This is a genomic window from Chromohalobacter beijerinckii, assembly GCF_023061185.1.
Taxonomy (GTDB): Bacteria; Pseudomonadota; Gammaproteobacteria; order Pseudomonadales; family Halomonadaceae; genus Chromohalobacter; species Chromohalobacter beijerinckii.
The window spans coordinates 1-56,715 of record NZ_JAKGAK010000015.1 but is presented as its reverse complement, the minus strand read 5'-3'; the positions used below and the strand labels follow the sequence as shown (position 1 = coordinate 56,715).

53 protein-coding genes and 1 pseudogene (1 of these 54 only partly in view) are annotated in these 56,715 nt (G+C 60.6%); 24 read left to right on the top strand and 30 right to left on the bottom strand.

What is annotated here, in order from left to right:
* From L1075_RS11820 to L1075_RS11805, 4 genes are all read right to left on the bottom strand, one after another.
* Nucleotides 1-542, bottom strand: partial view of a phosphatase PAP2 family protein gene (locus L1075_RS11820; RefSeq protein WP_246942004.1) — the 5' portion only. It extends 169 nt beyond the left edge of the window; 542 of the gene's 711 nt are visible here — the first part of the coding sequence; the start codon lies at nt 540-542; the stop codon falls past the left edge of the window.
* A 78-nt stretch (nt 543-620) separates the two neighbouring features.
* Complete coding sequence (locus L1075_RS11815; RefSeq protein WP_246942002.1) at nt 621-1,643, bottom strand: tRNA dihydrouridine synthase; 1,023 nt, start codon at nt 1,641-1,643, stop codon at nt 621-623.
* A gap of 126 nt (nt 1,644-1,769) precedes the next feature.
* Complete coding sequence (locus tag L1075_RS11810; RefSeq protein ID WP_246942000.1) at nt 1,770-2,393, bottom strand: IMPACT family protein; 624 nt, start codon at nt 2,391-2,393, stop codon at nt 1,770-1,772.
* Nucleotides 2,393-2,866 carry a LexA family protein gene (locus L1075_RS11805; RefSeq protein WP_040239712.1) on the bottom strand — a complete coding sequence of 158 codons (474 nt, stop codon included), beginning with the start codon at nt 2,864-2,866 and terminating at the stop codon, nt 2,393-2,395. The genes L1075_RS11810 and L1075_RS11805 overlap by 1 nt, the downstream gene beginning before the upstream one ends.
* 181 nt (nt 2,867-3,047) lie before the next feature.
* Here L1075_RS11805 and smc point away from each other — a divergent pair, with 181 nt between their 5' ends.
* Together smc and zipA are read left to right on the top strand one after the other, a co-directional pair.
* Nucleotides 3,048-6,542: a chromosome segregation protein SMC gene (smc, locus tag L1075_RS11800; protein WP_246941998.1), complete on the top strand. Its 3,495-nt coding sequence runs from the start codon at nt 3,048-3,050 to the stop codon at nt 6,540-6,542.
* Nucleotides 6,543-6,739: 197 nt separating this feature from the next.
* Complete coding sequence (gene zipA, locus L1075_RS11795) at nt 6,740-8,032, top strand: cell division protein ZipA (RefSeq protein ID WP_246941996.1); 1,293 nt, start codon at nt 6,740-6,742, stop codon at nt 8,030-8,032.
* A gap of 254 nt (nt 8,033-8,286) precedes the next feature.
* On the opposite strand, the gene L1075_RS11790 is transcribed toward zipA, so the two are convergent.
* Together L1075_RS11790 and dcuS are read right to left on the bottom strand one after the other, a co-directional pair.
* On the bottom strand, nt 8,287-9,027 hold the full coding sequence (locus L1075_RS11790) for a response regulator (RefSeq protein WP_246941994.1): 741 nt from the start codon (nt 9,025-9,027) through the stop codon (nt 8,287-8,289).
* A gap of 21 nt (nt 9,028-9,048) precedes the next feature.
* Nucleotides 9,049-10,674 (bottom strand): DcuS/MalK family sensor histidine kinase, encoded by a 1,626-nt coding sequence (gene dcuS, locus L1075_RS11785; RefSeq protein WP_246941992.1) that lies wholly within the window; start codon nt 10,672-10,674, stop codon nt 9,049-9,051.
* Between the two features lie 207 nt (nt 10,675-10,881).
* Between dcuS and L1075_RS11780 the strand changes: the two genes are divergently transcribed.
* Nucleotides 10,882-12,198, top strand: coding sequence for a 2-hydroxycarboxylate transporter family protein (locus L1075_RS11780; RefSeq protein WP_246922295.1), 1,317 nt, complete (start codon nt 10,882-10,884; stop codon nt 12,196-12,198).
* Between the two features lie 94 nt (nt 12,199-12,292).
* On the opposite strand, the gene L1075_RS11775 is transcribed toward L1075_RS11780, so the two are convergent.
* The 5 genes from L1075_RS11775 to L1075_RS11755 all read right to left on the bottom strand — a co-directional run bounded on the left by L1075_RS11775 (nt 12,293) and on the right by L1075_RS11755 (nt 17,712).
* Nucleotides 12,293-12,562 (bottom strand): YheU family protein, encoded by a 270-nt coding sequence (locus L1075_RS11775; RefSeq protein WP_246941991.1) that lies wholly within the window; start codon nt 12,560-12,562, stop codon nt 12,293-12,295.
* Entirely contained in the window at nt 12,559-14,604 is a 2,046-nt protein-coding gene (gene ligA, locus L1075_RS11770; RefSeq protein WP_246941989.1) for an NAD-dependent DNA ligase LigA, read from the bottom strand. Before ligA ends, L1075_RS11775 begins: the two co-directional genes overlap by 4 nt.
* Nucleotides 14,601-16,685 (bottom strand): bifunctional tRNA (5-methylaminomethyl-2-thiouridine)(34)-methyltransferase MnmC2/FAD-dependent 5-carboxymethylaminomethyl-2-thiouridine(34) oxidoreductase MnmC1, encoded by a 2,085-nt coding sequence (gene mnmC / locus L1075_RS11765; RefSeq protein WP_246941987.1) that lies wholly within the window; start codon nt 16,683-16,685, stop codon nt 14,601-14,603. The genes ligA and mnmC overlap by 4 nt, the downstream gene beginning before the upstream one ends.
* 158 nt (nt 16,686-16,843) lie before the next feature.
* The gene (locus L1075_RS11760) at nt 16,844-17,143 is read right to left on the bottom strand and encodes a YciI family protein (protein WP_040239724.1); all 300 of its coding nucleotides are present in this window, start codon (nt 17,141-17,143) and stop codon (nt 16,844-16,846) included.
* Nucleotides 17,143-17,712 (bottom strand): septation protein A, encoded by a 570-nt coding sequence (locus L1075_RS11755; RefSeq protein ID WP_246941985.1) that lies wholly within the window; start codon nt 17,710-17,712, stop codon nt 17,143-17,145. The genes L1075_RS11760 and L1075_RS11755 overlap by 1 nt, the downstream gene beginning before the upstream one ends.
* Before the next feature lie 174 nt (nt 17,713-17,886).
* On the opposite strand from L1075_RS11755, the gene L1075_RS11750 reads away from it, so the two are divergent.
* Both L1075_RS11750 and L1075_RS11745 read left to right on the top strand, forming a co-directional pair.
* Nucleotides 17,887-18,717 carry a PHP domain-containing protein gene (locus L1075_RS11750; protein WP_246941983.1) on the top strand — a complete coding sequence of 277 codons (831 nt, stop codon included), beginning with the start codon at nt 17,887-17,889 and terminating at the stop codon, nt 18,715-18,717.
* A 372-nt stretch (nt 18,718-19,089) separates the two neighbouring features.
* The gene (locus L1075_RS11745; RefSeq protein WP_246893919.1) at nt 19,090-19,710 is read left to right on the top strand and encodes an L-threonylcarbamoyladenylate synthase; all 621 of its coding nucleotides are present in this window, start codon (nt 19,090-19,092) and stop codon (nt 19,708-19,710) included.
* 154 nt (nt 19,711-19,864) lie between these two features.
* Here the strand turns inward: L1075_RS11745 and L1075_RS11740 are convergent, their stop codons facing one another.
* Together L1075_RS11740 and L1075_RS11735 are read right to left on the bottom strand one after the other, a co-directional pair.
* Nucleotides 19,865-20,746: an ion transporter gene (locus L1075_RS11740; protein ID WP_246941981.1), complete on the bottom strand. Its 882-nt coding sequence runs from the start codon at nt 20,744-20,746 to the stop codon at nt 19,865-19,867.
* Nucleotides 20,747-20,771: 25 nt separating this feature from the next.
* Nucleotides 20,772-21,620 (bottom strand): CYTH domain-containing protein, encoded by an 849-nt coding sequence (locus L1075_RS11735; RefSeq protein WP_246941979.1) that lies wholly within the window; start codon nt 21,618-21,620, stop codon nt 20,772-20,774.
* Between the two features lie 105 nt (nt 21,621-21,725).
* On the opposite strand from L1075_RS11735, the gene L1075_RS11730 reads away from it, so the two are divergent.
* The 6 genes from L1075_RS11730 to glrR all read left to right on the top strand — a co-directional run bounded on the left by L1075_RS11730 (nt 21,726) and on the right by glrR (nt 29,565).
* A complete protein-coding gene (locus L1075_RS11730; RefSeq protein WP_097023558.1) occupies nt 21,726-22,406 on the top strand; it encodes a TIGR00153 family protein in 681 nt (226 codons plus the stop codon).
* Between the two features lie 50 nt (nt 22,407-22,456).
* A complete protein-coding gene (locus L1075_RS11725; RefSeq protein WP_246941978.1) occupies nt 22,457-23,728 on the top strand; it encodes an inorganic phosphate transporter in 1,272 nt (423 codons plus the stop codon).
* A gap of 114 nt (nt 23,729-23,842) precedes the next feature.
* A complete protein-coding gene (gene argA, locus L1075_RS11720; protein ID WP_246893914.1) occupies nt 23,843-25,156 on the top strand; it encodes an amino-acid N-acetyltransferase in 1,314 nt (437 codons plus the stop codon).
* A gap of 896 nt (nt 25,157-26,052) precedes the next feature.
* Complete coding sequence (locus L1075_RS11715; RefSeq protein WP_246941976.1) at nt 26,053-27,609, top strand: sensor histidine kinase; 1,557 nt, start codon at nt 26,053-26,055, stop codon at nt 27,607-27,609.
* The gene (locus L1075_RS11710; protein WP_246941974.1) at nt 27,606-28,136 is read left to right on the top strand and encodes a hypothetical protein; all 531 of its coding nucleotides are present in this window, start codon (nt 27,606-27,608) and stop codon (nt 28,134-28,136) included. Before L1075_RS11715 ends, L1075_RS11710 begins: the two co-directional genes overlap by 4 nt.
* Before the next feature lie 28 nt (nt 28,137-28,164).
* Entirely contained in the window at nt 28,165-29,565 is a 1,401-nt protein-coding gene (gene glrR, locus L1075_RS11705) for a two-component system response regulator GlrR (protein WP_246941972.1), read from the top strand.
* 9 nt (nt 29,566-29,574) lie between these two features.
* On the opposite strand, the gene xseA is transcribed toward glrR, so the two are convergent.
* From xseA to L1075_RS11675, 6 genes are all read right to left on the bottom strand, one after another.
* Nucleotides 29,575-30,924, bottom strand: a complete 1,350-nt coding sequence (xseA, locus tag L1075_RS11700; RefSeq protein ID WP_246941970.1) for an exodeoxyribonuclease VII large subunit — start codon at nt 30,922-30,924, stop codon at nt 29,575-29,577.
* A 137-nt stretch (nt 30,925-31,061) separates the two neighbouring features.
* On the bottom strand, nt 31,062-31,991 hold the full coding sequence (locus tag L1075_RS11695) for a nucleotidyl transferase AbiEii/AbiGii toxin family protein (protein ID WP_246941968.1): 930 nt from the start codon (nt 31,989-31,991) through the stop codon (nt 31,062-31,064).
* A complete protein-coding gene (gene abiEi / locus L1075_RS11690) occupies nt 31,981-32,520 on the bottom strand; it encodes a type IV toxin-antitoxin system AbiEi family antitoxin (protein WP_246941966.1) in 540 nt (179 codons plus the stop codon). The genes L1075_RS11695 and abiEi overlap by 11 nt, the downstream gene beginning before the upstream one ends.
* A gap of 143 nt (nt 32,521-32,663) precedes the next feature.
* Entirely contained in the window at nt 32,664-34,166 is a 1,503-nt protein-coding gene (locus tag L1075_RS11685; protein WP_040239756.1) for a tripartite tricarboxylate transporter permease, read from the bottom strand.
* Between the two features lie 13 nt (nt 34,167-34,179).
* A complete protein-coding gene (locus L1075_RS11680; RefSeq protein ID WP_246893910.1) occupies nt 34,180-34,629 on the bottom strand; it encodes a tripartite tricarboxylate transporter TctB family protein in 450 nt (149 codons plus the stop codon).
* Nucleotides 34,626-35,615 carry a Bug family tripartite tricarboxylate transporter substrate binding protein gene (locus L1075_RS11675; RefSeq protein ID WP_246893909.1) on the bottom strand — a complete coding sequence of 330 codons (990 nt, stop codon included), beginning with the start codon at nt 35,613-35,615 and terminating at the stop codon, nt 34,626-34,628. The genes L1075_RS11680 and L1075_RS11675 overlap by 4 nt, the downstream gene beginning before the upstream one ends.
* Nucleotides 35,616-35,764: 149 nt before the next feature.
* Here L1075_RS11675 and L1075_RS11670 point away from each other — a divergent pair, with 149 nt between their 5' ends.
* The 8 genes from L1075_RS11670 (at nt 35,765) to L1075_RS11635 (ending at nt 44,825) form a co-directional block, all read left to right on the top strand.
* Nucleotides 35,765-36,433, top strand: a complete 669-nt coding sequence (locus L1075_RS11670; protein ID WP_246941964.1) for a response regulator — start codon at nt 35,765-35,767, stop codon at nt 36,431-36,433.
* Nucleotides 36,430-37,833, top strand: a complete 1,404-nt coding sequence (locus tag L1075_RS11665) for a sensor histidine kinase (protein ID WP_246941962.1) — start codon at nt 36,430-36,432, stop codon at nt 37,831-37,833. Before L1075_RS11670 ends, L1075_RS11665 begins: the two co-directional genes overlap by 4 nt.
* A complete protein-coding gene (locus L1075_RS11660; protein WP_178998612.1) occupies nt 37,833-38,924 on the top strand; it encodes an ABC transporter substrate-binding protein in 1,092 nt (363 codons plus the stop codon). Before L1075_RS11665 ends, L1075_RS11660 begins: the two co-directional genes overlap by 1 nt.
* A 71-nt stretch (nt 38,925-38,995) precedes the next feature.
* Complete coding sequence (guaB, locus tag L1075_RS11655) at nt 38,996-40,465, top strand: IMP dehydrogenase (protein ID WP_246941960.1); 1,470 nt, start codon at nt 38,996-38,998, stop codon at nt 40,463-40,465.
* A 95-nt stretch (nt 40,466-40,560) separates the two neighbouring features.
* Nucleotides 40,561-42,138, top strand: a complete 1,578-nt coding sequence (gene guaA / locus L1075_RS11650) for a glutamine-hydrolyzing GMP synthase (RefSeq protein WP_246941958.1) — start codon at nt 40,561-40,563, stop codon at nt 42,136-42,138.
* A 124-nt stretch (nt 42,139-42,262) separates the two neighbouring features.
* On the top strand, nt 42,263-43,084 hold the full coding sequence (locus L1075_RS11645; RefSeq protein ID WP_246941956.1) for a DNA adenine methylase: 822 nt from the start codon (nt 42,263-42,265) through the stop codon (nt 43,082-43,084).
* Nucleotides 43,085-43,116: 32 nt separating this feature from the next.
* Nucleotides 43,117-43,668 carry a hypothetical protein gene (locus tag L1075_RS11640; protein ID WP_246941954.1) on the top strand — a complete coding sequence of 184 codons (552 nt, stop codon included), beginning with the start codon at nt 43,117-43,119 and terminating at the stop codon, nt 43,666-43,668.
* Between the two features lie 2 nt (nt 43,669-43,670).
* Nucleotides 43,671-44,825 (top strand): DGQHR domain-containing protein, encoded by a 1,155-nt coding sequence (locus tag L1075_RS11635; protein WP_246941952.1) that lies wholly within the window; start codon nt 43,671-43,673, stop codon nt 44,823-44,825.
* A gap of 280 nt (nt 44,826-45,105) precedes the next feature.
* Here the strand turns inward: L1075_RS11635 and L1075_RS15870 are convergent, their stop codons facing one another.
* The 10 genes from L1075_RS15870 to L1075_RS11590 form a co-directional block, all read right to left on the bottom strand.
* Nucleotides 45,106-45,210, bottom strand: coding sequence for an integrase core domain-containing protein (locus L1075_RS15870; RefSeq protein WP_378111292.1), 105 nt, complete (start codon nt 45,208-45,210; stop codon nt 45,106-45,108).
* A gap of 360 nt (nt 45,211-45,570) precedes the next feature.
* Nucleotides 45,571-46,386: a maleate cis-trans isomerase family protein gene (locus tag L1075_RS11630; protein ID WP_246941950.1), complete on the bottom strand. Its 816-nt coding sequence runs from the start codon at nt 46,384-46,386 to the stop codon at nt 45,571-45,573.
* Complete coding sequence (locus tag L1075_RS11625) at nt 46,383-46,865, bottom strand: nucleoside deaminase (RefSeq protein WP_246941948.1); 483 nt, start codon at nt 46,863-46,865, stop codon at nt 46,383-46,385. Before L1075_RS11625 ends, L1075_RS11630 begins: the two co-directional genes overlap by 4 nt.
* Nucleotides 46,866-46,943: 78 nt before the next feature.
* Nucleotides 46,944-47,336, bottom strand: coding sequence for a DMT family transporter (locus L1075_RS11620; RefSeq protein ID WP_246941946.1), 393 nt, complete (start codon nt 47,334-47,336; stop codon nt 46,944-46,946).
* A 67-nt stretch (nt 47,337-47,403) separates the two neighbouring features.
* A complete protein-coding gene (locus tag L1075_RS11615; protein WP_246941944.1) occupies nt 47,404-47,727 on the bottom strand; it encodes a DMT family transporter in 324 nt (107 codons plus the stop codon).
* 66 nt (nt 47,728-47,793) lie between these two features.
* Nucleotides 47,794-48,444, bottom strand: a complete 651-nt coding sequence (locus tag L1075_RS11610) for a DsbA family oxidoreductase (RefSeq protein WP_246941942.1) — start codon at nt 48,442-48,444, stop codon at nt 47,794-47,796.
* 36 nt (nt 48,445-48,480) lie between these two features.
* Nucleotides 48,481-50,331 carry an acyl-CoA dehydrogenase family protein gene (locus tag L1075_RS11605; protein WP_246941940.1) on the bottom strand — a complete coding sequence of 617 codons (1,851 nt, stop codon included), beginning with the start codon at nt 50,329-50,331 and terminating at the stop codon, nt 48,481-48,483.
* A 40-nt stretch (nt 50,332-50,371) separates the two neighbouring features.
* On the bottom strand, nt 50,372-50,749 hold the full coding sequence (locus L1075_RS11600) for an ectoine synthase (RefSeq protein WP_246941938.1): 378 nt from the start codon (nt 50,747-50,749) through the stop codon (nt 50,372-50,374).
* A 68-nt stretch (nt 50,750-50,817) separates the two neighbouring features.
* Nucleotides 50,818-51,075, bottom strand: coding sequence for an acyl carrier protein (locus tag L1075_RS11595; protein ID WP_246941936.1), 258 nt, complete (start codon nt 51,073-51,075; stop codon nt 50,818-50,820).
* Nucleotides 51,072-52,577, bottom strand: coding sequence for an AMP-binding protein (locus tag L1075_RS11590; RefSeq protein WP_246941934.1), 1,506 nt, complete (start codon nt 52,575-52,577; stop codon nt 51,072-51,074). The genes L1075_RS11595 and L1075_RS11590 overlap by 4 nt, the downstream gene beginning before the upstream one ends.
* 390 nt (nt 52,578-52,967) lie before the next feature.
* Between L1075_RS11590 and L1075_RS11585 the strand changes: the two genes are divergently transcribed.
* Both L1075_RS11585 and L1075_RS11580 read left to right on the top strand, forming a co-directional pair.
* Nucleotides 52,968-53,402: a MarR family winged helix-turn-helix transcriptional regulator gene (locus L1075_RS11585; RefSeq protein WP_246941932.1), complete on the top strand. Its 435-nt coding sequence runs from the start codon at nt 52,968-52,970 to the stop codon at nt 53,400-53,402.
* A 168-nt stretch (nt 53,403-53,570) separates the two neighbouring features.
* A pseudogene (locus tag L1075_RS11580) lies at nt 53,571-53,714 on the top strand (NYN domain-containing protein); the annotation flags it as partial.
* A 139-nt stretch (nt 53,715-53,853) separates the two neighbouring features.
* Here the strand turns inward: L1075_RS11580 and L1075_RS11575 are convergent.
* On the bottom strand, nt 53,854-54,045 hold the full coding sequence (locus tag L1075_RS11575) for a hypothetical protein (protein ID WP_246941930.1): 192 nt from the start codon (nt 54,043-54,045) through the stop codon (nt 53,854-53,856).
* Between the two features lie 161 nt (nt 54,046-54,206).
* Between L1075_RS11575 and L1075_RS11570 the strand changes: the two genes are divergently transcribed.
* From L1075_RS11570 to L1075_RS11560, 3 genes are all read left to right on the top strand, one after another.
* The gene (locus L1075_RS11570) at nt 54,207-54,539 is read left to right on the top strand and encodes a helix-turn-helix transcriptional regulator (protein WP_246926002.1); all 333 of its coding nucleotides are present in this window, start codon (nt 54,207-54,209) and stop codon (nt 54,537-54,539) included.
* A 58-nt stretch (nt 54,540-54,597) separates the two neighbouring features.
* Complete coding sequence (locus L1075_RS11565; protein WP_246941928.1) at nt 54,598-55,845, top strand: type II toxin-antitoxin system HipA family toxin; 1,248 nt, start codon at nt 54,598-54,600, stop codon at nt 55,843-55,845.
* 410 nt (nt 55,846-56,255) lie between these two features.
* Nucleotides 56,256-56,459, top strand: coding sequence for a cold-shock protein (locus tag L1075_RS11560; protein ID WP_040239198.1), 204 nt, complete (start codon nt 56,256-56,258; stop codon nt 56,457-56,459).
* Nucleotides 56,460-56,715: the final 256 nt, after the last annotated feature.

The following is a 56,715-nucleotide window of genomic DNA, read 5'->3' as shown; positions in this document are numbered from 1 at the left end:
CTCAAGGCGACAGCCAATACGGCGCTGACGAGGCCGACGCGACGTCCCGCGAAATGCCACATGAACGCTGTAAAGGTCATCAGCATCAGGCCATGATCGCCGGGAAAGCTGTTGCCTGAGCGATCCTTAGTGGCGAAGCTCACCTCCTGCGACAACAGATGGATTCCGCTGTGCGTCAGGGTCGGACTGGGGTGTCCGTAGGTCACCAGTTTATTGACCAGTAAGCTTAATAATCCAGCAGTGACTAGCATGCTCACGCCGATGGCGCTCCAGCGTTTCAGGCGTTCGGGACGTGTGTCCAGGCGCATGGCCCATGCGAAAACGGCGGCCAGGGCCAGGAAGCTGGCGATATCGAAATCACGGTTGTTGAGCACGGCGACCAGTGTCGTCCAAAGCGGATGATCGGTGATCGACAGCGTCTGATTGAAGAACCAGAAAATGTCGTCATCGAGGGTCGACCAGAAGGGGAAATGAGGCAGCCACCAACTGAGGAGCAAGGCCAACCCCAGTATGTTGTAGCAAGCGATGCGGGTGATTTTCATGGACGTGAAAGTAGGGTGGATGAACCTTGGATTCTAACGCTTCGTTATCATTGTGAACAGCGTTTGATAACTCGAGGTTCAGCCGTTCATCCCGATAGCGACCTCTTGGCGGGCAGAGATGTCGTCCTGCATGACGGGTGTTAGACCGTCAAGAAACGCCTGCAACTCGGTACGGCGTCGCAGGGCGGTGAAGCGCCTGGCAGCTTCATCGTCACGTCCACGCATCTGATTGAGCCACTGCTTGAGCAACGAGACGACGATCTTTTCCGGCAGGTGCATGCGCATACGCTGGGCATAGGCCGCCAGCACCTCGGCACGCGCCGCCCAGGGTGTCTCCGGCAAGTGCTCGCCGGTACGCTGCCAATGCTTGATGCGCCGCGCAAGCCAAGGGTCGGCAAGCATGCCGCGTCCCAGCATCACATCCGTGCAGCCCGATAGCGTACGGGCCTTCCAATAGTCTTCCAGTGTCCAGATATCGCCGTTGGCGATCACCGGAATTGAGAGTCGGGCGCGAATCCGTCCGATCCATTCCCAATGCGCCGGTGGTCGATACCCTTCGCGGCGGGTGCGGGCATGCACCACCAGGTGTGCCGCGCCTCCGGCTTCGGCGGCCTCGGCGCAGGCGAGTGCCAGTTGCTTGTCGTCGAAGCCCAAGCGCACCTTGGCGGTGACATCGATCCCCAGGGGCGTCAGCGCCTCATGTACGGCACGCACGACGCGGTAGACGCGCTCAGGGTCGCGCAGCAGCGAGGCGCCGCCGTCATGGCGATTGACGGTCTTGGCCGGGCAGCCGAAGTTGAGATCGACTTGACGGGCGCCGAGTGCCTGGGCGTGCACCGCGTTTGCGGCTAGGGCATCGGGGTCGGAACCCAGTAGCTGTAGATGAACCGGCGTACCGTTCGAGGTCGCGCAAGTGGCGTGTTCGAGCTCGGGGCAGTGACGCAGGAACACACGCGCCGGCAGACGTGCGTCGACCACGCGCACGAATTCGGTCACCGTCCAGTCGAGCGCCCCGTCGGCGCTCAACAAATCTCGCGTGACCACGTCGATCACGCCTTCCATCGGTGCCAGGCCGATGCGCCCGCTGGCCACTTGCGTCATGTCTGCGCCATCACCCTTGGTGTCATTACAAAATCCCCTGAACCGGGCAGGGTATTATGTCATTACCCCCGGACGATAAGAAAAACGCCAGTTGCCGCGAGAGCGGTGAGGGTGAGATTTCGCTGCCTACAATGAAACGTCGAGCTGGGTGAGCCGCCCTTTGAGGCGCGAGGTCAGCTCGCTCAGGTCGCTTGCGCGTTCGCGGGGCCAGGCGATGTCGAGTGTCACGCCGTCGGCTTCGTAATCGGCGTTTTCGATGATCGCATCCTGTGTGGCGAGCCACTCGCGGGCAATGGCTTCACCGGCGAAATCGATGCGTATCCGCAGCGTTCGGCGCTCAATGAAAGGGCGTCGTGGTAGGTCCTCGAGTGCCTGGATGACCGCCTGTGTATAGGCGCGGACCAGGCCGCCGGTGCCCAGCTTGGTGCCGCCGAAGTAACGAATCACCACGCAGCCGACCTGCCCCAGTCCCGAGCCTTCTAGCGCCTGATACATGGGCCTCCCCGCGGTGCCGCCGGGCTCACCGTCGTCGGAAAAGCCGATGGCGTTCTGCTCACCGGGAGCACCGGCAATATAGGCCGTGCAGTGATGGCTAGCGTGGGGATGAGCGGCCCGCGCTTGCGCCAGTAACGTGTCGAAACTGGCGATATCGGGGATAAAAGCCGTCCAGGTAATGAAGCGGCTCTTCTCGATTTCGATCTCATGGTAGCGATGCTCACCGGATGCGAGATCGGGAATTGCGTAACGCATCAGTGACTCGTGGGCGCGTGACGCATCACGCCCATCACCAGCCCCAGTACTTGTACATCGTCGTTCTTGAGATAGATGGGCGGCATGTCATCGTTGGCGGGTTGTAGGCGCACACCGGACTTCTCGATGTAAAGCCGCTTGAGCGTGACTTCCTGATTGTTGATTTGTACCACGGCGGTTTCGCCGTTTTCGGCGGACTCGAAGCGCTCGATGATAATGATGTCGCCATCGAAAATGTGGCTGTCGATCATCGAGTCGCCGCGCACGCGCAAGGCGTAGGTATTGCGTCGCACCATGCGCGACGGTACATGAATCGCCTCATCGTCGAGGCAGGCCTCCATGGGCAGACCGGCGGCGACCACGCCCAACAGGGGAATCTCGACGAAATCGGTCGGGTCGATCTCTTCCCAGGCGGCGTCCGATAGTGGCAGGTTCGGCAGGCGCTGCAGGTAGTGCGGCGTAACGTGCGACATGACCCTCTCCCTCGGATGATCCTGCGGCATCATAGCAAGGCGGGGCGAGGCGGCAAATCCCGGTGGCGATATGGAGTTGGTAAAGGGGCTTGGGCCGCGCCCGCGCCTCGGATAGACTGCGGGCTCTCATGCATGGCTCGAGCATCGGGCCGCGACTCATCCTGGGGAATTCCGGCAGCGCATGCGCCTCACGTCCATCAAATTGGTCGGCTTCAAGTCGTTCGTCGATGCGGTCAATGTGCCGTTCGCCGGCAATATGACCGCCATCGTCGGCCCCAATGGCTGCGGCAAGTCGAACATCATCGACGCCGTGCGCTGGGTGATGGGTGAATCCTCTGCCAAGACGCTGCGCGGCGAGTCGATGACCGATGTCATCTTCAACGGCTCCACCGGGCGCTCGCCGGTGGGGCAGGCGTCCATCGAACTGGTCTTCGACAACAGTGACGGGACCATGGGCGGCGTTTACGCCCAGTACGCTGAAATCTCCGTCAAGCGCCAGGTCACCCGCGACAGCCAATCCAACTATTTCTTCAACGGCCAGAAGTGTCGACGTCGCGATATTTCCGATCTCTTCCTGGGTACGGGGTTGGGGCCGCGTTCCTACGCCATCATCGGCCAGGGCATGATCTCGCGGCTGGTCGAGGCGCGCCCCGAGGAGCTGCGCTCGACACTGGAGGAAGCGGCGGGCGTTTCCAAGTACAAGGAACGCCGTCGCGAAACCGAGAATCGCCTGCGCCGCACTCAGGAGAACCTCGACCGCCTCGACGACATTCGCGAAGAGCTCGACAAGCAGCTCGAGCGTCTGAAGCGCCAGGCCGATGCCGCGCGGCGCTACCAGACTCTGAAAGACGAGGAATATCGCCTCAAGGGCGAGCTGGCGCTGCTGCGCACACGGGCGTTTCGTACCCAGCAGCATACCCAGGAACAGCACGTCCGCGAGCTGGAAAATCAGGTCGAGCACGAGATCCTCGGCCAGCGCCAATGCGAAAGTCGTTTGGAAGAATCGCGGCTGGCGCACGATGAGGTCGCCGCCGAGCTGGAGACCCATCAAGCTCGCTTCTATGAGACCGGTGCCGAGATAGCGCGGATCGAGCAGTCCATCGAGCATGCGCGTTCGCGCGATCAGCAACTGGCGCAGGATATAGAGGATGCGCGCCGTGAGCTGAACGAACTCGAACAGTTGGGATCCCAGGACGACGAGCGTCGTGCGGCCTTGGACGAGCGTCTTGAGAGCATCGCTCCCGAGCTTGAAGAGGCCCAGGAAACGCTGGAGATGCTGCAAGAATCTCTAGACGCCGCCGACGAAGAAGCTGCCACCGCGCAACAAGAGTGGGAGCGTTTCAACGAAAGCGATCGTGATGTGGCGCACGGAGCCGAGCGTGCCCAGGACGACGTGCGTCGCCTCGAAAACACCATCGCCGAATTGGACGATCAGATCGGCAAGCGTCGCCAGCAACGCCAGGAGCTGCCTGATGTCGAAGCGTTGCGCGGCGAGCGCGGTGAACTGCGCGAGCAACTCGAGGCGCTGGATCTCGATCAGGAGGCGTTAGAAAGTCAACGTGAGCGCCTGCAACAACAACGCGAGGACGCCCAGACACGCCTCGACGAAGCAGCAGCTCAGCGCGATACCCAGCGTTCGCAGCTGAGCCGCCTGCAGGGCGAGCTGGCGTCGGTAGAGGCCTTGCTCGATGCCGCCCTGACCGATGACGACGCCGCCCTGGAGTCGCATCTCGAGCGCCATGGCCTGGCCGAGGCGCCGCGTCTGGCCGAACGGTTGGAAGTCGCCGCGCCCTGGGAGACGGTCGTGGCTTGGGTTTTGTCGCCGTGGCTCAAGGCGCGCCTCGCGACGACCTCCACCATGGCCGAGATCGTCGCCGACGCCCCGCCTGCTGAATTGGCCTTGCTAGGTGGCGATGACGTGGTGCCGGTTGCCGGCACATTGAGAGCACAAGTCGATGGCGCCGGGGCGCTGGGCACTTGGCTCAATGGCATTCACTGCGCCGCCGATGAGGAGGCCGCCTGGTCGACGCGCACGCGCTTGATGGCAGGCGAGAGCGTGGTCACCCCTGGCGGGCTGTGGCTGGGCCCGGATTGGGTGCGCCGGCGTGGCGAGTCGGCATCCGATGATGGCGTGCTGGTTCAGCGCCGTCGACGCGAGACACTGCAAGCCGATCTCGCGGCGCTCGAAGCCTCGCTCGAGACCCTCGAGAAAACGTTGCATACCGCGCGTGAAGCGGTGGAACACGCGGTGGCGGAGCTCGAATCGCTGCGTCTTCAGGAGCGTGACCTTGGACAGCGTCGGCAGCAGCTGGCCTCGCGCGAGGCTGGGCTGGCGAGCCGCCTGGAACAGCTCGACGCACGCTCTCGTGAGCTCGATGATGATGTGGCGCAGCTCGTCGAGCGCCATGCCGAGCGACGCCTGGAACTCGAGGAAACGCGTGAGCGCTGGCAGGCGGCGATGAGTGACGTGGACGCCAATAGCCAGACGCGCGAGGCATTGGAAAATCAGCGTCGCGATGCGCGGGAAAAAGCCCAGTCCCTACGCCAGCAGGTAGCGCCTGCGCGCGAGCGCCAGCAACATCTGGCGATGGAGCGTCAGCGTTTGGAGACGGAGCGCTCAGGGCTCGATCAGCAGCATGCGCGCTCGCGTGATCAGCGCGAGCGCCTGGCCGAGAAGCTCGCCATGCTCGAAGAGCAGCGCGCGACTCTGTGTGAACCGGAAGAGGAAACGCGGGAACGGCTCGACGAATTGCTCGACCGCCGCAGTCGCGAGGAAGCGACGCTCAACGCCTCGCGCGATCGCGCCCACCAACTGGCCGAAACGCTACGCAACACCGAAGCCAAGCGCCAGGAACACGAACGCAATCTCGATGGTCTACGTGGCAAGCTCGAAGAAGCGCGCATGCAGGTGCAGGCCCTGACACTGAAAGCCGATACGCAGGATTCACACCTCGAAGAACTCGGGCACGATGTCGACGCGCTGCGTGAAGGGCTCGACCCCAACGCCACCGAATCGGCATGGCAGACCCGGCTTGATGAGCTCGGCGATAAGATCCGCCGCCTCGGCGCCATCAACCTGGCGGCCATCGAGGAGTACGACCAGCAGGCCGAGCGTCGCGACTATCTCGAGGCCCAGCATGCCGAGTTGAGCGAGGCCATCGAGACCCTGGAAAAGGCAATTCGGCGTATCGACCAGGAAACGCGGACGCGTTTCAAGCAGACTTTCGATCAGGTCAATGCCGGCTTCGGCGAGCTTTTTCCCAAGGTCTTCGGCGGTGGGGCCGCATGGTTGACGCTAACCGGCGACGATTTGCTAGAGACGGGGGTAGCCATCATGGCGCGCCCACCGGGCAAGAAAAACACCACCATTCATCTGCTGTCGGGGGGTGAAAAAGCACTGACGGCATTGTCGCTGGTATTTGCTATCTTTCAGCTTAACCCGGCACCATTCTGTATGCTCGACGAAGTCGATGCACCGTTGGATGATGCCAACGTGGGACGTTACGCCAAGCTGGTGAAAGAAATGTCCGAGAGTGTTCAGTTCATTTACATCACACACAATAAGATTGCCATGGAAGCGGCCGAACGATTGATGGGCGTGACCATGCAGGAAGCCGGGGTATCCCGGCTGGTATCGGTAGGAATCGACGAGGCGGCGACCCTGGCAGACGCATGAACGACTTGCAGAAAATCGCCAAAAGGGTTACCAACACTATTGTGTGAGCCTCGACAGGGATATTGAAGGGTGATTGCTCTGAGCTAAGGGTACTACTTGACATTCAAAAAAAGTGGCCCTTTTTTTGTTAATCGCGCTATGCTTCTTCACGAACGAGTTTTAATCATGGCGCCAATAGCGAACAGGCAAGACGACCCATGGAACTAAGAGAGTGGCTAATCATCCTGGGGCTGGTACTGGTGACGACCATCGTGATCGACGGTGTGCGTCGGCTCCAGCGCCAGCGCCGCGTCCCGCGCCTCGACCAGGCAGCGCATAGTCGGGTATCCGAGGGCAGGGACGCCGAGGAAGAGGATCCGGAAAAAGCGGCCCGCGAGGCTGAGGTCCGGCGGGAGTTGCCCAATGGAGGTGCGCGTGTCGTGCGCGATGCCACCTTCGATCGTAGCGAGGAGCGTGAACCGGTACGGCCGGAATCCCCCTTGCGCCAGGAGCGAATCCCCGAGGAAAAGCTCAAGCCCAGCGTGCTCAAGCGTGGCCGGGACCATGCTTATGAGGACCACGCTTATGAGGAGGGCAATGCACATCGGAATGATAACGCTCAGGAGGGCAAACGTTCCGGCATGCAGGGCATGAAGGATGCCGTGCGCGCGGGGGCTCAGCGTATGAGCGCCTCGGCCCAGCGCTTCACGGCGTCTCGTGACCACGATGACGAGTACCTGTCTGATGACGAGCATTCGCATCACGAGCCGACGCTTGAGTCATCGTCAGCTCGTGAGCCTGCGCCCGACTCGGCTCGTGCCGAGGCGGCGCGTCCGGCAATGGACGAGGCCCCGCAGCGTCGTGAGGAAGCGTCCACGCGACGGGCAATGCCTGACGAGCCATCGGCGGTTCGTGCCACGGACGAAGAGGCCGAGGCGCCGCCCTCGCAGCCAGCGCGTGCCGAGGAACGTACGGCACACCGCGAGGTAGTCACCGATCATCCGGCAATAGAGCGTGCCAAGCGTAACCCGGTACATGCCGATCGCGCACGCGAGGCGTTGTCCGACGCCGAAGAAGTCATCGTCATCAGCGTGCTGTCACGCGATGAGGCAGGTTTCCAAGGCCCGGACCTGCTCAATCTGATGCTGGCCTGCGGGTTGCGTTACTGCCATGAAATGGGTGTTTTCCACCGTTTCGAGACCGAGTCGGACGACAGCGCCTTGCAGTTCACGATGGTCAACGTGCTCAAGCCGGGCGTGTTCGATCTCGATGACATGGACGAGTTCGCGACGCCGGGGGTGACGTTTTTGATGCCGTTGCCCAGCGCGCATGACAGCGCGGCGGCGTTCGAGGCCATGTTCGAAACCGCCATGGTGCTGGTACGCAATCTCAGCGGCGAGTTGAAGGACGAAAACCGCAGCGTGATGACCGCGCAGACGGTGGAGTTCGCCCGGCAGCGCGTGCAGGAATTCGAGCGCCGCCATCGCCTGCATCGCTATCAGGCGAATTGAGAGCGTTAGCATCGCGATTCTTGCCTGTTCTCGCTGATGCTTGTTCTTTAAGACGGCCACTCTTGAAAACCAGCGGGGCCCTTCGGGGCCTCGTTTTTTTGGGTTCATCGCACTTTGCCGGGAAATGCGGCACAGATCATCGCGAACAAGTTCGCTCCCACAGCCCCCTGCCGGTTAGCTTGTGCTTGTGGGAGGGAATTTATTCCCGATAGCGGTGAGCAAAGAACCGTTTTTATGCATGTCGATGGTCGATTTCATGGTGTCGTGCGATTAGCTGCGAGGATTCCTTGCAGGGCGGCCGTATCCAGGCAGCGATAGGTAAACGAAGGGCGCCCCACCTGCCCGTAGTGGAAGGACTCGCCGAGATAGCCGTGCTCGGTCAGGTATTTCAAATACTTGCGCACCGAGACGCGAGACATGCCGGTGGCCGGTATCAGGCTTTCGGTGGTGAAGGTTTCCTCGTCGAGACTCAGAATGGCCTGGGCGATTTGCGCCAATGAGGGCGTCGTCAGTCCCTTGGGCAGCCCATCGCTACGCGTCTGGCGTGGCCTGGCGGGTTGGAAAAGCCGGTCGAGGTCGCGTTGGTCGGCTTGTTCGGGGAGGTGCTCCAGTGTGGCACGCACACGTCGGCAGGCATCGACGGCGACCTTGAAGCGCTCGAACTCGAAGGGTTTGACCAGATAATCGCGCACGCCGAGGCGCCGTGCGGCGCGCACGGTCTCGGTCTCGCTGGCGGCGGTGATCAGGATGACATCGATGTCGCGGCCCAGCCGCTGCAGGTAACGGATGATTTCCAGCCCGTTGCGGCCGCGCAGATAGACGTCGAGCAGGATGACGTCGACGGCGTCGCGCTCCAGCACGTCCAGGGCACCGGGAACATCGCCGCATTGCGCGACCAGCGCGACGTCATCGAGTCGGTTGAGGTATTCGACGTTGAGGCGCATGACCATGGGGTCATCCTCGACGATGAGTACTTGCAGTGGCGTATCGCTCATGCCGGCGTTCTCATTGCTCGCTCAATTCTCGGTGGTGGACGAAACGGGATAGGGCAGGGCGACCTCGATCAAGGTGCCGCGCCCGGGTTCGGAATACAGCGCCAGGGTACCGTCATGTGCTCCGACATGCTCGTGCACCATCGCCAGCCCGAGGCCGCGTTGGTGCCCCTTGGACGAGGTGCCGCTGGCGAAGATGTGCTCTCGCATGGCCTCGGGGATGCCGGGGCCGGTGTCCTGTACATGCAGCGATAGCAGGGCGGCATCGACGCCCATGGTGAGCGTGACGTGGCGCTCGTGTTGTTCGTCGACAGCATCGAAGGCGTTCTCCAGCAGGTTGCCCAGCACGATGACCAGCGTGTGAATCATGGCGGGGTCTCGCGGCGCGGGGATGGCGTCCTCGACGTCCACCATCAAGGTAATGTCGCGTTCGCGGGCCTCGCTCTGCTTGCCGAGCAGGAAGCCCGCCAACACCGGCTCGCCGATGCCTTCGACCAGGGACGCCCCCGGCGCGACATGGTGGTCCGCCACGTCGCGCAGGTAGCGGTGCAGTGCGGGGTATTCCTCGAGTTGCATCAGACCGAGCATGACATGCAGCTTGTTCTTGAACTCATGCGTCGCTGCGCGCAGAGCTTCGGCGTAACGTCGGACGCCGGTCAGCTCCTCGGCAAGCAGACGTATTTCGCTCTTGTCGCGGAAGGTCGCCACTGCCCCAATCACCTGGCCCTGGTGGCGAATCGGCATGCGATTGGCGAGCAGCGCCTGGCCGTTGATGAAGACTTCCTGGTCAAGCGACGCCTTGCCGTTTTGCAACACATCCGGCAGCCCGCTCTGCGGTAGGTAGTCGATGATTGGCGTGCCCAGCGCCGGCGCTTCAAGACCCGCTTGGGCTAGCAGCGAGCAGGCGGCAGCGTTGGTCAGGGTAATACGCCCGGCGACATCCACCGCGAGAATGCCTTCGTGCACCGAGCCGAGAATCGCCTGGCGTTCTTCCACCAGACGCGTGATCTGGTGCGGTTCCAGACCCATCAGTACACGCTTGATGTAACGGGCCAGCCAGCTGGCACCCAGGGTGCCGAGAATCATTAGAAGCCCGATGCCCAGCACCATGTGCAGGCGGTTGTCGGACAGGCGGGCGCCCAGCGTATCCAGTGTCACCCCTACCGAGACGGCGCCGATCACCTCGCCGGCATCATTGCGTACCGGTGCGAAGCCGCGAATGCTGACGCCCAGGGTTCCCTCGGCCCGCGAGGCGTAATGCTCGCCCTGCAGTGCCGGGCCTTCGTCGCCGCCCTGGAAATGCTCGCCGATACGCGTTGGATCGGGGTGCGTGAGACGAATGGCATGGGGATTCATCACCACGATGAAGTCCACGTTCAGACGCTGGCGCAAGGCGTCGATTTCCCCCTGAACGTCGCTATCGGCGGCGAAATCGCGCTTGTCTCCTGCTTCCTTCAGCACGTTGACGACACGCCGTCGCGACGCCACGACCTGGGCGATATCGGTGACACGGGCCGCCTGGGCCTCTTCCTGAGTGTCGCGCAAGGTGGCATCGAACATCCACAACGCCACGCCCAGCGTAACGATCACCGTCGAGGCAACGAGTAGCGAGATCAGCACATTGAGACGAACAGTCGGCAAGCGGGGCATGCGCATCGGGCCATATGGGGTGATTTTCGACCTTGGTGTAATACCCAAGCATGACGTGCTATGCCGGATACAAGATCGTCGTTTTCAATAATTTCAAAACGCTTTAATAAGTTGGCAAAGCTTGGTTCACGGCACGTGCGGCTTATCCTCGGCGGCGTTCACGTTCTCCGCCCGCGCGGGTGGATTCCAACACATGGGAGCACGCCAATGAATACCAGTGCCGCTACACAAAGCCTGGACGATACCCAGCACGCTTCGAGCGCGCTGGGTACGTTGCGCATCTTCGGCATGCCACTGCCGGTTTTCTTTATCTCTTTCGCTGTCATGGTCGTGGCCATGTTCACCGACACGCTGCCCAGCGGCATGATCGGTGCCCTGCTGGTCATGATGATACTCGGTGAATTACTGGGCTTCATCGGTGATCGCCTGCCGATCGTCAAAAGCTACCTGGGCGGTGGCGCGATCCTGGCCATCTTCGGCGCGGCCGCATTGGTCTATGTGGGTTGGCTGCCTACCAGTATCTCCGAGAATGTCACCCAGTTCATGAAAGGCGGAGGCTTCCTCAATTTCTATATCGCCGCTCTGATTACCGGCAGTATCCTGGGCATGGATTCCAAGGTGTTGGTCAAGGTCGGCTCGCGTTACGCGCTCCCCTTGATTTGCGCGGTGTTCTTCGCGGGGCTGTTCGCGGTGATCGTTGGCGCATTGATGGGCTTTTCGCCGCAGGACGCCCTGGTGGTCATCACTCTGCCGATTCTCGGTGGCGGCATGGGCGCGGGCGCGGTGCCCTTGAGTCAGATCTACGAGCAGCTTCTCGGTCAGCCGGCGAGCTACTACATCTCGATTCTGGTGCCGGCGCTGGCGCTGGGTAACGTCTTCGCGATCATCATCGCGGGCCTGCTCAACGGGTTGGCCAAGCGTTTTCCGAAACTGACGGGTAACGGTCAGATGATGCCGGGTGTGGAAATCGAGGAGCGCAAGAGCACCTTCGATCTCTCCAAGCTGGGCATCGGTGTCGTCGCTGCGCTGACGTTCTTCACCGCCGGGCAGATTCTGGGTAGCTTCATCCCGCTGCACCCCTATGCGCTGATGATCATCTTGGTCGCCGTGCTCAAGATCGCCAACGTAGTGCCGGAAAGCATCAACGAGTCCGCCTCGCAGTGGTTCCAGTTCGTCGCCAAGAACTGGACCTTCGCACTGCTGTTCGGGATCGGCATTGCCTATACCGATCTCGGCCAGGTGATCGATGCCATCACGCCGACCTATGTAATGATCGTGCTCGCCGTAGTGGCCGGGGCCGCCTTTGGCGCCGGGCTGGTCGGCAAGCTGGTCGGCTTCTATCCCGTCGAGTCGGCGATTACCGCGGGGCTGTGCATGGCCAATATGGGCGGCACCGGTGATGTCGCGGTACTCTCCGCCGCCAAGCGCATGCAGCTGATGCCTTTCGCGCAGATCTCCTCGCGGCTGGGTGGCGCCTTGATCCTGCTGATCTCCAGCATCCTCGTGCCAATGTTCTTTACTTGAAGCGTTCTTCGCCGGATTCGGTCCGGCGAAACGATCAACGGCGCCCCTTGGAGGGCGCCGTTTGAGTTTTAAGCGGGGTACGCCGGGAAGCGACTCAGCCCTCTTCCTCGTCGTCGGCTAGCTGGCGTCCGAACGCATGCCATTGTGCCAGCGTCATGACCTCGGTGGTCTCCGTTTGCAGGTCATGGGCGATCAGTAACTCGCCGCGCTCGAGTTGGCCTTTGAGCTCACGCACCCAGGCCGGCATGCCTTCGCCTTCATCGGTGGTGTCGTAGCCTTCGCGGGTGACAAAGCCCTCCAGCAACGTATCCAGAGTGTCGGCCGGCAGCATGCGGTAGGGTACTTCGATGAAACGTCCGCTCATTGGTTTTCCTCTGCGTTTTCCCACTCGGCGAGTCGTTGCAGGAACATACTCTCATCGAGCACTTCCACATCGAGCTCGCGCGCCTTGTCGAGCTTGCTGCCCGCTGCCTCGCCAGCGACGAGCGCGGCGGTCTTCTTGGAGACGCTGCCCGAGACCTTGGCACCAAGGGCTTGCAGGCGCGCCTTGCCGTCATCGCGGGTCATGCTCTCGAGGGTACCGGTGAGCACCCAGGTTTGCCCGGTGAGTGGCTGGGGACGACCGGCGATCTCGACCTCCTCCCACGTGACACCGACCTCTTGCAGGTCCGCGAGCGTTTCCTGGTTGTGGGGCTGACGGAAGAAGGTGTGGATATGCCGGGCGACGACCGGGCCCACGTCCTCGACCGCTTCCAGCGCGTCCAGAGACGCCTCCGACAGTGCCTGCAGCGAGCCGAAGTGACGTGCCAGGCTCGCGGCGGTGGCTTCGCCCACTTCACGAATGCCGATGGCGTAGATGAAGCGCGCCAGCGTGGTGCGCTTGGCGGCTTCCAGTGCGTTGACCAGGTTGTTGGCGGACTTTTCCGCCAGCCGGGGCAGTTCGGCGAGCTTGTCGGCCTCGAGCCGGAACAGGTCCGCCGGGGTCTTGACCCATTCGCGTTCTACCAGCAGGTCGATCAGCTTCTCGCCCAGGCCGTCGATATCCAGTGCGCGCCGGCTGGCGAAGTGCTTCAACGCTTCCTTGCGCTGCGCGGGGCAGAAGAGCCCCCCCGAGCAGCGTGCCGCGACTTCGCCCTCGGCACGCTCGATCTGCGAGCCGCAGACCGGGCACTCGGTTGGCATCTCGATGGCGCGGGTTTCGGTCGGGCGCTGGGCGTCGACGACACCCACTATCTGCGGGATGACGTCACCGGCGCGGCGCACGATCACGGTATCGCCGATGCGTACGCCGAGACGCGCGACCTCGTCCATATTATGCAGCGTGGCATTGGAGACGGTGACCCCAGCGACTTGGACCGGTTCCAGTTTGGCCACCGGCGTCAGCGTGCCAACACGGCCGACCTGGAAAGCCACGTCGTTGAGCACCGTCACCTGCTCCTGGGCGGGGTACTTGTAGGCGATGGCCCAGCGTGGGGCGCGGGCGACGAAGCCCAACTCGCGCTGATCGCGCAGGCTATCGACCTTGAGCACGGCGCCATCGATGTCGTAGTCGAGGCCGTCGCGCTGCTCGCCGAGACGGTGGCAGAAGTCGATCACGCCGCGCTCGCCCTTGACCACGTCGAGCAGTGGGCTGGTGCGAAAGCCCAGCGTCCGCAGGCGCTTGAGATAATCGGAATGCGAGTGAGCGTCATCCTCGCCCTCGAGCCGGGCGACTTGGTAGGCGCAGAACTCCAGCGGGCGCTGGGCGGCGATCGTGGGGTCCAACTGGCGCAGGCTACCAGCGGCGGCGTTGCGGGGGTTGGCGAAGACCTTATCGTCGCGCTCGCGGGCACGTTGGTTGAGCGCCTCGAATCCGGAATGGCGCATGTAGACCTCGCCGCGCACTTCGATCCGCGAGGGCACTGCGTCGCCGCGCAGCTTGAGCGGAATGGAGCGCACCGTGCGCAGGTTGAGTGTCACGTCTTCGCCGGTGCGTCCGTCGCCGCGTGTGGCGCCCTGCACCAATTGACCGTTTTCATAGACCAGCGCCACGGCCAGGCCGTCGAGCTTGGGTTCGCAGCAGAACGCCAGTGTGTCGCCGTCACGTTCGAGCTTGTCCGCGACGCGTTTGACGAAGGCCGCGAGCTCCGCGTCGTCGAAGGCGTTGTCCAGAGACAGCATGGGGACGGCATGGGTCACTTCCTCGAAACGCTCGGCGGGGGCTGCCCCGACGCGTTGCGTGGGAGAGTCCGGCGTCTTCAGCTCGGGGTGCTCGGCCTCCAATGACTGCAGCTCGCGCAGCAGGGCATCGTATTCCGCGTCGGTGATGCGCGGGTCGTCCTCGACATAGTACTGATGGTTAGCGTCTTCTAACTGCTGGCGCAGGGTGTCGGCCCGCTCACGGGTCGCTGGGGAAATCTGGCTCATGGCGTCTCGGTCGTGTTCGGTGACGTCGGGGGCTCGTCGCGCATGGATGATGCCGACAGTGTAGCGTTTCCCCGGATGATATCGGCAACCAATCGCCGCCCGGGATGCAGATGGTCGGCGAGTTCGCGTTCCAGCGGCAGGGGTTCGTCGCACAGCCGCGAGGCGATGATCTCGGCGCATAGCGGTGCGCTGGCCAGCCCTCGCGAGCCGTGCGCGGTACTGACCCACAAGCCGGGGTGATGCTGTCCCGGTGTGTCGGGTACGCGACGCGCATCGCTGCCGAGCACGGCGTAATCGTCGAGCCAGGCCTCGCGTACGGGCACCGGGCCGGCATAGGGCGACTTGTCAGGGCTGGCGGCGCGCAGGCTGGCACGGCCCTCGCAAGCGGCCGGGTCGAGCGTGACGCCGGCTTCGCGCAGCGCCTCGGCGAAGGCGGGCAGGGTGGCCTCGAATTCGGCCACATTGCGGGCGTGATCGGCCGTGTGCACGGCGGTGTCGGTATTGCCGGGAGCGAAGGTCGCGCCGAGGCTGAGCACGCCGTCCATCGCCGGGGCAACATACCCGCCCGCGCAGACCACGCGTGCCAATGACGGCGCGTCGGCGGGCACCGGCACGTGGGTGAGCTGGCCGCGAATCGGCTTGAGCGGCAGGCCGGCCAGTGGCGTGAAGCGCGGTGCCTCGTGGGCGGTGGCAACGACTACATGGTCGGCCGCGAGGGTGGTGCCGTCGGTCAGCGCGATGTGCCAGGCATCGGCGTCGGCCTCGAAGTCGAGGTCGCGCGCCTCGCCACGCCGCTGGGTGATGCCAGGGCTTGCGACCAGGTGCCGACACAACTGATCGGGACGCACCCAACCGGCCTGGGGATAGTCGAGTCCCGGGGCGTCGAGCGGTGTGCCGGCGGCTTGGCTCGCGGTAGTCGCATCCACGCCGTGTACCACGCGCTCGGGCAGGGCGTGATGGGCCAGAAAGCGCTGCTGGCGGGCGGCTTCCTTGGCGCCGGTAGCCAGTTGCAGAACGCCGCAGTCCTGCCATAGGCGTTGTTCGGGATCGAGCGTGGCCAGCCAGCGCCGGGTGTGCAGCAAGCCGGAAAGGTAGACGCGGCTTTGCGGATTGGTCTCGGCGGCCAACTTGACGTAGAGCGCGCCCTGGCGATTGCCGGAAGCGCCCGCGCCGGGGGCGTCGCGCTCGAGCAGCGTGACCGCGACACCGCGGCGGGCCAGGGCGGCGGCCACGCTGGTGCCGGCGAGCCCCGCCCCGATGACCACCACCTGCCGGGCGGGACGTGCGCGCGGCGGCGTGAACCAGGGCGTCGACGCGCGACGGGTATCATCCGGCGGCTCGGCAATCTCGCCGCACAGCATCTCGCGTTTGCGGCCGAAGCCGGGCGCCTTGCGCCAAGTGAAACCTGCGTCACGCAGGCCGCGCTTGACCACGCCAGCGCAGGTGAAGGTGGCGAAACTCGCTCCCGGCCGACTGACGGTGGCCATTGCCTTGTAAAGTGCCGGTTGCCACATGTCGGGGTTCTTGGCCGGCGAGAAGCCATCCAGGAACCAGGCGTCCACACGGCCATCGAGACGCGACAGGCGCTCGGCGGCGTCGCCGAAGTGCAGATCCAGGGTGACGCGCTCAGAAAGCCATAGCCGGTGCACGCCGCTGAGCGGTTCGGGCCATTGATCGATCAGCGGGCGCGCATGCGCAGCCAGATCGGGCCAGATCGCCAGTGCCCGCGCCAGGGCATTACGTGGAAGCGGATATTTCTCGGTAGACACCAGATGCAAGCGCGCCTGGGCGGGGGCGTATCGTTCGAAACACGTCCAGGCGCAGAGCACGTTGAGGCCGGTGCCGAAGCCGGTTTCGCCGATCACGAAGGGGCGCGCTTCCTGCCACGCGGCGAAGCGCTCGGGCAGGTGATTGCCGTCGAGAAAGACATGCATGGTCTCGGCGCGGCCGTCGTGACGCGAGAAATACACATCGTCGTAGACGCTTGAATAAGGCGCGTCACTGACATCGTCGGCGCGCCATTCCAGGTCGGGGGCGCTTAGCGTGGCCAATGGCGGCAAGGGAGACGGAGGGGGCGACATGGCTCTCGGCAAGGACGTGGAAACTGGTTAAAAAATGATCGAAATTGGCTAGGCGGCGTGACGACCGCTATCGAGAAAGTCGTCCGCCGCCTCTTCACAGTGTTATCCACACCTGGTGTGCATAAGAGTTTGTCTTCCGGGTGTGGATAAACGTGCGGTTACGGCAAGACCTTCTTGAACGGCTTGACGGTGACCTTGGCGTAGACGCCGGCGATCACGAAGGGGTCGGCGTCGGCCCACGCCTGGGCATCCTGCAAGCTGTCGAACTCGGCGATCACCACGCTGCCGGTGAAGCCGGCCTCGCCCGGGTCGTTGGCATCCACGGCGGGGCTGGGGCCGGCGAGGACCAGGCGCCCTTCGTCGCGGAGTTTCTCGAGACGCGCCAGGTGATCGGGACGCGCCGCCTTGCGGCGTTCGAGACTGTCTTGCACATCGTCGCTAACGATTGAGTAAAGCATCAGACGTCATCCTTCTGGTGGTCGTTTTGATGAAGCGTATCGTGGGACATGTGACGCGCCAGGTAGAGACCCTGGCCGATCACGAACAACAGAGTCAGCCCCAGCATGCCGAACAGCTTGAAGTTGACCCAAGTGGCCTCGTCGTAGGTCTTGAAGACATACACATTGATCGCGCCCAGCACAATGAAGAAGAGCGCCCAGGCGAGGTTGAGGCGGCGCCAGGTCGCGGCGGGAAGCGTGATGGCTTTGCCCATCATACGCTCCACGAGGGTCTTGCCACCGAACAGCGGTGCGATCAGAAACGCGAAGGCGAACAGCCAGTTGACCACGGTCGGTTTCCATTGAATGAACGCCGCGTTGTGAAACAGCACGGTCGCCCCACCCATAACGACGACCAGTACCAGGGTCACCAGTTGCATCTTTTCCACACGGCGGTAGCGCCACCACATGAAGGCGACCTGCAGCAGTGTGGCGGGAATCAGCACCAGGGTGGCGAGCAGAATATCGCCGCTGAAGTGATACACCGCGAAAAACAATACGATGGGCAGAAAATCCAAGAACATTTTCATCGGCGAGCATCCTGTGAGGTGCCGGCGCGGCACGGGAATTGACCCAGCGCGGCGCGAGCGAGCACTATGGCGAGCCTATTCTGACAAAGACGCCGCACCGCGTCATGCCCATGAGCCAACCCTTACCCCCCCTTGCCCGAGACCTTCGAGACCGATCTTGGGCTCGATCTGCACATGCATTCGACCGCCTCCGATGGCGCGCTCTCGCCACAAGCGTTGACCGACGTCTGCCACGCCAAGGGCGTCACGCGTTTTTCCCTGACCGATCATGACACCGTGGCCGGTGTCACCGAGGCCCAGCGCCATGCTGAAAGCTTAGGCATGCGTTGCCTGGCGGGGAGCGAGTTATCCACCTTGTGGCGTGGCATCGGCATTCACGTGGTGGCGCTGTTACCCGAGGGTGCCAGCGGTGCCCTGTTGTCCGGGCTCGAGGCGCAGGCCCGAGCGCGCGACGCGCGCGCCGAGGAAATCGCCCGGCGCCTCGAAAAGATCGGCCTCGAAGACGCCCTGGCGCGTGCCCGCGAGCAGGCCGGCAGCGAGCGTCCTCTGGGGCGGCCGGACTTCGCCAAGGCTCTGGTGGCCGCGGGCTTGGTCCCGGACATGCCGACGGCCTTCAAGAAGTATCTGGGCGCCGGGAAGCCCGGCGACGTGAAGACCCATTGGCCTTATCTCAGCGAGGTAGTCGAATGGATTCGCGACAGCCAGGGCATCGCGGTGCTGGCGCATCCCTTGCGTTATCGGCTGACGCATCGCAAGCGCGGTCAGCTGCTGGATGCCTTCCGCGAGGCGGGGGGCGAGGCCGCCGAGTTGATCAGCGGCCACCAGAATGCCGACGTGGGACGCGATCTGGCCCGCCAGCTCGAGGCGCGCGATCTCATGGGCTCGCAAGGCAGCGATTTTCACTATCCGGGTGGACCGCTGGCACCGGGCGTGATGAGTGCGCCGCCACGCTGTTCGGTGACACCAGTGTGGCGTCACCCCAGGCTTGCGAGATTCGCCGCGTAAGGCTAGGGCCTGTTGCCGTTTCAGGCACGGCCGCGCCGGAGCCAGTTTTTGTGCGGAGCAAGGCATGAGGCGAGATGTTTGGTCGTTCCAAATGAACGACGAATAACGCAGCACTGTGCAAAAACTGGACCGGCCCTTCGGGTTGCGCGGCAAATGGCGCCATGCGGCGTTGCAGGATTGGAAAAGGGAACCACCCTTCTCTGCATCCTGCGCCTTGCCTGGCGCCATTTGGCGCAGCAACGCGGTTCGCGCCGAAACGGCAACAGGCCCTATGCTGGGGACGAGGCACGTCGTGCGGCCCAGCACCTACGCTACTCAGCACGTTCGGTCCTCGGTTCTTCCGGTTCGTTCTTCCGGCCCAAGGAGGCAGGCATGACCCAGTTCTTTCAGATTCATCCCGACAACCCGCAGAAACGGCTCATCGATCAGACGATCTCGTTGTTGCGCGGTGGCGGCGTGATCGCTTATCCGACCGATTCGGGCTATGCGCTCGGTTGCTGCCTGGGCGAGAAGAAGGCCATCGAGAAGATCAAGTGGCTGCGCTCGCTGGATGACAAGCATAACTTCACGCTGGTGTGTTCCGACCTGTCCGAGATCGGCACTTACGCCAAGGTCGATAACGACGTGTTCCGCCTGCTCAAGGCGCATACGCCGGGGCCGTATACCTTCATTCTCAACGCCACCAACGAGGTGCCGCGTCTGCTCTTGCATCCCAAGCGGCGCTCCATCGGGGTTCGCGTGCCGGATCATCGCATCAGCCATGCGTTGCTCGCGGCGCTGGGCGAGCCGTTGATGAGCGTGACGTTGATCCCAGTCGACGACGATCTACCAATGACCGACCCCGAGGCGATCCGCGAACGCTTTGGCGCGCATCTCGATGCCGTCATCGACGGCGGTGCCTGCCATCTCGACCCGACCACGGTGGTCGATATGCGCGAGATGCCGCCTACTGTCGTCCGTGAAGGGCGCGGCGACACGGCGCCGTTCCAGTAAGCACGGAGACAAGGTGGAAAGCTGCGGTAACAAGCCTTCGCGAGGGCGCTATGAACCCTTCCTTGGGCGCTACATTCGTCATCCATGACGAATGACCCTCGCGCCGGCTTGTCACCGGCATGGCTCTCACGAAACGACTATGGTTTCAGTGCCTCTACTGGGAGGCGCCATCTGCCTCGTCTCTCTGGCGGGGGTCCTGGGTGTCTTCGTCGAGCCAGGTGCCACATTTGCGGCAATACTTGGCGTCGCGCTCGTGCCCTTCGTGCCCGCAGCCAGGGCAGGCTTCTTCGGAGTAGCGTTCTTCATGGATCGAGCGGATCACCTCCGCCGAGAAGACACCCGTGGGCACGGCGATGATCGAGTACCCCAATATCATCATGCACGCCGAGATGAACTGGCCGAGCGGGGTGGTGGGAGTGATGTCGCCATAACCCACCGTGGTTAGCGTGACGATGGCCCAGTACATCGCACGCGGCATGCTGGTGAAGCCCGCCTCCGGTGGCTCGATCATGTAAATCAGAGCGCCGAAGATGGTGATGATCAACAGCACTGTGAACAAAAACAGCATGATCTTGCGATAGCTGCGTGTAAGTGCCTGCGTCAGCATGCGGCCTTCACCGACGAATTCCATCAAGCGCAGTACTCTGAAGACGCGTAGTGCACGTAGCACACGCACCACGAGAAGCGACTGGGCGCCGGGTATCAGCAGGCTGAGCCAGGTGGGCAGGATGGAGAGTAGATCGACGATGCCATAGAAGCTCTTCAAGTAGCGTAGCGGGCGTTCCAGGCAGTAAAGCCGTACCGCCAGCTCCAATGTGAAGAGTAGCGTGAAGCCCCACTCGAGCAGGTAGAACGCCCCACCGAAGCGGGCGTGAAGGCTCGGCACGCTGTCCACGAACACCACCGCCACGCTGAGGAGAATCAGCGTGATGAGGACGATGTCGAAGATCTTCGCGGCCCTGGTGTCGGACTCGAAGATGATGTGGAACAGCGTCTTGCGCAGGCCTGTGTCGGCGGGTTCGAAAGGCAACGTCAAAGGTCGGTCTCCTGCATCGCGTCAGTCAGGTGGTGGCGTGGTGCCAGGCGGCGAGCCAGTCGCGGCTCATCTCGGGCGTGAGCCAGGTATCGAGACGCGCGTCGTCGGCGTCACGCAAGGCGCTCGCCAAGCGGTGAGCGGCGCTGCCGCCAAGTGCCTCCAGATGACTGCCGGCGCGGTAACGATAGTCCGCATGCCCCGTGTCCTGCCAAGCATCCAGCGCCTCGAGCGCCGCGTTCCAGTGACTTTGGGCGTCTGCGGCGTTGTCGGTGAGCGTCCAGCCGTCATGCAGGGCGGCGCCGCGCTGGGCCTTGCTGGCATTGGCGGGGCGGAGTGCTACGCCGTCGGCGAGGGAGGCAGCCAGTTGCCATAGAGCCTCGGCGCTGCCTGCCTTGAGCTCGAGCTCCAGCTCGCGGATCGGTACTTGCCGGTCACCGGCATGAATAGTGCCGATATCTAGCGCCACCTCGATGGTGGCGTCTGCCTCGACGATGTCCCAGCGCTCGCGAGTGAAGTCAGTGGTGAAGCGCGGAGCAAGTTGGGCGAGATCCGCTTCGTCGATGGTGTCCGGCGCATGCTGACGGATGCCGTCGATATCCAGTTCGTCGCCATCGATCGGCCATTCCCATTCGCCGCGTGCGTGCAGGCCGCCCTGGCCGCTACCTGCCGTCTTGAGAGTCTGCAGGTAGCCGTCTGGCGTGCGGCGAATGCGCAAGGCGATACGCGCGCGCTCCAGGGCGCGTCCTGGCGTGTCGTAGTAGGTGTTGGCGAGCCACGCACGCTGCATGCTGTGGTGCGCGAGTCGCGGATGCTGGCGCAGCGCCTGCGGGCCGCTAGCGCCGAGGGCGAGCTTGAGTTCGATTTCCTGAGCCATGCCTGTCCTTGAGCGTTGATGACAAGAGGGTGAATTTTCCATGACGAGAAGGGGTGCAGTCACTATACTGACGCCGCCATTCCCCAACGCATCGAATCTGACATTATGGTGACTTCCAATCCGTTTTCGGCCTTGTTCGGGCGCTCGCCTTTCGAGCCCTTGCTCGCGCACATCGTCAAGACCAGCGAATGCGCCGAACGACTCCTGCCGTTTTTCGATGCCACGCAGGCGGGCAACTGGGACGACGCCGCCACGCATCGAGAAGCGATCACCGAACTCGAGCATGAGGCCGATACCCTCAAGACCGAATTGCGTCTCAACCTTCCCAACAGCATGTTCTTGCCGGTCTCGCGTTCCGATCTGCTGGAGTTGATCAGCGTACAGGATAAGATCGCCAACAAGGCGCGCGATATTACCGGCATCATGCTGGGCCGCCAGATGCAGGTGCCGGAGTCGCTGGCACCTTCGATGCGCGCCTATCTCGAAACCGCTATCGCCACCGTGGGCCAAGCGCGCAAGGCACTCGAAGAGCTCCAGGAGCTTCTCGATTCCGGCTTTGGGCGTAACGTCGGCGATCTCATGCAGGATTTTATCCGCGAGCTTCATGATCTCGAGCATCAGGCCGACGATCAGCAGGTGCATATTCGTCGCCAGCTCTTCGAGCTGGAGGCCGAGTTGCCGCCGGTCGATGTGATCTTCCTCTATAAGATCATCGAATGGATCGGTGAATTGTCCGACCGCGCCGAGCGCGTCGGCAGTCGTCTCCAAATCCTCACGGCCCGCTAAACGCGGGCCGTGTGATTTTCCGTCTCACGCCAGCCAGATAGAACTTGCCTATGTCCATCATTGCGCAGTACGGCGATGTCTTCATCATTCTCGCCTGCATTTTCGGTTTCTTCATGGCCTGGGGGGTAGGGGCCAACGATGTGGCCAATGCCATGGGGACCTCCGTGGGGTCCAAGGCCATCACCATTCGTCAGGCGATTCTCATCGCCGTGGTATTCGAGTTTCTCGGGGCATGGCTGGCGGGGGGCCAGGTCACCGACACCATCCGCAAAGGGATCATCGACCCCAGCTTGCTTTCCGATGACCCGCAGTTGTTGGTCTACGGCATGCTGGCCTCGTTGCTGGCGGCGGGCGTGTGGCTGTTCATCGCTTCCATGCGCGGCTGGCCAGTGTCCACCACGCACTCCATCGTCGGGGCCATTGTCGGTTTCGCGGTCGCTGGGCTTGGCGTCGACTCCGTCGGCTGGCCCAAGGTGGGGCAGATCGCGGCAAGCTGGGTGGTGTCGCCGTTATTGGCGGGGTCCATCGCCTTCGCGTTGTTCAAGTCGGTACAGTTCCTGATCTTCGAGAACCGCGACCCCTTCGCGGCCGCCAAGCGTTATGTGCCTGGTTATATTTTTCTGGTCGGCTTTATCGTGGCGATGGTCACCCTGGTCAAGGGGCTCTCCCATGTCGGGCTGAAAATGAGCTTTGGCGATAGCCTGCTGATCGCGATCGGCATTGGCTTGGTGGTGATGGTCGTCGGCATCCTGATGGAAAATCGCGTCGACCGCGCCAAACGCAAGCGCGGCAGCTCGGCGTTCGATTTCAACAGCGTCGAACGCGTGTTCGGCGTGCTGATGATGTTTACTGCCTGCGCCATGGCGTTCGCGCATGGCTCCAACGATGTCGCCAACGCCGTGGGGCCACTGGCAGCGGTCATCAGCGTCGTCGAATCGAGCGGCGATGTTAGCGGCGCCGCCGCATTGCCGTGGTGGGTGCTGGTGCTGGGCGGCGGCGGTATCGTCGTCGGCTTGATCACCTATGGCCACAAGGTCATCGCCACGGTGGGCACGGGCATCACTGAACTGACGCCGAGTCGTGGTTTCGCGGCGACCCTGGCGGCGGCGACGACCGTGGTGCTGGCCTCGGGGACCGGTTTGCCGGTCTCCACCACGCAGACGCTGGTCGGTGCGGTGCTCGGCGTCGGCCTGGCCCGTGGCATCACGGCACTCAACATGCGCGTGCTGGGCACTATCGTGTTGTCCTGGGTGATCACCCTGCCGGCCGGGGCGTTGCTGTCGATCATGTTCTTCTTCATGTTCAAGGGCTTCTTCGGCTAACGCATCGCCGAGCATCGGGCGCGTACGCAAGGCGGGATCGGAGAACACCGGTCCCGCCTTTTCATTGCCTCTGATATAGTCAGTATCTCTTTCTTCCTGCAGCTGGAGCGGGCCTTGAACACGCGTTTCCCCTTCGCCGATTGGTTTCGCAATTCGTCTCCGTATATCAATGCGCATCGCGGGCGTACGTTCGTGGTGCTCATCGAAGGCGAGGCATTGGCATCCGAGCGATGGGAGCCACTGCTTCAGGACCTGGCATTGCTGCATACCCTGGGCGTGCGCTTGGTGATGGTCTTCGGAATTCGTCCGCAGGTGGGCGAGGCACTGAGCGAAGCGGGGATCGAGCCGCGCCGGATCGAAGGGCGTTGGGTGGCCGACGAGGCGATCATGCGCCATGTCGAACGCATCGCTGCCGAGCTGCGCCTCAAGATCGAGGCGCGTCTCTCGTTGGGGCTGCCCAACACGCCGCTGCATGGCGTCGAGCTGACGGTGGTCTCCGGTAATCTGGTGACCGCCAAACCGCTGGGCGTGCGCGATGGCGTCGATTTTCACCACAGTGGCGAGGTACGCCGCGTGCGTAGCCAGGCCATCGCCGACTTGCTGGCGAAGGAAACCTTGGTACTGGTACCGCCGCTGGGTTATTCGAGCACCGGCGAGGTATTCGATCTCGACGCGGCCGATGTCGCCCAACACGTTGCCATGGGGCTGGGCGCCGACAAACTGATTCTGCTTGGCGATGCGGCAGGTCTGCACGATGCCAGCGGCATGTTGCAGCGCCAACTTACCCCTTTGGAGGCGGACCCGTTACGGCGTCAGGCGGCGCCGGGCAGCGAATTGGCGCGGCACCTGGGTGCGGCGTGCGAAGCGGCGCGGCATGGCGTAGCCCGCACACACCTGCTTTCCTGGCACGATCGCGACGCCTTGCTTGGTGAGCTGTTCACCCGCGATGGGGTGGGGACCATGATCACTCAGCATCGCTACGAGCAGTTGCGCCGCGCGACGCTGGAAGACGTGGGCGGCTTGCTCGAACTGCTGCGTCCGCTCGAGGAGCGCGGCATGCTCGTGGCGCGTTCGCGGGAGCGGCTCGAACATCAGATCGACGACTACTGGGTGATCGAACGCGACGGCATGATCATCGGTTGCAGTGCCATGCATGCCTATCCCGAGGCGGGTATGGGGGAACTGGCGTGTGTCGCCGTGCATGGCGATTATCGCGGTGGTGCGCGCGGCGATCTGCTATTGGCCGAGGTCGAGCGTGAATCCCGTCGGCGTGGCTACAGCGCCTTGTTTGCTCTCACCACCCACACCACGCACTGGTTCCTCGAGCACGGCTTCCGACTCGACGGCCTGGACGTATTGCCGCATCTGCGGCGCGATTCCTATAACCATGCGCGCCAATCCAAGGTGTTGCTCAAACCCCTCGGTTGAACGCCAGCCCTGTGCCGCCGCTCAACGGCAAGGCGGCATCGATACTCGCCTGTCCGGCGGCATGCAGTGTCGCTCCCATCTGATAGGGTGTCGCCAAATAGATACGCAATAAGTACATGTTTTTGTTGATATTTATTTATACGTTCGGAATAGCGTTGGTGGATAGCGACACTATGAGCGCCGTAATGCCCTCGATTTTCGATGTAAGAACCTTTCGTGCGGTTTTGGCCTGCAAGCTATGCTTTTAACTTCATGTTTTTAAATGGTTTTTTAAAAACTGGCACGGCTATCGCAATATATAGGGTGAGCAACGGGAAACGGTTCAATACGGCTCGAGCCGTTTCTCGATCGATCAAGCCAGGGCGTTTCGACCACAACCCTGTGCGCAATGTCCCGGCTGGATTGATCAGCGTCTGCTCCACGCGATGTGTGACTTAGGTTGCGATGAGACGGGTACCGCCTACGGGCATGGAAAGGTACCAAAAGGGCAAGGATGCTCAGGCATGGATGCCACCCCTTCGGGGGCTAACTTCGCCGCGCCGCCCTTGGCGACGCGGCACACGAAACGAAGTGGCGGCTGCGCCGTCAACATGAGGGCCTTTTCCTGGCAATGTGTGGACCTCATGGCTTCGTGGGCTTTCGAGCCCCTCGATCACTCTCGAGAATTCAGCCAGGTGGATGTTCGAGAGTGTTCACTTGACCCTTCAGTTCCCTGCGTACCTTGGGCCGGTCTTTCCGGCCCATTTTTTTGCGCGTCTTGTGGCCGCCGTGGTGTGTCTAGCGGATGCGTCGGGTGCTCATTGCTGAATGGGACTTACTCCTCGCTTTCGATCGGTGCGGCGATGCGAAAACCGGCATGCGAACGCAACTCTGTTATCCTGTGCGGATAAGATGACATGGCATCCACTCTCTTTCTGCATAGAATCGCGCTCATGACCACTCAGGTCTCCCGCCGCTGGCGTCCTCGTTCGTTACTGCAGTTGGTAATGCTCGCCTTTGTGATGGTGATGCTGCCAATTGCCGTGCTCATGTTTCAGGCCGGCCAGGCACTCTCCGAGCTCTCGTCGTTGGCCGATGTCAGCGCACGCCAAGCGGTGGAGCAAACCCGCCGTGCGCGCACGTTGAGCAATCTAGCATTGGAAATGGAGCGCAGCGCGCGTCAATACGCGGTGCTCGAGCAGGAAGGATTGCTCAGCATCTATACCGAGAAAGCTCAACGCTACGCAGAACTGCTCGACGAGCATGCCCCCTTGCTGCCCGACGACCCCGATATCCCGCGCCTGCGTGAGCAACTGGGCGAACTCGAGGCCCTGCCGGAAATGCCCATCGAGGAATTCCGCGATCAGCTGGCGGCGTTCGGTGACTTCTCCCAGCGGACCGATAATGTGCGCCATGCCACCAACCAACTGATCGATGAGCGTATCGAAAACATTCGCGAGCGTGCCAGTACCGTACGTGGGCAGCTGTGGATGCAGACCGCAGCGCTGGTCTCGGTCAGCCTGGGGCTGATGCTGATCTTCACCTGGCTGATCATCCGCCCCATTCGCCAGCTCGAGCGACGCATCTTCAGCCTGGGCAGTGGCATGGAGCCGGCCTCGCCGCAGCATATCCAGGGGCCGGCGGAGCTGGTCAGGCTCGGCGAGCGGTTGACTTGGCTATCCGGGCGCCTCACCGAGCTCGAGGCGCAAAAGCAGCAGTTCCTGCGGCATATGTCCCACGAGCTGAAAACCCCGCTGGCCAGCGTGCGGGAAGGCACGGCGCTGCTTTCCGATGGTGTGGTCGGCGAACTCAGCGAGCGTCAGCGGGAAATCGTAGGTTTGATCGATGTCAGTGGTCAGGAACTCCAGGCCCTGATCGAGCAGTTGCTCGACTATAATCTGTTGCAGCACAGCCGAGGGCTCAAGGTGACGCGTTTCGATCTGGTCACGGTGATCCAGGAAGTGCTCGCCAAACATCGTTTGGCGCTCGACAAAAAGGGGATGCATGTCGACTGGCCTCGGCACACGCCCTTGCCCTGGCAGGCTGATCGCGAACGTACGGCCAGCATTCTGGATAACCTGATTTCCAACGCCATCGCATACGGCGAGGACGGCGGCCATCTGGCACTGCGTGCTAGACAACATCACGCCTCGCTGATCGTCGAGGTCGCCAATACCGGCGAGCCCATCGATGATGATGATAGCGCGCACCTTTTCGAGGCGTTCTATCAAGGCCGTATGCGGCGCCAGGGTGCCCTCAAGGGCTCGGGCATCGGCTTGTCGGTAGCTGCCGATTGCGCCAAGGTTCAAGATGGACGCTTGGAGTTGGTCGAGGATGACACCTTCCCGGTTTGCTTCCGACTGACACTACCCGAGGTGACGTCGCCGGAGGAAGGAGCCGATGGCGACGACGCTTCCATAACGACGCCGGCCACGACGCAGCCGGCGCTAAACGCAAGGAACTCGAACGCATGAACATCCGGATGCTGCTAGTGGCATTGTGCGCTGGCTCGCTGTTGACCGGGTGCCAGTGGATGACGCAAGAGACGTCCGCTCCGGCAGCCCCGGTCACCTCCTGCAATGACGACATCCCCAAGTTGGCTGACAATGTCTGCCTGGTGGATGACTGGATCGCCTTCGGGCTCGCCTCGCAACGCGGTGACAGCGAGTGGCGCGACACCATGCTGACGCGCCTCAAGGGCGATATGCCGCATCTCAAGCTGGCACGCGCCGTAGTGCTGGCATGGGGGGAACGCGATGGCTGGGAGCAAGCATCCGAGCTTTACAAGGCCGATATCTCAGCGGCGCCGAGCCGTTTGCAGCCCTTGCTGCGGCAATGGCTCAACGAGCTCGAGACACGCCGCGATTTGGCCAGCGATCTCGCCAAGAGTGAATCGCGCCGCCAAGCGTTAGGACGCGAGCGCGATGATCTCGCCGAGAAACTCGACGCGCTGACGGCCATTGAACAGAGCATCAACTCGCGCCATGAGCAATCGCCATGATGTCGCGATGGTTACCAAGGAGAGATTCGTGAAGCACGCCGCCGCCCATATTCTGCTGGTCGATGACGACCCTAGCCTCCTCAAGCTTTTGGGCATGCGCCTAGAAAGCCGGGGGTACCGTGTGACCACTGCCGAAAGTGGACGGCAGGCGTTGGAGTGCCTTGCCGAGGACCGCCCCGACCTGGTGCTTTCCGATCTGCGCATGGATGAAATGGACGGCATGGCGCTGTTCCGTGAATTGCAGCGTCGCGCGCCGGGCATGCCGGTGATCATTCTGACCGCGCATGGCTCGATTCCCGATGCGGTGAGCGCTACGCGCCAAGGCGTGTTCAGCTTCCTCACCAAGCCGGTGGACCGCGACGAGCTGTTCGCCGCCATCGAGGAAGCTCTATCGCAGACGCCGGGCACGCATGGCGCCGGCGACGATGCCTGGCGCGCCGAGATCATCACCCGCAGCCCGCAGATGGAACGCATCCTCGAGCAGGCCCGCATGGTGGCCGCCTCGGATGTCAGCGTGCTGATCACCGGTGCCTCCGGCTCGGGCAAGGAACTCCTCGCCAACGCCATCCACCAGGCCAGTGGACGAGCCGACAAGCCGTTCGTGGCGATCAACTGCGGTGCACTGCCCGAGCAATTGCTTGAAAGCGAATTGTTCGGCCACGCCAAGGGCGCCTTCACCGGTGCGGTCAGTCAGCACGAAGGGCTGTTCCTCGCCGCCGATGGGGGCAGTCTGTTCCTCGATGAGATCGGCGACATGCCGCTGACGCTGCAGGTCAAGCTGCTTCGCGCGTTGCAGGAACGTCAGATCCGCCCACTAGGCTCGACCACCTCGGTGCCCATCGACGTGCGCATCATCTCCGCTACGCACCGCGATCTCGACCGTGCCATGCACGAGGGCGACTTCCGCGAGGACCTTTACTACCGCCTCAACGTCGTCAATCTCAAGTTGCCGGCCCTCAAGGAGCGTGCCGAGGACGTACCGCTGCTGGCCAAGTACCTGGTGGGGCAGGCCGCCGAGCGCCACAAGCCCTTCGTCAAGGGCTTTTCGTCGGAAGCGCTCAACTTGCTGGCCTCCAGCGCTTGGCCGGGCAACGTGCGCCAGCTGGTCAACGTCGTCGAGCAGTGCGTGGCGCTGACCAGCTCGCCGATCATCCCCGAAGCGTTGGTGGCGCAGGCGCTGGCGGCCGAAGAAAACGCCTTGCCGTCATTCAACGAGGCGCGCGCGGGCTTTGAACGCAGCTATCTCGTCAAGGTGCTCAAGATTACCGAAGGCAACGTCACCCAGGCCGCGCGCATCGCCGGGCGCAATCGCACCGATTTCTACAAGCTACTGGCTCGGCACGACCTGGAACCGAGCAGCTTCAAGCCCAGCACTCAACCGCAGTCGGCGCAGAACGATGACGCCCAGCCGCGTCGCGTGCAACGCTGAGCCACGTTTTCAACGTTTGAAACGGCGCTTCACCTCCACCTTCAACCGCCCCTCGCCGAGTCGCGCGGTGAGGGTCTGGCCGGGCTGGGTGTCATGGGCGTGGCGCACGATATGGCGCTCGTCGTCCTCGAGAATCGCATAACCGCGTCCCAATACCGCCAGCGGGCTCACCGCGTTGAGCTCGCGAGCCAGGGCTTCGAGGCGCTCCCGGGACTGATCGAGGCGGCGCGGCAGGGCGGTATGTAGCTGACGTTCTAGCGTCGTCAGGCGTTGCCGATACGCCTCGATGGCAAGGCGTGGGTCCTGGCGTTCCACGCGGCGAGTCAGCGTCTCGTGATGCTGACGCTCGCGGTCGAGACGTCGCTGCATGGCAAGCTTAAGACGCGTTTCCCAACTCTCCAGGCGCCGACGCTGTTCGGCCAGACGCTCGCCGGGATGCCGCAATCGCGCCCGGGCATGATCGAGGCGCTGGCCGTCGCGCTCCAGGCGTGCCTGCATGGCACGTGCCAGGCCACGCGCGGCGGCTTGCAACTGCGCCCGCCACTCGCGCCAGTCGGGCACCAGGCGCTCGGCGGCGGCGGACGGCGTGGGCGCACGCTCATCGGCGGCGAAATCCGCCAGCGTGACATCCACTTCATGGCCCACCGCCGACATCACCGGCAGGCGAGAATGATGAATCGCCCGCGCCAGATGTTCGTCATTGAACGCCCACAGATCCTCCAGACTGCCGCCGCCGCGCGTGACGAGCAGGGTATCGACAGTGTCGTCCGGCGACTGGGCGCGCTGATTGGCCTGGGCGATGGCGCGGATGATCGCCGGCGACGCCTCGCGCCCCTGCACCGGCACCGGCAGGATCGTCATCTCCAGTGACGGCCAACGTCGGCGCAACACCGCCAGCACGTCACGAATCGCCGCGCCGGTGGGCGAGGTGATGATGGCCAGATGGCGCGGCGGGCAGGGCAACGGCCGCGCATTGACGAAGACGCCCTCAGCGGAAAGCTTCGCCTTGAGCCGCTCGAACGACGCCAGCAGCTCGCCTTCCCCCGATGCCTGTACCGCCTCGACGATCAATTGGTAGTCGCCACGCGGCTCGAACACCGACACGCGCCCGCGCACCCGCAGCCGATCGCCATCCTTGAGCGTCGCGCGCATCAAGCGCGCACGGTTGCGGAAGAACGCGCAGCGTAACTGCGCGCGGTCGTCCTTGAGCGTGAAATAGATATGCCCCGACGCCGGCCGCGCCACGCCCGAAATCTCGCCCTCCACCCAACACTCGCCGAAGCCACGCTCCAGCATCAGACGGGCCTGGCGGTTGAGTTCACTGACGGACAGGGCGTTGGGGGTGCCAGTGTCGTCCATCGCAGGCCTCGCAAGATCGGGTAAGTTTGGAAGAGGGATAGTCTAGCATTGTGGCTACGAGCCATCGCTATCGGGGACTTCACGCCGACTCTCACACGGTCAGCGTGGTGGCTAGAGGTGTTTGGGAGCGGTGCTCCCTAGAGAGTAAATTCCGGGCTGGATGATCCGGGCGCCGGACCTTCGAGTGTGGTGATTACCTGCTCCAGCATGGCGGTGATCTCGCGGGTGAGAAAGTCGGCAAAGCGGGGATTCCTTATCGTCCGGTCGACTGTCTCTGTGGGCAGAAAGCGGGCCATTTCACCCTGAAAAGTCGTACCTGACACAATGCCGGCTAGACGTGATTGCATATCCCTGGCTCGGTCAGGGTAGTGTTCTATGGTGTAGTCCTGAATCTTGCGCTTGACGAGTTCGACGTCGGGAGATGCGCCTTGCTGCTTGAGCCAGGCCAGGTCCCAGATGTCACGATGCCGCACGTATTTCTTTGTGTTGACCAGTGAGATCAGCTTGTCTGCCATGACCTCCTCTAGGCTTTCCGTCATGATCAGTAAGTCATTGTAGCCATCCGGTAGAAAAGGGTAGTGGACCTGGATCGCATGCGCTTCCCGCGTATACGCCGGGAGGCTGGCCACTTCCAGTTTGATGCGCTGCTTGGGAATGTCCTTTCGGGCCGGTGCTGTCACGACGGAAACCTGCCATTTGTCGACGCGAATATCTCGGTAGCCGGGTTCTTCGCGCAGTTCCTTCGGTTCCTTGACGCTGACCTCGAGCTGATAGCGCTTGCTGACATAATCCTCGATACACTCGCGAATGCGGGACAGGTCTTGGCTGCAGAAATTCCAATCGCCGGCAAAATCCAAGTCTTCGCTGAAGCGTGGTGAGCCCTGACACAAGCGAAGCGACGTTCCTCCCTGAAAGGTCAGCTGGTCCAGGAGCCGTTCTCGCTCGAGTGCGAACAGGATGTCGAGATGCAACAGCTCCTTCTCGATTACCGGGCGCATGGCGGCACGGCCGGGTTGGGCCATCGCCCGAGCGACCAGTTCGTCGAAGTTAACGCGTTCATTGTTCATGCGGCAGGCTCGCTTGGTCGACAAGGTGGGTATTGCGCCCGACACGCTTGAGGTCGGCCCAGGCAGCTTGGGGTGTCGCGAGCCGCAAGGGACGCCCGACGTCGCGCATCCGATCCAGTAATTGGGGAACGGATCGTTTGGTATGGGTGAATTCAATGGTGCCATAAGGGGTTCGATATTCCCCCTTGCGGCCTGTGGTCATGATCGTCAGCCGATCGACAGGAATTTGTGAGATCGCGCCATATTCCGAGAGTGCGGACTCGAGGCTGACATAGCTGTACTCGCCGCGGCGCATGGCTTTGGCGATTCGTTCGAGTAGGTCGGCGTCATGGTTCCGTGACAGCTTGTAGACATACACGCCGCGACTGACTGCCTCGAGCATGCCATGTCGACGTAGTCGATTGATCCCCTCCTGAAGCGTCTTTGGGCTGTCTTCGGGAAAGATCTTGGCCAGGTCCGAGAGGGTAAATACATACCGGTGTTGGCGGTCCCAGTAGTCGAGACGCTCACGGGCGGTGATCTGATTCATCAAGTCTACACAAATGCTATTTATAAATAGTTTATGTGTACACCTGATGCGTGGCAAGTCGTCGACGAATTCCCGGGAAGAGGCCTAAAAAAAGAAGCCCACGCATCTCGATGTCTGATGCGTGGGCCTGTTGCTTTGCCGCTTCAAGCCTTGCTGGTCTTGGCTTGCCACAGCTTGGGCAGCAGCCAGGGCAGAAGTAGCAGGGCGAGCGCGGCGATCCAGAGGCCGAGCGAGATGCCGGATTGCCACAGGATGCCCAGGTCGCCGCCGCTGATGGACAGCGCGCGCCGCAGGTTCTGCTCCATCAGCCCGCCGAGGACGTAGCCCAGGATGACGGGCGCCAGCGAGAAGCCCAGCTTGCGCAGCAGGTAGCCGAACACGCCGATGATGAGCATCAGGTAGATGGCCGCAAGATTGGAATGGAGCTGGAAAACGCCGACGAAGGCCAGAATCGCGATGCCTGGCACCAGCACCCAGCGCGGGATCGTCAGCACGCGGGCGAAGACGCCGGCCAGCGGCAGGTTGAGCGCCAGCAGTACGATATTGCCAATATACAGCGAGGCGATCAGGCCGCCAGCGACTTCCGGGCGTTCGCTGAACATCATGGGGCCGGGGGTGATGTTGTAGAGCATCAACGCGCCGAGTAGCACCGCCGTGGTGCCGGAGCCGGGAATGCCCAGCGTCAGCATGGGCACGAACGAGCCCACCGCCGAGGCGTTATTGGCCGCCTCCGGCGCCGCTAGGCCGCGCATGTTGCCCGTGCCGAATGAATTGTCCTTGTCGCTCAGGCGCTTCTCCGTGGTATAGGCGACCGCGCCGCCCACCGAGGCACCGGTGCCGGGCAATATGCCGATGATAAAACCGATCAGGCCCGAGCGTCCCATCGTCCACTTGCAGGCCAGCACTTCCTTGAGGCTGACGAAGACGCGCCCAAGAGGTGGGAGACCGTCGTTGCCGTCCTTGCGATTGGCGTGTTCCAGCATCAAAAGAATTTCGCTGATCGCGAACAAGCCGATGATCATGACGACGAAATCGATACCGTCGTAAAGCTCGGGCAGGCCGAAGGTATAGCGCAGCACGCCGGTGCTTGAATCGACGCCCACGGTGCCGATCAAGATCCCCAGCACGGCGCCGATGGCGGTCTTGACGGGATCCTTGCCCATCATCACGGACATGGAGGCGAAGGCGAACACCATCAGCGCGAAGAACTCGGCAGGACCGAACATCACCGCCACTTCCGCCAGTAGTGGCGCGAACAGTGTCAGGCCGATGATGGCGATGGTCGCGCCGACGAACGAGCTGACCGCCGACAGGCCGAGCGCCGGTCCGGCCAGACCTTTCTTGGCCAGCGGGTGGCCGTCGAGTGTGGTCATCACGGCCCCGGCATCGCCGGGCACGTTGAGCAGGATGCTCGACATGCGTCCGCCGTACTCGGCCCCCGTGTAGATGGCGGCGAGCAGGATCAACGCCGACTCGGCGGGCAGGCCGAGCGTATAGGCCAACGGCATCAGGATCGCGATCCCGTTGATCGGACCGATGCCGGGCAGCGCCCCGAAGAGCGTGCCGAGAAGCGCGCCGAGCAACGCCAAACCGAGGTTCAGCGGGCTCAGCGCGACGTCGAAGCCATGAATCAGGAAATCGAACATGAGTGGGGCTCCGTTATAGCAAGGGCTCGACCCAGTAACCACTAGGCAGCGAGATCCCCAAGGCATGCGCAAAAAGGAAATAGCTGACGACGGCCATGAGCCCGCCGGTCAGCAGTGCCTTGCCCCATGGCGCGCCAAAGATGCGAGATAGGCTCGCGACGGCCAACAGCGAGGTGATGATGAAGCCGAGCTTGGTAAAAAGCAGGGCATAGACCAGGAGCGTGGCCAGCACCAGCAGCAACTTCACGCCGAGCTGGCGACCGGGCCACGCCTCGTTGGTGCCGGGTTTCACGATCAACACGCTGGCCAGTGCCGCCAGCAGGATGGCAAGACCGAGCGGAAAGGCGCGGGGGCCTACGGGGTCGTAGCTGAAGGGCACTTCCAGTTGCATGGCCTGGACGGCGACGAACGCCGCCAGACCGATCAGGACGATGCCCAACAACCGGTCGGCGGCGAGTTTCATTGCTTCAGCCCTACTTCATTGGCCAGGGATTCGAACTGGTCGACCTGCTCCAGCACGTAGTCATTGAACTCGGGTCCGAAGCGCGACATCGGGAAGAGGCCTCGGTCCTTGCGCAGTTCGGCGAATTCCTTGGACTGGGCGAGCTGGGACATGCGATCCACCCACTTCTGGTAGGCCTCGTCGCTGACGTTGGGGCCCATGTAATAGCCGCGCCAGATGGGCCATTGCACGTCATAGCCTTGCTCCGCCGCAGTGGGGATATCGGCGTAAGGGCCGCCCATGCGTTCTTCGGACAGCGAGGCCAGCACGCGGATCTTGCCGCTTTCCAGCTGCGACTTGAGCTCGGAGAGATCGCCCGTGAAGACCTGGATGTGGTCGCCCAGCAGCGCCGCCAGGGCTTCGCCGCCGCCTTCGAAGGAGACGTACTTGAGCTTGCGCGGCGAGAGATCGGCGGCCTTGGCGGTGAGCGCGGCCTTCATCCAGTCCTGGCTGCCCACGGTGCCGCCCGCCCCGAAGGCGATATCGCCCGGGTTGGCCTTGAGGTCTTCCATCAGTTCGTCGAGCGACTGCCAGGGGGCGTCGGCGTTGACCACGATGGCGCCGTAGTCGACGCCCAGGGCGCCCAGCCAGCGTACGTCGTCGGCGTCGTACTGGCCGAACTTGCCCAGCGCCAGGTTCACGGCCGCGCCGGTGCTGGCGGCGACGATGAGGTTGGGGTCGCTGTCGCGCACGCCGTTGACGTGGTTGTAGGCCACCGCACCGATACCGCCCGGCATGTAGCTTACGGCCATGGGCTTGTCGATCATGCCGGTCTTTTCCAGGCCGTTGGCGGCCAGGCGGCAGGTGAGGTCGTAGCCGCCGCCCGGCTTGGCGGGGGCGATGCACTCGGTGGCCTCGGACTGTGCCTGGACGTTGCCGGCGGCCAGCAGGCCACCCGCCAGCGCCAGCATGCCGGCGTACGTGGAAAGCCCTTTGTTGATCTTCATGGCGAACTCCTGTTCTCTTGTTTTGCGCTGCTTTGGAATAATGCCGATGGTGGCTGATGTCATCGCCATGGATGACGGGTATCGATGCTAGGGAGGTAACCTTTCATCAACCTGTCATCTTACGTTCGCCTACATGAGACATTGGTCGTATGCGCCTGCTCGTCATCGAAGATGATCCCCTGATTGCGCGCTCGCTGGAGCAAGCGCTCACCCCGCTGGGCAACACCGTCGACGTGTTCACGCACCACGCGCAGGCGCGCGAGGCCCTGCAGAGCGGGCAGTTCGATCTGGTGCTGCTCGACCTGGGGCTGCCCGACGGCAACGGCCTGACGCTGCTGGCGGAACTGCGCCAGCGCGGCGATACCACGCCGGTGCTGATCCTGACGGCCCGCGACGGCATCGACGCGCGCGTGGAAGGGCTGGATCTCGGCGCCGACGATTACCTGGCCAAGCCGTTCTCGCTCGCCGAGCTGGAGGCCCGGGTGCGTGCCTTGCTGCGCCGCAGCCAGCAGCGCGCCGACAACCGCCTGACGTTCGGGCCGCTGGCCTTCGACGCCGCCTCGGGCGTCGCCACGCTGAACGAGCAGGTTCTCGACTTGCCGCGCCGTGAGCTGCTCTTGTTGGAAGGACTGCTGCTGCATGCTGGCAGCATCACGCCGCGCGAGACCCTGGAGAATCGTCTCTTCGGGTTTGGCGATGTCGGGCCCAACGCGTTGGAGGTGTACATCAGCCGCTTGCGCAAACGGCTCGACGGCAGTGGGTTGCGCATCCGCACGTTTCGCGGCCTCGGCTATCGGCTCGAGGAAGCGTCCTTGTGATCGAGGTGGATGGCACGCTGAAATCCCGATTGGCTTTCTGGTTGTTGGCGACCGTCAGCGCACTTGGTGTCTTGCTGCTGGTCGAAGCCTATTTCAGCTCGCAACGCGCGGCCGAGCGTGCCTATGATAGCCAGCTCGAAGCCGCCGCCTTGACCATTGCCGAGGCCATACAGTGGGAAAAGGGCCAGCCGGTGGTGGAAATTCCCTCGGCGGCGTTGCAGATCCTGGCGACGCGTCATCAGGAACGTGTGTTCTATGCCGTGCTGGACGCCGACGGCCATACGGTGTCGGGTAACTTGGATCTCGGTATTTCCCCCGATTGGCGCCGACGAGTGTCCTCACAACCGACATGGCTGAATGACTCATACCATGGGACCCAGTGGCGTCTTTATGGGCGGGAGCTCGACTCCGCCGGCTGGGAAACCCAGGACCCGGTGCAGATCTGGGTCGGCCATACAATGTCGGGGCGCGACGCCCTGACCGAGACGCTCTTCGAGCATGCGGTCACTCGTTTCGTGGTCATGGTGCTGCTGGCGGGCATCCTGATGCTGCTGGCGATGCGCGTGGCCCTCGCGCCGATGCGCCGACTGCGCCACCAGTTGCGCCAGCGCGATGCCGACGACATGCGTCCACTGGAGACCCGGGTACCCGAGGAAATGCGTGAAATGGCAGAAACCTTGGACTCTCTCTTTACGCGCCAGCGTGAAGGCCGAGAAGCGCTGTTACGTTTCACCGCCGATGCCAGCCATCAACTCAAGACGCCACTCGCGGGATTGCAGACTACGAGCGAGTTGGCCTTGAAAAGCGATAGCCCCGATGCCTGGCGTCAGGCGCTCACCGAGGTCCATGGCAGTGCGGGACGTACGAGCCGTCTAGCCAGCCAGCTATTGAGCCTGGCACGCCTACGCCATGCCGTGGAAGCAAGCGCGACATCGCGTATCGACGCGATGGCGCTGCTGCATGAAACGACTTTCGACTGGGCGCAACGTGATGTGTCGCAAGCCCATGACATCGGTTTGGCGCCTCTTCCAGCAGCACCGCAATACATCCAAGGCGAGGCATGGGCTCTGCGCGAGTTGTTAGGCAATTTGATCGACAATGCCTTGCGTTATACGCCTCCCGGTAGCGTTATTACCCTGGGCGCGGTAAGTCATGCGCAGATGTTGGAGTTATATATCGAGGATGATGGGCCTGGTGTGTCGCCCGAGACGCTAGAGCACTTGCATCGCCCCTTCGAACGCGGCGGTCGTCAGGATACCGAAGGCTCCGGTCTGGGGCTGGCCATCGTGGACTCGATCGTGCGTCGTCACGAAGCGCGGATGCAGGTCGAGTCGGCGGAGAAGGGCGGGCTGAGAGTCCGTCTGTTGTTTCCTTATCTCACCCGACACGAGGAGAGGTGATGTCGATTCGCCGTGTGGCGCTCGTCTGGCTTTTGGGAGCCATGGCGCCGAGCCTCGCCTGGGCCGACAATCCGCTCATCGTCGAGGCCGCGCTCGACCGGGAGGTCGCGGCCCCCTTGCTGGACGCCTTCGAGGCGGCCCATCCGCACATCCAGTTGACCTTTCGCGATCGCTCGACACTCGAAGTCGATGCCCGTGTCGCCGATGCGGACGACCCGCCCGATGTCGTCATCAGTTCCGCCATGCCCTGGCAGATGTCGCGCGTCAATGAAGGCTATGCCCAGCGTCTCGACTCACCGGCGGCACAGGCGTGGCCGGAGTGGGCCAAGTGGCGCGACGAAGTGTTCGGTTTCACCTTCGAGCCCATCGTGATGGCGTATCGGTTGGATCTATCGCGCCATATGATGCCGCCGAAGACCCATGCCGACATGCATACGCTACTCACGCAGCACCGCGAGACGCTTCGCGACAAGGTGACGACCTATTCGCCGTCACGCAGTGGCGTCGGCTACTCGCTCTTTCAGCAGGACGCACGCTATACAACCCGGTTCTGGGACCTGGTGACCGCGATGGGAGCGGCCGACACCAACCTCGAGGCCAACACCCGGTCCATGCTCGAGGGCCTCAGCGAAGGGCGCTACTGGCTCGGCTACAATCTGCTGGGCTCGTACGCCATGGTGTGGGCGCAATCGCATCCCGAGGTCATCGTACAAGTGCCGCAGGATTATTCGCTGGTGATGATGCGCATGGCGTTCATTCATCGCGACGCCCCGCACCCCGCGGCAGCCCGGGCGTTTCTCGACTTTCTGCTGGGTCGCGAAGGGCAGCGTGTCATCGCTGGCGAGACACCGCTTTTCAGCGTGCGCTCGGATGTCGTGGGCCCCTATACCGCCCAGCGGCTGCGCGACCAGGTCGGAGAGCGCTTGTACCCGATTCCGCTGAACGCCTCGCTGCTCGCGTTCGTCGACCCCTCGCGGCGCACGGCGTTCATGGACCGCTGGCAGCGGGAATTCCGTCGCCTGTCGCAACCCGCACCGGCCCAGGGCGCGGCCATCACCGAACCGCGCATTGACAAATCTCCTAAACGTTGAGAGGACGGGGATAGGGGTTTATAATGGCGGATTAATCTTCCCCGCACCCGCTTCCCCACAGGTGTCGCAACATGCTACGTATAGCGCAAGAAGCTCTTACGTTCGATGATGTTTTACTCGTCCCCGGCTATTCCGACGTCCTGCCCAAAGACGTCAGCCTTAGATCCCGCCTGACTCGCGACCTTTACCTCAACATCCCGCTGCTTTCTTCCGCGATGGATACCGTGACCGAAGCCCGCCTGGCGATTGCCATGGCGCAGGAAGGCGGCATCGGGATCATTCACAAGAGCATGAGCATCGCCGCGCAGGCGACGGAAGTGCGCAAGGTGAAGAAGCACGAGAGCGTGATCGTCAAGGACCCGGTAACCGTCAGCCCCAAGGCGAAGCTGGCCGACCTGCTCGAGATGGCCAACGAGTACGGCTACTCTGGGTTTCCGGTGGTCGAGGGCGACACCCTGATGGGCATCGTTACCGGGCGCGACATGCGCTTCCGCCCCGACAAGGGAGACAGCGTCGCGGAAATCATGACCCCGCGCGAGAAGCTGGTCACCGTGCCCGAAGGCACCTCGCTGGACATCATCAAGACCAAGCTGCAGGAACACCGCATTGAGAAGATCCTGGTGGTCGACGATCAGTTCCGCCTGCGTGGCTTGGTGACCGTGCGTGATATCGAGAAGGCGCGCACCTACCCGCACGCCGCTAAGGACGGCGACGGCCGCTTGCTCGCCGGCGCCGCCGTGGGCACCGGGGCGGAAACGCCGGATCGCATCGCCGCGCTGGCCGAGGCCGGGGTGGACGTGGTCGTGGTGGATACCGCGCATGGCCATTCCCAGGGCGTCATCGAGCGCATACGCTGGGTCAAGGAGCATTATCCGCAGGTGCAGGTGATCGGCGGCAACATCGCCACGGCCGCCGCCGCCAAGGCGCTGGCCGAGGCCGGTGCTGATGGCGTCAAGGTCGGCATCGGCCCCGGCTCCATCTGCACCACGCGTATCGTCGCTGGGGTCGGCGTGCCGCAGATCTCCGCCGTCTCCGATGTGGCTGACGCGCTCAAGCCGTTCGATATCCCGCTCGTTGCCGATGGCGGCATCCGCTTCTCCGGCGACCTGGCCAAGGCCATCGCCGCCGGCGCCAGCACGGTGATGATCGGCGGGCTGCTGGCCGGCACCGAGGAAGCACCGGGCGAGATCGAGCTCTACCAGGGCCGGACCTACAAGGCCTATCGCGGCATGGGCTCCATGGGCGCCATGTCTCAGACCCAGGGCTCGTCCGACCGTTATTTCCAGGACAAGAGCGCCGGCGTCGAGAAGCTGGTGCCGGAAGGCATCGAAGGCCGCGTGCCCTACAAGGGTGTGATGAGCGCCATCGTTCATCAGCTGATGGGCGGGCTGCGCGCCTCCATGGGCTACACCGGCTGCCACGATATCGACGAGATGCGCACCAAGCCGGAGTTCGTGAAGATCACCGGCGCGGGCTTCGCCGAATCCCACGTGCATGACGTGCAGATCACGAAAGAGGCCCCCAACTACCGGGCGGGCTAACTCAAGCTTGATGCCGGAAGCTTGAAGCTGGAAGTGGCTACGCCGCTTCCAGCTTTCGCATTTTCGGCCCTTGTTGCTTCTCAAAGGAACGCCAGATGACCGACATTCACGCCCACAAGATCCTGATTCTCGACTTCGGCTCCCAGTACACCCAGCTCATCGCGCGCCGCGTGCGCGAGATCGGCGTCTACTCCGAAGTGCGCGCCTTCGACATCAGCGAGGAAGAGATCCGCGAGTACCAGCCCAACGGCATCATCCTCGCCGGCGGGCCGGAATCCGTCACCGAGCTGGCCTCGCCGCGCGCTCCGCAGTGCGTGTTCGAGATGGGCCTGCCGGTGCTGGGGATCTGCTACGGCATGCAGACCATGGCCGAGCAGCTGGGCGGCAAGGTCGAGGGCTCGCAGAAACAGGAATTCGGCTATGCGCAGGTGCGCATCGACGCCGACAACGCCCTGCTCACGGACATCAAGGACCATGTCGACCATGACACCGGGCGCGCGCTGCTCGACGTCTGGATGAGCCATGGCGACAAGGTCGCCCAGGTGCCGGAGACCTTCACCGTCACCGCCTCCACACCGAGCTGCCCGATCGCCGCCATGGCGTGGGAAGACAAGCAGTTCTACGGCGTGCAGTTCCACCCCGAGGTGACTCACACCCAGCAGGGCCAGCGCATCCTCGAGCACTTCGTGCTGGGTATCTGCCAGGCCGAGCGCCTGTGGACCCCGGCCCAGATCATCGACGACCTCTGCGTGCGCGTGCGCGAGCAGGTCGGCGACCGCCACGTGCTGCTGGGCCTCTCCGGCGGGGTGGATTCCTCCGTCGTTGCCGCGCTGCTGCACAAGGCCATCGGCGATCAGCTCACCTGCGTGTTCGTCGACAACGGCCTGCTGCGCAAGAATGAAGGCGACCAGGTGATGGAAACCTTCGCCAGCCACATGGGCGTGCGGGTGCTGCGTGTCGACGCCGAAGACGAGTTCCTCACCAAACTGGAAGGCGAGGGCGACCCCGAAGCCAAGCGCAAGATCATCGGCAACACCTTCATCGACGTGTTCGACCGTGAAGCCGCCAAGATCGACGGTGTGGACTTTCTCGCCCAGGGCACCATCTACCCGGACGTGATCGAATCCGCCGCCAGCAAGACCGGCAAGGCGCATGTCATCAAGTCGCACCACAACGTCGGCGGCCTGCCCGAGACCATGAAGCTCAAGCTGGTCGAACCGCTGCGCGAGCTGTTCAAGGACGAAGTGCGCAAGCTCGGCCTTGAACTCGGCCTGCCGTACGACATGGTCTACCGTCACCCCTTCCCGGGACCGGGCCTCGGCGTGCGCATCCTAGGCGAAGTGAAGAAAGAATACGCCGACATCCTGCGTGAAGCCGACGCCATCTTCATCGAAGAACTGCACAACTTCGACTGGTACCACAAGACCAGCCAGGCCTTCGCCGTCTTCCTCCCGGTGAAATCCGTCGGCGTCGTCGGCGACGGCCGCCGTTACGAATGGGTCATCGCCCTGCGCGCCGTCGAAACCATCGACTTCATGACCGCAAGATGGGCCCACCTGCCGTATGAGCTGCTGGAGAAAGTTTCCAACCGCATCATAAACGAGATCAGTGGCGTCTCCCGCGTCACGTACGATGTGAGCAGCAAGCCGCCCGCGACGATCGAGTGGGAGTGAGGTTTAGCTGTCGCAACTGCAGTAACTAAGACCCGCTACCGCGCGGGTTTTTATAGACTTAACCATATGTGTATGTTATTTATTGTTAGTTTTCTCGATGTGTTTTAAGCTTTATTGAGGCGTTATGAATAGCAATGTTAGTAGTGCTTGCTCAGGATCAATAGCGCCTTTTCTGAAGTGGGCGGGGGGGAAACGTTGGCTAGTGCACAAGCATGGGAATCTTTTTCCAGATTTTTCAGGTAGGTATATAGAGCCATTCTTGGGAAGTGGAGCGGTTTTTTTTCACCTCAAGCCAGAAGATGCGGTGATTTCAGATTCCAATTCGTGGCTGATCGACACATATGTTGCATTAAGAGATGACTGGCAGTCTGTTTTTGAGTTGCTGAAAAAGCATCAGCATAAGCATTCAAAAAATTACTATTATGAAATGAGAGCGTTTTCCCTTGAAGACAAGATCGAAAGGGCGGCGCAGTTTATCTATCTAAATAGAACATGTTGGAATGGGCTCTTTAGAGTTAATCTTAGTGGGAAGTTTAATGTTCCCATTGGGACTAAGAGTAATGTTCTACTAGAAGATGGGTTTCTAGAGATATCCGAGATTTTGTCGAATGCAAATATTTTAAATGTAGATTTTGAGAAGGTTGTAGATTTGGCTGTTGAGGGAGACTTTTTGTTTGTAGATCCCCCGTATACAGTTAAGCATAACTTGAATGGCTTTGTTAAATATAATGAGAAAATATTTTCATGGGATGATCAGGAAAGGTTGTTTTATTCACTGAGGCGTGCCAAAGAAAGGGGGGTTAAGATAATGTTGACAAACGCTAATCATTCCTCAATATTGTCCTTATATGAAGGGTTTTTTGATATACAAGAAATTGAGAGAGCAAGCGTTATTTCAGCTAATAAGGACTTCCGGTCAAGGACGACCGAGTTGCTCATTAGCTGATAGAGCATGTTTTAGAGATGAGGTAAATAGGTATGCTGCTCGAAGGTTTTTTTGCATATTTTTTATTTGTTGCGTTTGCTGTTTGGAATCTGAGAGATTATAGTCCAACTCTTAAAACTTATGGGCTGTCGATGGCTGAATTTCTTGTTACTTACATAGTGGGTAACTTGCCTTTCTTGATTCTTGCATTTGATCTTTCTTTGCAGAAAGAATCAGTGGGTTTGGTTGGTTTTTTAGCGGAGGAAGGTCGTCCAGGTGAGATATTTATATACATATCTGCTTTCTTGGCTCCGGTGATATACACTTTTCTCGCATGGTATAAAGATGCAAATATGGTTTGGCACTCTCTTTATTTTATTCTTATTTTTGCATGTTTGATGGTAGGGCTTCATCTTTTCCTCAGGTACCGAAGTCTTCAGTTTTTTGAAAATGATTTTGCGGATATGGTCTCCCTGTCTTTATATGTGGTGTCTCTTTCCTTATGGTATTTTTCAATCGTATATTACCGATCGCTGCAAGAACAAAATTTTTCTAAGGCAAAAAGTAATGATGTTTTGGAAAAGGTTAAGAGGGAGGAGTATTGATCATGAGTGATATTAGTGAAGTAAAAGTTTCTGCAATTAAGGTCAGGCAGCCTGTAGGGGATTTTTACCAAGCAGTTATTCCATGGGGCCTCCTTTCTGAAATTTCTTATGCTGATGTTAGAGCAATTGAAGAGGGTAATGAAAGAAAACTTGATCGTTATATGGGGATTCAGAGAAAGATTGATAAAAAGAGAATAAAAGATATAGTCAAATACGTTGAAAATGTTGATGCTACATTTCCGACTTCAATTGTCATTGCAATTGATGAGGATAATATAGAGTGGTTCGAGGATGAACGGGTTTTAAGAATATTTGATGGTGCTGGTAATGGGCTAGAGTCGGTGGCAAAAATTTTGGATGGTCAGCATCGAGTTGAGGGGATTAAAAATTTTTCGCGTGAAGTTTTTGATCTTCCAGTGACAATATTTGTTGGTGCTGATATGCCTACGCAAGCAAATATTTTTGCCACTGTAAATTTGGCGCAAACAAAAGTAAATAGAAGTCTTGTTTATGATCTCTTTGAGTACGAAACTTCCAGAAGTCCCCAGAAGTCATGTCATGAAATAGCTGTGGCGTTGGATTCGTATGAAGATAGTCCTTTCTTCAAAAGAATAAAAAGGCTTGGGACTGCGACCCCTGGTAGAAGCAAAGAGCTTCTAACGCAGGCGGTTATTGTTGAGTCAATTATTGATTTTATTGCGGATGACCCTTGGGAAGATAGGAATCAATTCCTGAAAAGAATGTTTGCGAATAATTATTCGCAAACAAAGCTTAAGGAGAAGTATATATTTAGGCCTTTCTGGATCGCCGAAGAAGATCATAAGATTGTGGCTATTATAATAAATTATTTTAGGGCTGTAGAGAGGAAATGGCCGGAGTCTTGGTCTGATTTTGACAAAAAAGGTAATGTTCTTCCTAAGTCCAATGGTGTAAAGGCCTTGATGCGCTTTCTTAGGAAAGCATATAAAGAGGTTGTTCCATATTACATGAGTGACTTGAGGATTCCTGGTGTTGAAGAGTTTTTTAATATCTTCGATAAGGTTGAGATGGTCGATTCTGATTTTAATATTGAGACATTTCCTCCGGGCACAAGTGGGGAGGCTAAGCTTTTCAATATCCTTGACTCAACTCTAAAAGATCAAGTTGATCTTTTTTGATGGCTTATTTTTAAAATAGGTAAGAGGGAGCTCTTAATTCATCTTCCTGATAAAATAGAAGGTGCCGGAAGTAGGCACCTGTTTTTGAAGTTGCGATTGAGAAGGTCGGTGGAAATGAAAACGACTTTTTTGAGGCTCTGTATGCCCCTTGGTTGCTGCAACCCTGGGTATGCTCGGGGTGCCACGTAGTCCAGAGACTGATGTGCCGTTCTTCGTTGTAATACCGGATCCAGCGATTGATCACGACCCTGGCTTGGCCCAACGATTCGAAACGGTGAAGTCAGATGCACTCCTCCTTCAAAGAGCGGAAGAAGCGTTCCACGAGCCCGTTCTGTTCCGGTGTATACGGTGTCGTGAACGCCTGCGTGAGGCCATAGGCCTTCACCCCGTGCCCGTGTCGTGGCGACTGCTAAAGACGAGCCCGTTATCAGAGCGAAGTGCTAGCAGTTGCTGAACGCGCCCCAGTGCCCCCAGTCGATAAATCAGTGCTTCTTCCAGGGCAGCCAGCCTCCGCTGTCTTGCTGCTGCCATTGTCCGATAACCGCCAACCGAGGATCTCACGCGTGCAGCAGTCGATGATGACCGCCAGGCTGGCACGCCGATCCTTCCCGCACCACGCGTGAGTAAGATCCGTGGCCGAGCGTTCATCTGGCCTTGAGGTGATCGATGGCAAGCTTTGAACTGAGCCACAATTGTTGGACGGTTCAAACAGACGGGCTCTTCGTTGTATCGAGTCCTGTACGAGCTACGCGTGGAACAGCCTGCCATATCCTTCAATGTTCACTTTGGCACTAATGGAACGCAGGGCGTCCCAGAGTATGACTTGGTTACCGGTAAGCATTGATATACCGAGGGTCTTTTCTACGGCATCGATGATGCCCACTGAGCGTTGGCCGTTGCCACCGACAAAGACGGCGTCTGCATCCGATTCGTTGACTATCCTTGCGATCCAGTCATATAGGCTTTGCGGGGTGATGTACTTCTGACCACTGGGTAGCCCACATGGGGCATGGTGCACCACTCGGAACCCCGCTTCCTCGAAGTAACGTGCCCCCAGTCTATCCAGGTTGGCGTCGAACCACGGTGGGTTGACGATCGCTAGCCTCTTGGTCCCCAGTTTGGCCAAAGCTCGCTCTGCGGATAGGCAAGTCGAGACAAGCGGAAGTTCGCGAGCCCGGGGACGCAGCCGCTCGATAAGGGCACGTTCACCGTCTGGCCCGTGCTTGTAGGCTGAGCTGGTGAAAGCCAGGCCCACCACATCCAGCGGCGACGCGGCCAGACTTTCTACTGCTTCATCGACATATGGCGGCTCAGCAAACGAGGCCACTGGAGCATGCGGGATTTTTTCATCCATTTCACCGCCAGCTCGCATGGCTGAGAAATACAGGCGGCTGCCATGGATGGTGATGTCATCGGTGGCCATCGCCTGAAGTTCGGCTTCCGGCCCAACATCGGCATGCGGAACCACAGTGCCAATGCGGATCGCACGGTTCCATCCATCGGGGCGGAACAGGGCGGCAGGATTGTTACCGGCCTGGGCCGGATTCATCGGGATATTCACAGGGAGCTCCTTTTTCTTCTCCAAAGGTTGAACGGTTCTAGGGCTTGAGTGGTGGCGTGCTTGTGTACCTTCATGGGCCACTGGTCGGGGAAATGTGCCAACAGTTGGTACGAACCTCGGTAATCGAAGCCCGCTTCGGCGGCACTGTCCCGATCGACTGCATAGATCACCTCGTCGATATCTGCGAAGAGTGCGTTCAGGTAGCACATGGCGCAGGGCTCTCCTGATGCCAAGAGCGTTTTTCCCCGCAATTGGCTGGTGCCGACGTTACGACACGCGTCTCTGATTGCCTCTACCTCCGCATGCGCGGTCGGGTCGTGATGTTCAAGAACGCGGTTTACGCCACGCCCCAGAACCGTTCCGGAGGCATCAACGACAAAGGCCGTGAAGGGTATGCCGCCACTACGGACATGCTCAGTGGAGTAGGCAACAACATCATCCATGAGCTGCGAGAAGCGATCAGTTGGGCTAGTGGACATCAATGTCTCCGATGGAGTGGTTCTGAAAGGGCAAGCGGATGACGGCGGCTTGCCCCTCCGGGCGTGATTGCGCATCTTTCAAGATGCTGTGAGGCCTGATTCGTCGGCTTGCAGCTTCTCGCTACTGGCCAGTTTCAGCCAGATGACGCCCGCGATGATGACTGCCAGCCAAAAGGCCTGGCCCAGCGTGAGGGATTGTTCGAACAGCACGCTGCCGAACACAGCCGAACCTACCGCGCCGATGCCCGCCCATACGGCGTAGCCAATCCCCACATCGATCGTCTTCAGGGCAACACTGAGCGCGTACAGCGTGAGCAGGAAGAACACGATCGCCGAGATCGACCAGCTCAGAACAGTGAAGGCCTCGCTACCGGCGACACTCAGGGCATAAACGATTTCGAAGGCGCCGGCGAGCAGTAGCGCGATCCATGCACGCCCGTTGTTAGCTTGGTTTGACGTTGTATTAGTCATGTCGATTTCCTTTGGTCTAGTGCTGATGTCTTCGGTACCGCTACTGCGGTAACTGCTTGATTAATCTTTATGCTGCGCCACTTAGCCGAAGCCCGATGACACCGCCAATGACCATGGCAATGCCCGAGAGCTTTCTCAGGTTGAGCCGTTCCTGGAAGAACACCGCACCCAGGATGACGATTCCGACCCCGGCAACGGAGGTCCAGATGGAGTAGCCCACGCCGACGTCGAACTCGAGAAGCGCGAGGCTGAGGAAGAAGGTGGCAATGGCCCCGCTCACAAGCGTTGCGATCGTCCACCATAGGCGGGTGAATCCCTGTGCGTTTCCTGCTGAGAAGGCGACGGCGATTTCAAAAAGAACGGCGACGCCGAGGTATAGCCAGCTGATCATGATGTTTACTCCTACGGTTGTTGAACATTCTATTTGAACGTTGGGTTTGGCCCCGTTGTCGTGGGCCTAGCGTGCGGCGTTGTGTGCGGCCTTGGCATCAGGCTGGTGCTGCTCGTGATCGGTCTCGGTCGTGACCTGGTCGAGGGCCCGGCGTAGTTCTACTGGTGACGGCACGCCACGGAACACCTGCTTGCCCACCACAATGGTGGGTACGGACGTGATGACCATGTCCTCCCGGGCATGACGCAGGGCCTCGCGGTGACGCTCCCGGTACGTACCCTTGGCCAGTACGTTCAGTACGGACTCGCGCTCGAGGCCCACCTCGGCTCCCAAATCGGCCAGAATCTCCGGGTTGCCGATATCCATTTCTTCCTGGAAGAACGCTTTCAGCGCTGCCATCGAAAATGTGTGGCCAAGCCCTTGCTCATCCGCCATCGCGAAAACTTCGAAGGCCTTGTCGGTGCGTGGCTGGGGTGAAATAGCTGGCAGTTTGATCGGAACGCCGAGACGCTCGGCCATTGGGTAAACCGATTGTTTCCAGACCTGTGGCAAATACGGGTCTTCAACGCGCAGGGTGGGCACCGGCTCGGGCCGCAGCTCGTAGGGACGCCAATTGATCTCTACGTCCTGTCCCTGGATCACGTCCTCGACAATATGCTCCGCCAGTAGGCAATAAGGGCAGACGTAATCGGTGTAGATGATGATTTGCTGGGTCATACTCTCACCTATGGTTGTGCATACAAATACTGAACATTAAAGAGCTGCTTTAGAGGACTTGGCTTGCGGAACCCTTCCCACCGGCGTGACCATGTTCGGGTGATAGGTATTCACTAGCTCGATCAGCTCGGCATAGCGTGGGTTGGTGAATACCACCGGGTCATCGAGGTAATTCATCGCTGCACCACCGCTGAAAGGCTGGTGAATTGCGCTGCTGTAACCGTCGAATTCCAATGGCTCAATGCCATACAGCTTGCAAAGCAGCTTGTTGAATACTGGTGAGACCTGCAGCCAAGCGTCGCCCACCTTGACCTCGTTGTACCAATGCAGGAAGACATCACCGCCTACCAAGTCCTGCAGTTCCGGTGTGGCAATGTGATTGGTTACGCGGCTTGCAACCAGACGACATGGCAAGCCTTGCGATCGGCAAGCCGCAGCGTAGAGCAACGCTTTATGCAGACAGAAACCGCGACGGTCGTTGACGATCTTGCTGGCGCGTAGCCCCGTGTTGCTGATGTCGGTATTGAATACCTCGTAGGCAATCTTGTCGCGCACGGCGTAGTAGAGCTTCACAGCCGTGTCGCGTTCGTCTAAAGGCTCGTCACCCAGGGCCGCGCTCACGAAGTTCTGCACATCGTCATGCATGAAATCGAGCAACTCGCTATGGGTGCGCTCGATATCCACCTGGTGCACGATGCGAGTTTCCGGGCGAACAACTTCTTGATCCGTGCTAACCCCGGTCGGCTTTGTCTTACTTTGACTGACCCCGATCATGGCCGCGATGCGTCCGCGCTGGATCTCGTTCGTGCCTGAGTAGATTGGGCCTGCCAGGGCGTTGCAAACTTCGGTACCTAGGCCGTTCGAGGCAATGTAGCCGTACCCCCCATGGATATGCAGGGCATCGACGGAGGTAGCCAGGGCATTTTCGCTGACGAAGACCTTGGCGATCGCAACATCGGTCGTTACGTCCTTGTTGGCGATCATGCGCTCGGCGACGTAATACAACCATTGCCGACTTAACTCATAACGGATCTTCATGTCGGCGGTCTTATTGGCGACGGACTGGAACGCACCGATGGATGAGCCAAACTGGCGCCGGGAGTTGGCGTAGCGCACGCAACGCTGCAAACGTCGCTGCATCTCTCCCACGCTGATAATGAATGAGTAGAGGATCTCCCGTTGCATCACGTGGCTGAGCACGAAGAACCCAGCGCCGCGGCGGCCGACCATGTTTTCCTTCGGTATCCGGCAATTGTCTAGCGTAAGCTCACACAGCGGCGAGGTGCTTAAGCCGACCTTTTCCATGGTGGGGCCGAGATGTACCCCAGAGGAGCGAGTGTCTACCAGAAATGCGGAGACGCAATCAGCAGTGGCCGCCTGACTGGTCTTGGCATAGACCACGATCACATCGGCCACCGAGCCGTTAGTCACGAAGGCCTTATGCCCGTTGATGATAAAGTCATCACCATCCTCGAGGGCGGTGGTGGTCATGCTCAGCGCATCGGACCCTGCATTGGGCTCGCTGATGGCGTGGGCGCCAATCAATTGACCTGCGACCAGCTCCTCCATATACCGGGCCTTCAGTTCGGGACTTCCGAACTTGTCGAGGGCAGTGATCGTGCTGGCCAAGTGTGTAGCGACAGAGAACGTTAGGCCGGAATCCTTGCAGACCTCGCCCAATCGCTCAAGCGCGGTCATCGTTGACAAGATGGCGTCACGCTTGGACTCGGCATTGGCGGCACGCCGGAAGACTCCGGTACTGGACACCGCCAGCCATTTTTCCCGGGGAAATTCGCTCCCGGTGGGGTATTCCGCATCCAGGGCACGTGCAATGGCATCGATCGAAGCACGGGCCTGTTTGGCGATCTGTTTGTCCTGGGGGTGCATGTTTCTTCCTTACAATGGCAGCTTGAAAGTCGGACCCGGCTCAGTATTGAGAGAACCCGTCGGCACTCAACTGGTGGCGCTCTTTACCGGTGAGCGGTGGGTTAAACACGCTAACCAGATGCATATCTTCGCCATCATCGGCCTTCAGGACGTGTGGGTCGTGCTTATCCAGGACATAGATGGAGCCCGGCTCGAGGATATGCTCTTCGCTACCATTGGCTGAGAGCACGCAGCCTCGACCGGAAATGCAGTAGCATGCCTCGAGATGACGGCGGTACTGCAGGCGCGACTCCGATCCTGCGTTGACGACGGTATGCGCCACGGTGAAGCCCATGCCGTCCTTCTCGGTTAGCATGCGATGGCTGGTGCCGTTGCCCCACTGGATACCGGCGATGTCGTTGCGCTTGCGTGAAAACATGAGTCTCTTCCTTGTGTGATCAGTGCTGTGGTGGTGTTACTGCAAGTTTCGTTGCTGAAGCTCGTGTCTCAGGCGACCCCGGAGACCGTATGGCGCTCGATAAAGGCGTTGACCTTCTCCACCGAACTGAAATCCTCAGGGGCGATCTCCATGTCAGCGATCGGAATGTCATACTCCTCGCCAATCCAGGCGATCAGGCGCACCAGGGAAAGGCTGTCGGTAACGCCGGTAGTCAGCAGGTCGACATCGGTAGGCAACGCGGCCGGATCCACATCTGGGGCGAGTTCCTCACAGATGTACGTTTTGATGTTCTGTTCATGAATCATGCGGGTTCACTCTCTTTGGGCTGGATGGATAGAGCGATGGTTTTTCGATCCGGTTTGCCGGTCGAGGTCGTAGGTAACGGGCTTTCATGCAGATGGAAGCGGCGTGGAACGGAGGTTTGTGGCAAATACTGGGCACAGAACAACCGCATGGCCATGCCATCCAGTTTTTGGCTCTGAGTGAGTTCGATTACTGCATGCAGGACGACACCGGCCAGCTCGTCATTCACTGGGATTACAACGGCATTCTTGACGATAGGCATCTTGGCCAAGACTTGCTCGATGTCCTGTAGGTTGGTACGCACGCCACGGACCTTGACAATGCAGTCTTTGCGGCCGAGAAGGGTCAATTGGCCCTGTTCGTCGCGTGCGACCCGATCACCAGTCCGGTAATAAATGCGATAACCGTCCGGCTCACGGTAAAAGACGCTGGCCGTCAAACTGGGATCGGTATAGCCATGAGCGAGAAACGGTGTGGAGGTATGCAGTTCGCCTTCGCCGGCACCGGCTAGTTCAATTCCTTCCTCGGTTACGATGCGATAGTGGACGCCTGAGATTGGGCCACCTAGTGGTAACCGCTCGTGTTGTACGATCGCTAGGGCATCGCCGGAATAGACGAAGCTGTCGTTGGTTTCGGTACATCCATAGATGTTATGGAATGTTGCCTGAGGGAAAGCAGTGGCGACGCGTTTACACAGGCCTTTGGGCATGGTGTCACCGGTGAACACGACATGCCGTACGCTATCCATGCTCAGCATGTAAGAGTCATCTTCCGGACAGAGCAGGTTATAAAACATTGGTACGGCTTGAAGAAGATCGGGGCGCTGTTCACGGACCAAGCCGTGAAGGTAGTCGGCCTGGGTTGCTCGAGCGGTATCGACCAAGATCACCGTGGCGCCCTGTAGCAGGGGTGCCCAAATTTCGAGCAGACTCAGGTCGAAATTAAGCGGGGCGTAGCTGAGGACTCGGCTGCCACGGGTCAACTGGAAATACTCGGCACCCCAGCCGACGAAGGCGTTTATCCCCTCGGTAGTGAGTTCGACTACTTTGGGAGTGCCCGTGGAGCCAGATGTGGTCAGCATGAGTGGGGAGGTTGTGGTTGTATAGGCGCTAGGAATCGAATTGACTTGCAGTACAGTCGGCACTTCGAAAGAAACCTCAGGCCTGCCCAGAGCACTGTCCGCAGCCAGCTCACAATATACGCCAGCGGTAGCATACATCGTGGGTTTGACCGAGGTGCCCAATCCGGGCGAAACCACCAACGGCGTGTGGCCCTGCTTGCCCAGCGCCAGCATCAGCGCAATGGTGTCTACGGTTTTGTATGCGGTGATTGCTACAACAACACCATCAGGCAAGGCGATCTTGGCCAGAACCGACTCATATTGTGAGACTCGAGCCCATAGCTGCTCGTAGCTCCAAGCGGCCGCATCCGTGAGAAAGGCGATGTCATTGGGATAATGAGTAGCACTGTCCGCAAGCGAGGTGAGTAGTAGAGACAATTTCATGTGCGTGCCCCGTGGAATTGTAAGCTGATGGCACATGTATTTGTATGTGCAAGTATTATTAAGGTAGGGCAGGGGTGTGTCGCTGTCAATATGCTTGCGCATGCAAATACATGGAGTTTTGTAAATCAGCTACCTTTCAAAGCATGGTGGTATGAATAAACATTAACCATATCTAATTGAAAAATATCGCGTATCTGCGCTATGTGGTGCCGGGCGACAAGGCTGTGGTAGAAGAAAAATTCAGCTATTACGCACGTGGAGTGTGGTAAATCGCTTACAAGTACAGAGCCTCAGACTGGCCGGAAGGCTGGAATTCAGATAGTGTATGCATGTACAAGTAATTGCGTAATTGGATAGCGACAACTTTGACAGCTTAGGATGAGAACAGAGATGCCACCGAAATCGGTAGTTTGGCAGCAGGTGAGAAATGTTTTCGAGTCGGTCGAAAATCAGGTGGCGAAGGCACTGCAACGTGAGCATGGACTCGGCCTGACCGAGTATCGCGCCCTGCAATTGTTATCTACGGCGCCGGACTCAGAGCTTCGCATGCAAGAGTTGGCCAACCGCCTAGGGCTGAACCAGAGTTCCGTTACGCGCTTGGTTGAACGTATGGAACGCAACCAGTATACGATCCGTGACATGTGTCCTAATGATAAGCGAGGGGTCTATACCGTAATCACTAGTCGAGGAAGGCAAATTCAAGAAGAAGCTGGCAAGGACTACGATGCTTTTCTTGAGGCCGCTCTTGACGAAGCCGGCAGTCAGCCAGCAAATAGCGACATCGTCGCTTGTCTGCGCCAAATGATCCAAAAGACAGCGGCGTAGCCCAGTGAAGCCTGAATGCCTCGGCCTCAATGTGCGTGAGCCTCTGCCAGTAAGTCGCTGAATGGTGACCGTTTCGTTGATGAAATCCAGCGGACCATCAGGCCTCTTCTCTGAAGCCGGGCGCGTCGGTTATCACGTACCATGCACGCCAGCCAACGCTCGCCTCCCGGCGATGGCGACTTCGATCTGCTGGCGCGGAAAATCCGCGTGGTGCATGGCAAGCGCGTTGAGGTCTACGGCGTGCCCAAGCTCACCGCCAATTCCCTTATCAACGCCGCGAGTCCGATCGAGGGTGATTTGCTGTTCGATTGAGGCATCGGGCGGTTTGGAGTCGAGGCAACCCCTAGACGCTACGTTGCTGCCCACTATGCTGACCGACAACCTCGAACCCCAATGGTAGCACCAAGCGTCGCTCGGTCGGCGGCGCTCAGTACCACGGAGTGTGGCGAGTTCACGAATCGGGGCAGGCCATGCCGCGTGCATGGGCTGGCTGACACAGCCATGCCTGCTCGCCCATGACCGATAGCGCCATGAGGCCGGCGACGATGGATAGCATATCGACAGGCATCTGCAGCGCGAGGGCGAGCCCACTGAGCGAGGTGCCGACGGCGCCCATAGCACGATTGATCCAGGTGGTGATCACCAACTGCCTGAGTAATGAGCATTTAAAGTTTCATCTCATAGCCTTGTGGGTAATAAAATACCCATTATCTTGCTATCTCATGCAGACCGCACCATAGTGAGTACTTTAATACTCACAAGACGCCTAATGAGTCTTTAAATACCTAATCTGACGAGATGGCAATGAAACGGCCGCGCAGCTACTCCCGTGTCACCAAGCAGACACTCTCGATCCTCGGCAAGCTGATCAAGGCTGGCCGTTTGGAGCGGGAGCTCACCGCTGCCGAACTGTCTGAACGCGCAGGCATCTCGCGTAAGACCCTCCGCAACATCGAAAATGGCGAAGCCGGCACCGAGATCGGCATCGTCTTCGAGGTCGCCACACTCGTTGGCGTGCGGTTGTTCGATGTCGATGACCGGGCAGGTGCGATGCATAACGCCCATCTCGAGGAAAAACTGACGCTGCTGCCGAAGCGGGTTCGCCCGAGCAGGCAGGAGGTCGATGATGACTTCTAGACTGGCGCAGCCACGAGAGGCCTATGTCTGGATCTGGTTGCCGGGAGAGACACAACCCGTGGTGGCCGGTCGCGTCACGCAGCACGGCGATAGCTACAGCTTCAACTATGGCGCCAGCTACCTGGCACGCGATGGTGCGATTCCGATCTATGGCCCCGAACTGCCACTGCGCCGCGGCTTAATCGAACCGACCGCTGGCCTGTCGATGGCCAGTTGCCTGCGTGACGCCTCGCCCGATGCCTGGGGGCGCCGGGTGATCATCAATCGTATGATGGGGGGCAAGACTGGTGGTGCCGCAGCTGACGACATCTCCGAACTCACCTATTGGCTCGAATCGGGGTCGGACCGGATCGGTGCCCTCGACTTCCAGCATTCCGCCACGGAATACGTGCCTCGCCTCAAGGCCGAGGCGTCTTATGAAGAGTTGCTGGAAGCGGCTGAACGGATCGAGAAGGGTGTCCCGCTGACGCCAGCCCTCGACCAGGCGTTGAACCATGGCACTTCGATCGGCGGCGCCCGCCCGAAGGCCCTGATCGACCATGGCGATCGCAAAATGATCGCCAAGTTCTCGTCGAGCACGGATATTTACAGCGTCGTGAAGGCGGAATTTATCGCCATGAAGCTGGCGGCTGCATGTGAGCTCGATGTCGCCCCGGTCTCGATGACCGCGGCGGCCGGCAAGGATGTGCTGCTCATCGACCGCTTTGATCGCATCAAGTCAGGGGCTGGCTGGCAGCGCAAAGCGATGGTGTCAGCGCTGACGATGCTCGGCCTTGACGAAATGATGGTGCGCTATGCGTCTTACGAAGACCTTGCCGAAGTCATCCGTCACCGCTTCACCGACCCGAAGCCAACGCTGCGAGAGCTCTACGCTCGGATCGTCTTCAATATCCTGTGCGGCAACACGGACGATCATGCCCGCAACCATGCCGCGTTCTGGGACGGCAGGATGCTCTCGTTGACCCCGGCCTATGACATCTGCCCGCAGGGGCGAGCGGGCAACGAGGCGACGCAGGCGATGCTGATCAAGGGCGAAAACCGTATGAGTACGCTGCACAGCTGTCTCGCGGCCGCCCCGGACTTCCTGCTCAATGACGAACAGGCCCAGGCCATCATCGAGAACCAACTCGTCACGATCGCCAGTGAATGGGGCGGGGTCTGCGAGCAAGCCAAACTGACCGAGACCGACCGCAGGCTTTTCGCCGGCCGTCAGTTTTTGAACAGCTACTGCGTCGAAGGCCTCGGCGTCGCGCATAGCTCGATACGGGATGGCTTTGCGGCCGCACGCGCGCAGTTGCTCGGCTAACAAGGCGGCACGGGTCAAGCCCGCCGGCCCGCGCGTCGCGACCAGCGCCATCTCGGCGAGATTGAGTGGTCTATGCCGTACAGGAGACGGATCCTCAGGCCGAGGCTTTCGCGCACTGGGTGACTGGCGAAGTAGGGGGCTAGACTATGTCAGTCTTCGTGTTCCTCTCGTAGACCCGGTGAGCGCAGCGGACTCCGGGTGAATCCGCATATCTCAATTCGGTGGCCCTAAACCCCATTGACGATCTCTAGCCAGCATGAAACGATGTGTCCCGTTGGTTAGCAAGTCGCATATGTCAGTTGTACTCGAATCGTTCGGTAGTCTGGTTATATCCCCTTGTTTTATCCACTTCATCTGGGGTAGTACCCGGCAATCGTAGTAAAAGCGCTTTCGCGCTAAGGAATTCGAAAATGGCAACTGGTACAGTTAAGTGGTTTAACGACGCAAAAGGTTTTGGCTTCATTTCTCCCGCCGAAGGTGGTGACGATCTGTTCGTCCATTTCTCCGAAATTCAAGCTGAAGGCTTTAAATCCCTGCAGGATGGTCAACAAGTCTCGTTTGACGTGACTCAGGGCAAGAAAGGCCTTCAGGCTTCAAACGTAAAGGCTGACTAACTCTGGGTTAGCCCGCGCTGTCGAGCCGCAAGGCTTCGAGCACCAAAGCCCGCTTCGGCGGGCTTTGGTGTTTCTGCGTGCCAGAAACGCGAGATTTCGCCTGACGTTGAGTTTCCAGCATCGCTATTCACTACCTGCCTCACCAACTCCCACCGCACATGATGAACGTTCTTTCCTGACGCCAGGCCCCTGCTGATACTGGCTAGCGCCATTACTCAAGTGCCTTGGGCTTTTTTGAATGACTGGGTGCCATCGG

Excerpts from the sequence above, each read along its gene's own strand:
- L1075_RS11815 (WP_246942002.1), bottom strand. The coding sequence starts at position 1,643 with ATGACGCAAGTGGCCAGCGGGCGCATCGGCCTGGCACCGATGGAAGGC.
- L1075_RS11810 (WP_246942000.1), bottom strand. The coding sequence starts at position 2,393 with ATGCGTTACGCAATTCCCGATCTCGCATCCGGTGAGCATCGCTACCAT.
- L1075_RS11805 (WP_040239712.1), bottom strand. The coding sequence starts at position 2,866 with ATGTCGCACGTTACGCCGCACTACCTGCAGCGCCTGCCGAACCTGCCA.
- smc (WP_246941998.1), top strand. The coding sequence starts at position 3,048 with ATGCGCCTCACGTCCATCAAATTGGTCGGCTTCAAGTCGTTCGTCGAT.
- zipA (WP_246941996.1), top strand. The coding sequence starts at position 6,740 with ATGGAACTAAGAGAGTGGCTAATCATCCTGGGGCTGGTACTGGTGACG.
- L1075_RS11790 (WP_246941994.1), bottom strand. The coding sequence starts at position 9,027 with ATGAGCGATACGCCACTGCAAGTACTCATCGTCGAGGATGACCCCATG.
- dcuS (WP_246941992.1), bottom strand. The coding sequence starts at position 10,674 with ATGCCCCGCTTGCCGACTGTTCGTCTCAATGTGCTGATCTCGCTACTC.
- L1075_RS11780 (WP_246922295.1), top strand. The coding sequence starts at position 10,882 with ATGAATACCAGTGCCGCTACACAAAGCCTGGACGATACCCAGCACGCT.
- L1075_RS11775 (WP_246941991.1), bottom strand. The coding sequence starts at position 12,562 with ATGAGCGGACGTTTCATCGAAGTACCCTACCGCATGCTGCCGGCCGAC.
- ligA (WP_246941989.1), bottom strand. The coding sequence starts at position 14,604 with ATGAGCCAGATTTCCCCAGCGACCCGTGAGCGGGCCGACACCCTGCGC.
- mnmC (WP_246941987.1), bottom strand. The coding sequence starts at position 16,685 with ATGTCGCCCCCTCCGTCTCCCTTGCCGCCATTGGCCACGCTAAGCGCC.
- L1075_RS11760 (WP_040239724.1), bottom strand. The coding sequence starts at position 17,143 with ATGCTTTACTCAATCGTTAGCGACGATGTGCAAGACAGTCTCGAACGC.
- L1075_RS11755 (WP_246941985.1), bottom strand. The coding sequence starts at position 17,712 with ATGAAAATGTTCTTGGATTTTCTGCCCATCGTATTGTTTTTCGCGGTG.
- L1075_RS11750 (WP_246941983.1), top strand. The coding sequence starts at position 17,887 with ATGCATTCGACCGCCTCCGATGGCGCGCTCTCGCCACAAGCGTTGACC.
- L1075_RS11745 (WP_246893919.1), top strand. The coding sequence starts at position 19,090 with ATGACCCAGTTCTTTCAGATTCATCCCGACAACCCGCAGAAACGGCTC.
- L1075_RS11735 (WP_246941979.1), bottom strand. The coding sequence starts at position 21,620 with ATGGCTCAGGAAATCGAACTCAAGCTCGCCCTCGGCGCTAGCGGCCCG.
- L1075_RS11730 (WP_097023558.1), top strand. The coding sequence starts at position 21,726 with ATGGTGACTTCCAATCCGTTTTCGGCCTTGTTCGGGCGCTCGCCTTTC.
- L1075_RS11725 (WP_246941978.1), top strand. The coding sequence starts at position 22,457 with ATGTCCATCATTGCGCAGTACGGCGATGTCTTCATCATTCTCGCCTGC.
- L1075_RS11715 (WP_246941976.1), top strand. The coding sequence starts at position 26,053 with ATGGCATCCACTCTCTTTCTGCATAGAATCGCGCTCATGACCACTCAG.
- L1075_RS11710 (WP_246941974.1), top strand. The coding sequence starts at position 27,606 with ATGAACATCCGGATGCTGCTAGTGGCATTGTGCGCTGGCTCGCTGTTG.
- xseA (WP_246941970.1), bottom strand. The coding sequence starts at position 30,924 with ATGGACGACACTGGCACCCCCAACGCCCTGTCCGTCAGTGAACTCAAC.
- L1075_RS11695 (WP_246941968.1), bottom strand. The coding sequence starts at position 31,991 with ATGAACAATGAACGCGTTAACTTCGACGAACTGGTCGCTCGGGCGATG.
- abiEi (WP_246941966.1), bottom strand. The coding sequence starts at position 32,520 with ATGAATCAGATCACCGCCCGTGAGCGTCTCGACTACTGGGACCGCCAA.
- L1075_RS11685 (WP_040239756.1), bottom strand. The coding sequence starts at position 34,166 with ATGTTCGATTTCCTGATTCATGGCTTCGACGTCGCGCTGAGCCCGCTG.
- L1075_RS11680 (WP_246893910.1), bottom strand. The coding sequence starts at position 34,629 with ATGAAACTCGCCGCCGACCGGTTGTTGGGCATCGTCCTGATCGGTCTG.
- L1075_RS11675 (WP_246893909.1), bottom strand. The coding sequence starts at position 35,615 with ATGAAGATCAACAAAGGGCTTTCCACGTACGCCGGCATGCTGGCGCTG.
- L1075_RS11670 (WP_246941964.1), top strand. The coding sequence starts at position 35,765 with ATGCGCCTGCTCGTCATCGAAGATGATCCCCTGATTGCGCGCTCGCTG.
- L1075_RS11660 (WP_178998612.1), top strand. The coding sequence starts at position 37,833 with ATGTCGATTCGCCGTGTGGCGCTCGTCTGGCTTTTGGGAGCCATGGCG.
- guaB (WP_246941960.1), top strand. The coding sequence starts at position 38,996 with ATGCTACGTATAGCGCAAGAAGCTCTTACGTTCGATGATGTTTTACTC.
- guaA (WP_246941958.1), top strand. The coding sequence starts at position 40,561 with ATGACCGACATTCACGCCCACAAGATCCTGATTCTCGACTTCGGCTCC.
- L1075_RS11645 (WP_246941956.1), top strand. The coding sequence starts at position 42,263 with ATGAATAGCAATGTTAGTAGTGCTTGCTCAGGATCAATAGCGCCTTTT.
- L1075_RS11640 (WP_246941954.1), top strand. The coding sequence starts at position 43,117 with ATGCTGCTCGAAGGTTTTTTTGCATATTTTTTATTTGTTGCGTTTGCT.
- L1075_RS11635 (WP_246941952.1), top strand. The coding sequence starts at position 43,671 with ATGAGTGATATTAGTGAAGTAAAAGTTTCTGCAATTAAGGTCAGGCAG.
- L1075_RS11625 (WP_246941948.1), bottom strand. The coding sequence starts at position 46,865 with ATGTCCACTAGCCCAACTGATCGCTTCTCGCAGCTCATGGATGATGTT.
- L1075_RS11620 (WP_246941946.1), bottom strand. The coding sequence starts at position 47,336 with ATGACTAATACAACGTCAAACCAAGCTAACAACGGGCGTGCATGGATC.
- L1075_RS11615 (WP_246941944.1), bottom strand. The coding sequence starts at position 47,727 with ATGATCAGCTGGCTATACCTCGGCGTCGCCGTTCTTTTTGAAATCGCC.
- L1075_RS11610 (WP_246941942.1), bottom strand. The coding sequence starts at position 48,444 with ATGACCCAGCAAATCATCATCTACACCGATTACGTCTGCCCTTATTGC.
- L1075_RS11605 (WP_246941940.1), bottom strand. The coding sequence starts at position 50,331 with ATGCACCCCCAGGACAAACAGATCGCCAAACAGGCCCGTGCTTCGATC.
- L1075_RS11600 (WP_246941938.1), bottom strand. The coding sequence starts at position 50,749 with ATGTTTTCACGCAAGCGCAACGACATCGCCGGTATCCAGTGGGGCAAC.
- L1075_RS11595 (WP_246941936.1), bottom strand. The coding sequence starts at position 51,075 with ATGATTCATGAACAGAACATCAAAACGTACATCTGTGAGGAACTCGCC.
- L1075_RS11590 (WP_246941934.1), bottom strand. The coding sequence starts at position 52,577 with ATGAAATTGTCTCTACTACTCACCTCGCTTGCGGACAGTGCTACTCAT.
- L1075_RS11585 (WP_246941932.1), top strand. The coding sequence starts at position 52,968 with ATGCCACCGAAATCGGTAGTTTGGCAGCAGGTGAGAAATGTTTTCGAG.
- L1075_RS11570 (WP_246926002.1), top strand. The coding sequence starts at position 54,207 with ATGAAACGGCCGCGCAGCTACTCCCGTGTCACCAAGCAGACACTCTCG.
- L1075_RS11560 (WP_040239198.1), top strand. The coding sequence starts at position 56,256 with ATGGCAACTGGTACAGTTAAGTGGTTTAACGACGCAAAAGGTTTTGGC.